General features: G+C 64.9%; 54 protein-coding genes and 5 tRNA genes. 29 read left to right on the forward strand and 30 right to left on the reverse strand.

Translation table 11 applies throughout. The features are described 5' to 3' along the window. Positions 1 to 264: 264 nt before the first annotated feature. The 3 genes from DCN14_RS22525 (at position 265) to DCN14_RS22535 (ending at position 3,300) form a co-directional block, all read left to right on the forward strand. The gene (locus DCN14_RS22525) at positions 265 to 807 is read left to right on the forward strand and encodes a GNAT family N-acetyltransferase (protein WP_096508298.1); all 543 of its coding nucleotides are present in this window, start codon (positions 265 to 267) and stop codon (positions 805 to 807) included. A gap of 123 nt (positions 808 to 930) precedes the next feature. Continuing rightward, on the forward strand, positions 931 to 1,557 hold the full coding sequence (locus DCN14_RS22530) for a ParB-like protein (protein WP_096508299.1): 627 nt from the start codon (positions 931 to 933) through the stop codon (positions 1,555 to 1,557). 24 nt (positions 1,558 to 1,581) lie between these two features. Continuing rightward, entirely contained in the window at positions 1,582 to 3,300 is a 1,719-nt protein-coding gene (locus DCN14_RS22535) for a SulP family inorganic anion transporter (protein WP_096508300.1), read from the forward strand. A gap of 117 nt (positions 3,301 to 3,417) precedes the next feature. On the opposite strand, the gene DCN14_RS22540 is transcribed toward DCN14_RS22535, so the two are convergent. From DCN14_RS22540 to ssuD (DCN14_RS22610), 15 genes are all read right to left on the reverse strand, one after another. Next, on the reverse strand, positions 3,418 to 4,362 hold the full coding sequence (locus DCN14_RS22540; RefSeq protein WP_096508301.1) for an ABC transporter substrate-binding protein: 945 nt from the start codon (positions 4,360 to 4,362) through the stop codon (positions 3,418 to 3,420). An 85-nt stretch (positions 4,363 to 4,447) separates the two neighbouring features. Then, the gene (locus DCN14_RS22545) at positions 4,448 to 5,485 is read right to left on the reverse strand and encodes a ribose ABC transporter permease (RefSeq protein ID WP_096508302.1); all 1,038 of its coding nucleotides are present in this window, start codon (positions 5,483 to 5,485) and stop codon (positions 4,448 to 4,450) included. A 40-nt stretch (positions 5,486 to 5,525) separates the two neighbouring features. Continuing rightward, a complete protein-coding gene (locus DCN14_RS22550; RefSeq protein ID WP_096508303.1) occupies positions 5,526 to 7,079 on the reverse strand; it encodes a sugar ABC transporter ATP-binding protein in 1,554 nt (517 codons plus the stop codon). Further along, entirely contained in the window at positions 7,066 to 8,313 is a 1,248-nt protein-coding gene (locus tag DCN14_RS22555) for an ROK family protein (protein ID WP_096508304.1), read from the reverse strand. Before DCN14_RS22555 ends, DCN14_RS22550 begins: the two co-directional genes overlap by 14 nt. A gap of 454 nt (positions 8,314 to 8,767) precedes the next feature. Further along, a tRNA-Leu gene (locus DCN14_RS22560) sits at positions 8,768 to 8,854 on the reverse strand. 465 nt (positions 8,855 to 9,319) lie between these two features. Next, positions 9,320 to 10,141 (reverse strand): ABC transporter ATP-binding protein, encoded by an 822-nt coding sequence (locus DCN14_RS22565; protein ID WP_096508305.1) that lies wholly within the window; start codon positions 10,139 to 10,141, stop codon positions 9,320 to 9,322. Positions 10,142 to 10,143: 2 nt separating this feature from the next. Beyond that, positions 10,144 to 11,418 carry an ABC transporter substrate-binding protein gene (locus DCN14_RS22570; RefSeq protein WP_239007918.1) on the reverse strand — a complete coding sequence of 425 codons (1,275 nt, stop codon included), beginning with the start codon at positions 11,416 to 11,418 and terminating at the stop codon, positions 10,144 to 10,146. A 151-nt stretch (positions 11,419 to 11,569) separates the two neighbouring features. Beyond that, positions 11,570 to 12,625, reverse strand: a complete 1,056-nt coding sequence (locus DCN14_RS22575; protein ID WP_096508307.1) for a branched-chain amino acid ABC transporter permease — start codon at positions 12,623 to 12,625, stop codon at positions 11,570 to 11,572. 8 nt (positions 12,626 to 12,633) lie between these two features. Continuing rightward, positions 12,634 to 13,515: a branched-chain amino acid ABC transporter permease gene (locus tag DCN14_RS22580; RefSeq protein ID WP_096508308.1), complete on the reverse strand. Its 882-nt coding sequence runs from the start codon at positions 13,513 to 13,515 to the stop codon at positions 12,634 to 12,636. A 13-nt stretch (positions 13,516 to 13,528) separates the two neighbouring features. Further along, a complete protein-coding gene (locus DCN14_RS22585; RefSeq protein ID WP_096508309.1) occupies positions 13,529 to 14,308 on the reverse strand; it encodes an ABC transporter ATP-binding protein in 780 nt (259 codons plus the stop codon). A gap of 18 nt (positions 14,309 to 14,326) precedes the next feature. Further along, positions 14,327 to 15,469, reverse strand: coding sequence for an AMP-binding protein (locus tag DCN14_RS22590; RefSeq protein ID WP_096508310.1), 1,143 nt, complete (start codon positions 15,467 to 15,469; stop codon positions 14,327 to 14,329). Between the two features lie 2 nt (positions 15,470 to 15,471). Beyond that, positions 15,472 to 16,575, reverse strand: coding sequence for a dimethylsulfone monooxygenase SfnG (sfnG, locus tag DCN14_RS22595; RefSeq protein ID WP_096508311.1), 1,104 nt, complete (start codon positions 16,573 to 16,575; stop codon positions 15,472 to 15,474). Between the two features lie 30 nt (positions 16,576 to 16,605). Then, the gene (gene msuE, locus DCN14_RS22600) at positions 16,606 to 17,187 is read right to left on the reverse strand and encodes an FMN reductase (protein WP_096508312.1); all 582 of its coding nucleotides are present in this window, start codon (positions 17,185 to 17,187) and stop codon (positions 16,606 to 16,608) included. A 301-nt stretch (positions 17,188 to 17,488) separates the two neighbouring features. Then, complete coding sequence (locus tag DCN14_RS22605) at positions 17,489 to 18,685, reverse strand: acyl-CoA dehydrogenase family protein (protein ID WP_096508313.1); 1,197 nt, start codon at positions 18,683 to 18,685, stop codon at positions 17,489 to 17,491. Then, the gene (ssuD, locus tag DCN14_RS22610) at positions 18,682 to 19,842 is read right to left on the reverse strand and encodes an FMNH2-dependent alkanesulfonate monooxygenase (protein WP_096508314.1); all 1,161 of its coding nucleotides are present in this window, start codon (positions 19,840 to 19,842) and stop codon (positions 18,682 to 18,684) included. The genes DCN14_RS22605 and ssuD (DCN14_RS22610) overlap by 4 nt, the downstream gene beginning before the upstream one ends. Before the next feature lie 397 nt (positions 19,843 to 20,239). On the opposite strand from ssuD (DCN14_RS22610), the gene DCN14_RS22615 reads away from it, so the two are divergent. Together DCN14_RS22615 and DCN14_RS22620 are read left to right on the forward strand one after the other, a co-directional pair. Next, complete coding sequence (locus DCN14_RS22615) at positions 20,240 to 21,460, forward strand: acyl-CoA dehydrogenase family protein (protein ID WP_096508315.1); 1,221 nt, start codon at positions 20,240 to 20,242, stop codon at positions 21,458 to 21,460. Then, positions 21,457 to 22,572: a sigma-54 dependent transcriptional regulator gene (locus DCN14_RS22620; RefSeq protein ID WP_096508316.1), complete on the forward strand. Its 1,116-nt coding sequence runs from the start codon at positions 21,457 to 21,459 to the stop codon at positions 22,570 to 22,572. Before DCN14_RS22615 ends, DCN14_RS22620 begins: the two co-directional genes overlap by 4 nt. A gap of 48 nt (positions 22,573 to 22,620) precedes the next feature. Here the strand turns inward: DCN14_RS22620 and DCN14_RS22625 are convergent, their stop codons facing one another. The 4 genes from DCN14_RS22625 to DCN14_RS22640 all read right to left on the reverse strand — a co-directional run bounded on the left by DCN14_RS22625 (position 22,621) and on the right by DCN14_RS22640 (position 26,096). Further along, on the reverse strand, positions 22,621 to 23,865 hold the full coding sequence (locus tag DCN14_RS22625) for an acyl-CoA dehydrogenase family protein (RefSeq protein ID WP_096508317.1): 1,245 nt from the start codon (positions 23,863 to 23,865) through the stop codon (positions 22,621 to 22,623). Positions 23,866 to 24,641: 776 nt separating this feature from the next. Continuing rightward, positions 24,642 to 24,728, reverse strand: a tRNA-Leu gene (locus tag DCN14_RS22630). Positions 24,729 to 24,838: 110 nt separating this feature from the next. Next, positions 24,839 to 25,828, reverse strand: a complete 990-nt coding sequence (locus DCN14_RS22635) for an aliphatic sulfonate ABC transporter substrate-binding protein (protein WP_096508318.1) — start codon at positions 25,826 to 25,828, stop codon at positions 24,839 to 24,841. Positions 25,829 to 26,009: 181 nt separating this feature from the next. Further along, positions 26,010 to 26,096, reverse strand: a tRNA-Leu gene (locus DCN14_RS22640). Between the two features lie 249 nt (positions 26,097 to 26,345). Between DCN14_RS22640 and rnr the strand changes: the two genes are divergently transcribed. From rnr to DCN14_RS22670, 6 genes are all read left to right on the forward strand, one after another. Then, on the forward strand, positions 26,346 to 28,802 hold the full coding sequence (rnr, locus tag DCN14_RS22645; RefSeq protein ID WP_096508319.1) for a ribonuclease R: 2,457 nt from the start codon (positions 26,346 to 26,348) through the stop codon (positions 28,800 to 28,802). Positions 28,803 to 28,968: 166 nt separating this feature from the next. After that, entirely contained in the window at positions 28,969 to 29,712 is a 744-nt protein-coding gene (rlmB, locus tag DCN14_RS22650) for a 23S rRNA (guanosine(2251)-2'-O)-methyltransferase RlmB (RefSeq protein ID WP_096508320.1), read from the forward strand. Between the two features lie 94 nt (positions 29,713 to 29,806). Next, entirely contained in the window at positions 29,807 to 30,679 is an 873-nt protein-coding gene (locus tag DCN14_RS22655; RefSeq protein ID WP_096508321.1) for an N-acetylmuramoyl-L-alanine amidase, read from the forward strand. 109 nt (positions 30,680 to 30,788) lie between these two features. Further along, positions 30,789 to 31,484 carry a ribose-5-phosphate isomerase RpiA gene (gene rpiA / locus DCN14_RS22660; RefSeq protein ID WP_096508322.1) on the forward strand — a complete coding sequence of 232 codons (696 nt, stop codon included), beginning with the start codon at positions 30,789 to 30,791 and terminating at the stop codon, positions 31,482 to 31,484. Between the two features lie 298 nt (positions 31,485 to 31,782). Further along, positions 31,783 to 32,499, forward strand: a complete 717-nt coding sequence (locus DCN14_RS22665; protein ID WP_096508323.1) for a FadR/GntR family transcriptional regulator — start codon at positions 31,783 to 31,785, stop codon at positions 32,497 to 32,499. Between the two features lie 112 nt (positions 32,500 to 32,611). Further along, positions 32,612 to 33,598 (forward strand): Gfo/Idh/MocA family oxidoreductase, encoded by a 987-nt coding sequence (locus DCN14_RS22670; RefSeq protein WP_096508324.1) that lies wholly within the window; start codon positions 32,612 to 32,614, stop codon positions 33,596 to 33,598. An 88-nt stretch (positions 33,599 to 33,686) separates the two neighbouring features. Here DCN14_RS22670 and DCN14_RS22675 read toward each other — a convergent pair whose 3' ends face one another. From DCN14_RS22675 to DCN14_RS22705, 7 genes are all read right to left on the reverse strand, one after another. Beyond that, positions 33,687 to 34,379, reverse strand: a complete 693-nt coding sequence (locus DCN14_RS22675) for an amino acid ABC transporter permease (RefSeq protein ID WP_096508325.1) — start codon at positions 34,377 to 34,379, stop codon at positions 33,687 to 33,689. A gap of 122 nt (positions 34,380 to 34,501) precedes the next feature. After that, positions 34,502 to 35,296 carry a cystine ABC transporter substrate-binding protein gene (locus tag DCN14_RS22680; protein WP_096508326.1) on the reverse strand — a complete coding sequence of 265 codons (795 nt, stop codon included), beginning with the start codon at positions 35,294 to 35,296 and terminating at the stop codon, positions 34,502 to 34,504. A gap of 102 nt (positions 35,297 to 35,398) precedes the next feature. Then, positions 35,399 to 36,436 (reverse strand): quinone-dependent dihydroorotate dehydrogenase, encoded by a 1,038-nt coding sequence (locus DCN14_RS22685; RefSeq protein ID WP_096508327.1) that lies wholly within the window; start codon positions 36,434 to 36,436, stop codon positions 35,399 to 35,401. Positions 36,437 to 36,615: 179 nt separating this feature from the next. Next, a complete protein-coding gene (locus DCN14_RS22690; protein WP_096508328.1) occupies positions 36,616 to 37,446 on the reverse strand; it encodes an arginyltransferase in 831 nt (276 codons plus the stop codon). A gap of 33 nt (positions 37,447 to 37,479) precedes the next feature. Then, complete coding sequence (gene aat, locus DCN14_RS22695) at positions 37,480 to 38,244, reverse strand: leucyl/phenylalanyl-tRNA--protein transferase (protein ID WP_096508329.1); 765 nt, start codon at positions 38,242 to 38,244, stop codon at positions 37,480 to 37,482. An 11-nt stretch (positions 38,245 to 38,255) separates the two neighbouring features. Then, positions 38,256 to 38,801: an NUDIX hydrolase gene (locus tag DCN14_RS22700; protein ID WP_096508330.1), complete on the reverse strand. Its 546-nt coding sequence runs from the start codon at positions 38,799 to 38,801 to the stop codon at positions 38,256 to 38,258. 172 nt (positions 38,802 to 38,973) lie between these two features. Then, positions 38,974 to 39,050, reverse strand: a tRNA-Met gene (locus DCN14_RS22705). Positions 39,051 to 39,263: 213 nt separating this feature from the next. Here DCN14_RS22705 and DCN14_RS22710 point away from each other — a divergent pair. From DCN14_RS22710 to DCN14_RS22720, 3 genes are read left to right on the forward strand one after another with little or no spacing between them, the layout of a single operon-like run. Then, positions 39,264 to 39,761, forward strand: coding sequence for a heme-degrading domain-containing protein (locus DCN14_RS22710; RefSeq protein ID WP_096508331.1), 498 nt, complete (start codon positions 39,264 to 39,266; stop codon positions 39,759 to 39,761). Between the two features lie 3 nt (positions 39,762 to 39,764). Beyond that, positions 39,765 to 40,103, forward strand: a complete 339-nt coding sequence (locus DCN14_RS22715; protein WP_096508332.1) for a multidrug efflux SMR transporter — start codon at positions 39,765 to 39,767, stop codon at positions 40,101 to 40,103. 31 nt (positions 40,104 to 40,134) lie between these two features. Further along, positions 40,135 to 41,277: an enoyl-CoA hydratase/isomerase family protein gene (locus DCN14_RS22720; RefSeq protein ID WP_172441949.1), complete on the forward strand. Its 1,143-nt coding sequence runs from the start codon at positions 40,135 to 40,137 to the stop codon at positions 41,275 to 41,277. Positions 41,278 to 41,408: 131 nt separating this feature from the next. Here the strand turns inward: DCN14_RS22720 and DCN14_RS22725 are convergent, their stop codons facing one another. Next, a complete protein-coding gene (locus DCN14_RS22725) occupies positions 41,409 to 41,837 on the reverse strand; it encodes a hypothetical protein (protein ID WP_096508334.1) in 429 nt (142 codons plus the stop codon). Between the two features lie 341 nt (positions 41,838 to 42,178). Here DCN14_RS22725 and ssuD (DCN14_RS22730) point away from each other — a divergent pair, with 341 nt between their 5' ends. The 9 genes from ssuD (DCN14_RS22730) (at position 42,179) to DCN14_RS22770 (ending at position 48,828) form a co-directional block, all read left to right on the forward strand. Continuing rightward, on the forward strand, positions 42,179 to 43,336 hold the full coding sequence (gene ssuD, locus DCN14_RS22730) for an FMNH2-dependent alkanesulfonate monooxygenase (protein ID WP_096508335.1): 1,158 nt from the start codon (positions 42,179 to 42,181) through the stop codon (positions 43,334 to 43,336). A gap of 16 nt (positions 43,337 to 43,352) precedes the next feature. Continuing rightward, positions 43,353 to 44,165: an aliphatic sulfonate ABC transporter permease SsuC gene (gene ssuC, locus DCN14_RS22735; protein ID WP_096508336.1), complete on the forward strand. Its 813-nt coding sequence runs from the start codon at positions 43,353 to 43,355 to the stop codon at positions 44,163 to 44,165. Beyond that, positions 44,162 to 45,121: an ATP-binding cassette domain-containing protein gene (locus DCN14_RS22740; protein WP_096508337.1), complete on the forward strand. Its 960-nt coding sequence runs from the start codon at positions 44,162 to 44,164 to the stop codon at positions 45,119 to 45,121. Before ssuC ends, DCN14_RS22740 begins: the two co-directional genes overlap by 4 nt. A gap of 56 nt (positions 45,122 to 45,177) precedes the next feature. Further along, positions 45,178 to 45,393: a molybdopterin-binding protein gene (locus DCN14_RS22745; RefSeq protein WP_006400187.1), complete on the forward strand. Its 216-nt coding sequence runs from the start codon at positions 45,178 to 45,180 to the stop codon at positions 45,391 to 45,393. A gap of 159 nt (positions 45,394 to 45,552) precedes the next feature. Continuing rightward, positions 45,553 to 45,750, forward strand: a complete 198-nt coding sequence (locus tag DCN14_RS22750) for a hypothetical protein (protein ID WP_096508338.1) — start codon at positions 45,553 to 45,555, stop codon at positions 45,748 to 45,750. Positions 45,751 to 45,806: 56 nt separating this feature from the next. Then, positions 45,807 to 46,061 carry a hypothetical protein gene (locus tag DCN14_RS22755; protein WP_096508339.1) on the forward strand — a complete coding sequence of 85 codons (255 nt, stop codon included), beginning with the start codon at positions 45,807 to 45,809 and terminating at the stop codon, positions 46,059 to 46,061. Between the two features lie 131 nt (positions 46,062 to 46,192). Then, positions 46,193 to 47,179 carry a tRNA dihydrouridine(20/20a) synthase DusA gene (gene dusA, locus DCN14_RS22760; RefSeq protein WP_239007908.1) on the forward strand — a complete coding sequence of 329 codons (987 nt, stop codon included), beginning with the start codon at positions 46,193 to 46,195 and terminating at the stop codon, positions 47,177 to 47,179. Positions 47,180 to 47,238: 59 nt separating this feature from the next. Next, positions 47,239 to 47,314, forward strand: a tRNA-His gene (locus DCN14_RS22765). A 995-nt stretch (positions 47,315 to 48,309) separates the two neighbouring features. Continuing rightward, positions 48,310 to 48,828 (forward strand): GNAT family N-acetyltransferase, encoded by a 519-nt coding sequence (locus DCN14_RS22770; RefSeq protein ID WP_096508341.1) that lies wholly within the window; start codon positions 48,310 to 48,312, stop codon positions 48,826 to 48,828. Positions 48,829 to 48,905: 77 nt separating this feature from the next. Here DCN14_RS22770 and DCN14_RS22775 read toward each other — a convergent pair whose 3' ends face one another. Next, complete coding sequence (locus DCN14_RS22775) at positions 48,906 to 49,370, reverse strand: hypothetical protein (protein ID WP_096508342.1); 465 nt, start codon at positions 49,368 to 49,370, stop codon at positions 48,906 to 48,908. A gap of 319 nt (positions 49,371 to 49,689) precedes the next feature. Here DCN14_RS22775 and DCN14_RS22780 point away from each other — a divergent pair, with 319 nt between their 5' ends. Next, positions 49,690 to 50,055 (forward strand): hypothetical protein, encoded by a 366-nt coding sequence (locus tag DCN14_RS22780; RefSeq protein WP_240327427.1) that lies wholly within the window; start codon positions 49,690 to 49,692, stop codon positions 50,053 to 50,055. Positions 50,056 to 50,799: 744 nt separating this feature from the next. Here the strand turns inward: DCN14_RS22780 and DCN14_RS22785 are convergent. Then, positions 50,800 to 51,543, reverse strand: a complete 744-nt coding sequence (locus DCN14_RS22785; RefSeq protein ID WP_096508343.1) for a DUF695 domain-containing protein — start codon at positions 51,541 to 51,543, stop codon at positions 50,800 to 50,802. A gap of 205 nt (positions 51,544 to 51,748) precedes the next feature. Here DCN14_RS22785 and DCN14_RS22790 point away from each other — a divergent pair, with 205 nt between their 5' ends. The 5 genes from DCN14_RS22790 to DCN14_RS22810 all read left to right on the forward strand — a co-directional run bounded on the left by DCN14_RS22790 (position 51,749) and on the right by DCN14_RS22810 (position 54,099). After that, positions 51,749 to 52,057: a phosphatidylserine/phosphatidylglycerophosphate/cardiolipin synthase gene (locus tag DCN14_RS22790; RefSeq protein ID WP_096508344.1), complete on the forward strand. Its 309-nt coding sequence runs from the start codon at positions 51,749 to 51,751 to the stop codon at positions 52,055 to 52,057. Positions 52,058 to 52,264: 207 nt separating this feature from the next. Beyond that, entirely contained in the window at positions 52,265 to 52,492 is a 228-nt protein-coding gene (locus tag DCN14_RS22795) for a hypothetical protein (RefSeq protein WP_096508345.1), read from the forward strand. Positions 52,493 to 52,508: 16 nt separating this feature from the next. Next, positions 52,509 to 53,048: an aspartyl-tRNA synthetase gene (locus DCN14_RS22800; protein ID WP_096508346.1), complete on the forward strand. Its 540-nt coding sequence runs from the start codon at positions 52,509 to 52,511 to the stop codon at positions 53,046 to 53,048. Positions 53,049 to 53,226: 178 nt separating this feature from the next. After that, entirely contained in the window at positions 53,227 to 53,700 is a 474-nt protein-coding gene (locus DCN14_RS22805) for a VOC family protein (RefSeq protein WP_096508347.1), read from the forward strand. Between the two features lie 180 nt (positions 53,701 to 53,880). Continuing rightward, a complete protein-coding gene (locus tag DCN14_RS22810) occupies positions 53,881 to 54,099 on the forward strand; it encodes a hypothetical protein (RefSeq protein WP_096508348.1) in 219 nt (72 codons plus the stop codon). Positions 54,100 to 54,269: 170 nt separating this feature from the next. On the opposite strand, the gene DCN14_RS22815 is transcribed toward DCN14_RS22810, so the two are convergent. Beyond that, positions 54,270 to 54,893 (reverse strand): phospholipase D family protein, encoded by a 624-nt coding sequence (locus tag DCN14_RS22815; protein ID WP_096508349.1) that lies wholly within the window; start codon positions 54,891 to 54,893, stop codon positions 54,270 to 54,272. Between the last annotated feature and the right edge of the window lie 103 nt (positions 54,894 to 54,996).

The raw sequence follows: 54,996 nt of genomic DNA on the forward strand, positions 1-54,996 counted from the left end.
TTGGCTAGCGCGCTTACGATGTGTCGACGGATGCCGGCCCGGCTGCGCGCGGCGCGGGGGCATGGATCGAGTGTAGGCCGCGGCGTCGTGCGATGTGGGGCGCGATAACGTCGAATCGGGAATAATCCCTACGAAATGCACTATTGCGAAAGCGAAAACGGGGTCCGGCGAGCAAAGTGACAGGCGGCTGTATCATTTCGGAAGGCTTTTTGTATCAGTTATGTAATGTGTCCGGCGTACATCGCCATCGAATCAGGAGTCCGGATGACTGAACGTTGCGCTACCGCGTTGCCCGTGTTCGAGACCGAAAGGCTGTGGCTGCGTCCGCGCGTGCTGGCCGATCTCGACGCGAGCATCGCGATGGATCGCGATCCCGAAGTCACGCGGCATGTCGCGGGTCCGTGGCACGATCCGGTCGAGCATCGCCGTTTCGTCACGCACCGGATCACGCGCGACTATCCGCCGGGCCTCGGCTACTGGTCGATCTTCGAGAAGCACGCACCCGACGTGTTCATCGGCTGGATCCTGCTGATTCCCGACTATGCGAACGGCGCACGCGACGTCGAGATCGGCTGGCGGCTCGTGCGCGCGGCGTGGGGGCGCGGCATCGCGTGTGAAGCCGCGGCGGCCGTCGTGCGTCACGCGTTCGACACCGTGCGGCTGCCGCGCGTGATCGCGGATATCGCCGAGGCGAACACGGGTTCGCTGAACGTCGCGCGCAAGCTCGGCATGCGTCGCGTGAGCGTCGTGCACGACGGGATTCCCTACGTTCGCCACCGTCTCGAACGCGACGATCTGCGCGCGTAACCGTGTGCCGGCCCGGCCGGTTGTCAGAGAGGGTCAATCACGCGCGCATCGAGGTCGCGACGTATTAACGGCTCACAGGATCAGGAGTATCGTTGCCGGAAATCAGCAACATGGGGTACGACCATGGCACTCGGCAACGACGTTCATCTCATTCCCGTCAGGCTCGACGCGTTGCGTCCGACGCAGATGACGGTCGGCTATCGCGAAGTGAAAGCGAAGCGCAAGCACTGGAAGGCGCTCGACAAGCGCGCGCGCAAGGCCGCGATCGAATCGCACTGGTTCCCGGCCGTCCTCGGCCCGGACGGCCTGCATTACATCACCGATCACCATCATCTCGGCCTCGCGCTGATCGAGGAAGGGGAGTCGCGCGTCAACGCGATGCTGCTGAAGGATCTGTCCTGGCTCGACGACACGATCTTCTGGCGGATGATGGAACACAACCAGTGGGTGCATCCGTTCGGCGCGGACGGATCGCGTCGCGACTACGCGCATCTGCCGAAGGCGCTCACGGGGCTCGAGGACGATCCGTATCGCAGCCTCGCGGGCGAACTGCGCACGGCGGGCGGTTACGCGAAGGACGCGACGCCGTTCAGCGAATTCCTGTGGGCCGACTACCTGCGCCAGCACGTCACGCTCGACCAGATCCGCAAGAATTTCGCGAAGGCGCTCGACGCCGCGCTGCATCGTGCACACGACCAGGACGCACGCTATCTGCCCGGCTGGTCGGGCGTCATCGCCGTCAAACCCTGACACGCGCACGGCGCCCATCGCCCCATGACGACTGTCCCGATCCGCCCGGATGCCGGCCCGCAGCATGCCGACCATTTCGCTGCAGTCGATGCGGCGCCGCCACCTCCGACGCAGCGCATCGGCCTCGATGCGCTGGCCGGCCTGTCGATCGCGGGCCTGCTGATTCCCGAGGCCGTCGCGTATGCGGGCCTTGCCAACCTGCCGCCGCAGGCCGGTCTCATCGCGCTGCTGTCGGGGCTCGTCGTCTATGCGCTGACGGGCAGCAGCCGTTTTGCGATCGTGTCGTCGACGTCGTCGTCGTCCGCCGTGCTCGCGGCGACGGTGCTGGCCGAATCCGGGATGGCGCTTGCCGCGCAACTCGCGCTGGCGGCCGCGCTCGTCGCGATGACGGGCGTGCTGTTCATCCTCGCGGGCGTCGCGCGGCTCGGCGGCATGTCGGACTTCGTTGCACGTCCGGTCCTGCGCGGTTTCACGTTCGGGCTGGCGCTGACGATCGTCATCAAGCAGTTGCCGAAGATTCTCGCGATCTCCGTGCAGCACAGCGATGCGCCGCATGTCGCGCTCGATCTCGTCACCGGCGCGCCGCATGCGAACCTCGCGAGCGTCGCGCTCGGCGCGGCCGCGCTCGCGCTGCTGTTCGTGCTCGGGCGTCGTTCGCGCGTGCCGGCGACGCTCGTCGTGATCGTGCTGTCGATCGCGGCCGGCTACGTGTTCGACTGGCAGCACTACGGGATCGCGATCGTCGGGCACATCGACTTCCGGCATCTCGAATTCGGGTTGCCGCATCTGGACCGCAATGCGTGGATGCAGACGATCGAGCTCGCGTTCGCGTTGATGCTGATCCTGTATGCGGAGTCGTACGGATCGATCCGCAACTTCGCGCTGAAGCACGGCGACAGCGTGTCGCCGAACCGCGATCTCGTCGCGATCGGGTGCGCGAACCTCGTGTCGGGATTGCTGCACGGAATGCCGGTCGGCGCCGGCTATTCGGCGACGTCCGCGAACGAGGCAGCCGGCGCGCAATCGCGTTTCGCGGGGCTATGGGCCGCCGGCGTGGTCGCGCTGATCGTGTGGCTGCTGCTGCCGCAACTCGCACGCACGCCGGAGCCGGTGCTCGCGGCGATCGTGATCTTCGCGGTCAGCCATTCGCTGCATCCCGCGGTGTTCCGGCCGTACTGGATGTGGCATCGCGACCGGCTCGTCGTGATCGCCGCGCTGCTCGCGGTGCTCGTGCTCGGCGTGCTGCACGGGCTGCTTGCGGCAATCGGCGTGAGCCTGCTGCTGACGCTGCGCAAGTTGTCCGAGCCGAGCGTCAGCGTGCTCGGCCGGTTGCGCGACGGTCACGACTTCGTCGACGTCGCGAATCATGCGGATGCGAAGCCCGTGCCGGGCGTGCTGATCGTGCGGCCCGAGGCGCAACTGTTCTTCGCGAACGCGGACCGGATGCTCAATCGCGTGCGTGCGCTGATGAAGGCCGCACCCGATACGCGTACCGTGATGCTGAGCCTCGAGGAAACGCCGGACGTCGACGGCACGACGATCGAGTCGTTGCGTACGTTCGCGGCCGAATGCGCGGCACGCGGGCTGCAGTTCGCGATCGTGCGGCTCAAGGAGCACGCGCTGCATGCATTGCGTCGCGCGGCCGACGATACGCTGCGCGATGATGCGATGTCCGAACTGAGTGTCGACGAGAGTCTGCAGGTGCTGCAGGCGCGCGGCAACGGCGCGAAGGGCGGCGCGTAGCGCAGATCGAAACCTCGCGCCGAGGCGGGGCGCGCGGCGCGGCAGCGGGCGGGCGGCGTTCGACGTTGCGCGCGGGCGACGTGTGGCGCCGCCCGGCACGGCGGGTGCGCGGCGCGATCAGCGCGGGCTGCTCCAGCCCTTGTAGTTCTTCACGTTGTCGCGCGTGATGAGCGTCGGCTCGATCAGGATCATCGGATTGGCCGGCTTCTGGCCGTTCATGATCCCGTAGCCGACGTTCACGGCCTGCTGCGCCATTGCCCACGGATCCTGGCTCGCCGACGCCTGCACGAGCGTATTGGACTTCAGCGCCACCTCGATGTCGGGCGCGCCGTCGACCGACGTGATGACGATGCCCGGGCGGTTCAGCTGTTTCGCCGCGAGATCGCTGCCGATCGCCTGCGGATCGTTGATCGTGAACACGCCGTCGAGCTTCGGAAAGCGCGTCAGGTAGCCCTGCATCGCGTTCATCCCGCCTTCGCGCGAGCCCTTGCCGTCCTGGTCGCTCGACAGCAGCTTGATGCCGGGGTTCTTCGCGAGCATGGCCTTGCAGCCGTTCACGCGATCGATCACGGCCGACACCTGCGGGCCGTTCTCGATAATGACGTTGCCCTTGCCGTTGAGCTTCTTCGCGAGGTAGTCGCACGCGAGTTCGCCGGCCTTCACGTTATTGGTCTGCACGGTCGCGTTCGCGCCGGCGGCCGCGACGTCGACCGCGACGACCGTGATGCCGGCCGCCTGCGCCTTCTTCACCGCCGGCTCGATCGCCTTCGGGTCGGTCGCGTTGAGCAGGATCATGTCGACGTGCGCGGAGATGAAGTTGTCGATCTGCGTGAACTGCTTGTTCAGGTCGTAGTCGGCCGACACCGCGGTGATCTTCGCGTTCGGATTGATCTGCTTCGCGCGCGCTTCGGCGCCTTTGACGATCGTGACGAAGTACGGATTGCCGAGCGATCCGACCGTGACGCCGATCGATTTCAGCGGCTTGTCGGCTGCATGGGCAGCGGCAGTGCCGAAAGCGAGTGCGCAGGCGACGGCGGTCAGGGCGGCTTTGTGCTTGAACATGTCGTTGTGTCTCCGAATGGTTCTTTGGCGGACGGGCGCGGGAGGATCGGCCTGCGCCCCGGGGTTGAGCGATGAGGAAACGATGTCAGGTGCGGGCGGAGTCGCGCTGGCGATAGCGGTCGAGCGCAACGGCGCCGATGATCACGAGGCCCTTGATGATGTACTGCCAGATATCGGATACGCCGAGCAGCACCAGGCCGTTCGTCAGCACCGCGATGATCAGTGCGCCGATCAGCGTGCCGACGATCGAGCCGACGCCGCCGACGAAGCTCGTGCCGCCAAGGATCACCGCGGCGATCGCGTCGAGTTCGTACGACTGGCCGAGCTGCAGGCCGTTGGCCGCATAGAGCCGTGCAGCGGACATCACCGCGCCGAGACCGGCGAGCAGGCCCGACGCCGCATACACGAGCAGCTGGATCGCGCGCACGTTGATGCCCGACAGCCGCGCCGCTTCCGGATTGCCGCCGACCGAGTAGATCCGCATCCCGAGCACCGTGCGGCGCAGGATGAACCACGACAGCGCGATCACCGCACAGGCGATGACGACGAGCCACGGCACGCCGAGGATCGTGCCGTTGCCGATGAACGCGAACGGCAGTTGCGGATTGAAGATGGTCGTGTCGTTGCCGATCAGGCGGGCGACGCCGCGCACGGCCGTCATCGCGCCGAGCGTGACGATGAACGGGGGCAGGCGCAGGAACGAGATCAGGCCGCCGTTGATCGCGCCGAACGCGAGGCCGACGGCGAGCGCGAACGGCACGCCGAGCCAGCCCCAGCCGGGGATGGTCGACGCGAGCAGCGCGGCGACGGCCGACGCGGCGAGCACCGAGCCGACCGACAGGTCGATCCCGCCCGTCAGGATCACGAAGGTCATGCCGGCGGCGAGCACGATGTTGATCGAGGCCTGCTGCGTGACGATCGACAGGTTCTGCAGCGTGAAGAAGCCGTCGGTCATGAACCCGAAGCCGATGCACAGGACCAGCAGCACCGGCAGCATGCCGGCGGTGCGCATCAACGACTGCATGCGCGCGCGATGATCGGCGCCGCGCATCAGGGGCGTACGGTTGGCGACCGGATGGGCCGTCGCGGAAGCGAGGTTCCGCTGCTTGGTCGGGTTGATCATTTCGGTACCTTGAATGAAGAGGGAAATGAAGGGGCCGTGGTCAGTGCGCGTCGGCGAGTTCGGGCTGCGAGCCGGTCGCGAGCGCGATGATCGCTTCCTGCGTGATGGGGGTATGCGTGTGGCCGCCGAGTTCGCCGGCGATCTCGCCTTCGCGCATCACGAGCACGCGATCGGCGACGCCGATGATTTCCGGCAGTTCGCTCGAGATCACGATCACGCCGACGCCCGCGCGGGCCAGCTCGTTGATGATCCGGTAAATCTCGGATTTCGCGCCGATGTCGACACCGCGGGTCGGTTCGTCGAGGATCAGCACGCGCGGCTTCGTTTCCAGCAGGCGCGACAGCAGCACTTTCTGCTGGTTGCCGCCCGACAGCGCGCCGACGTTCACGTTCGCGTTCGGCACGCGGATCGACAGCGATGCGATCGCGTCGCGCGCGCGTTTGGCGCCGCGTGCGAGATCGAGCGCGCCGAGGCGTGCATCGCGGCTGCACACGGAGATGTTGATGTTGTCGCGCACGCTCATGTCGAGGAACAGGCCCTGGCGCTTGCGGTCTTCCGTCAGGTAGACGAGGCCCGCGTCGATCGCGTCGCGCGGCGAATGCGCGCCGAACGTGCGATCGCCCAGCTTCACGTCGCCGCGTGTGCGCGGCTCCGCGCCGAAGATCAGCCGTGCGAGCTCGGTGCGGCCCGCGCCGACGAGCCCCGCGATGCCGAGCACCTCGCCGGCATGGAGATCGAGGCTGCAGCCGCGCACGCGCTCGCCGTCGGCGATGTCGCGGGCCGACAGCAGCAGGTGGCCGGGATCGTACGGCGCATGTTCCTTCTTGTAGAAGCCGGAGATGTCGCGGCCCACCATCATCGCGACGAGCCGTTCGGCCGACAGCGCGTCGCGCTCGAGCGTGCCGACGTACGACCCGTCGCGCAACACCGACACGCGGTCGGACAGTTCGTAGATCTCCGCCATCCGGTGGCTGATGTAGATGATCGCAAGGCCTTCCTCGCGCAACTGGCGAATCAGGCCGAACAGATGTTCGGTTTCGCGCGACGACAGCGGCGTCGTCGGTTCGTCCATCACGAGGATGCGCGCACGGGTGTGCACGGCGCGCGCGATCTCGACGAGCTGCTGCTCGGCGATCGACAGCGTGCCGACGAGCGTATCGGGGCCGAACGGCGCACCGAGACGTTCGAGCACGTCCTGGCAGCCGCGCGCCATCGCCGCGCGGTCGATGGTGCCCCAGCGCCGGTTGCCGCGGCGCAGCTCGCGGCCGACGTAGATGTTTTCCGCGACGCTCAGGTTTGGCGCGAGGCACAGCTCCTGGTAGATCACCGCGACACCGGCATCGCGCGCGGCGAGCGGGCCGTCGATGTCGATGCGCTCGCCGTCGATCAGGATTTCGCCGCCGGCGTCGGCGCGATACGCGCCCGACAGGATCTTCATCAGCGTCGATTTACCCGCGCCGTTCTCGCCCATCAGCGAGTGGATCTCGCCCGGATAGACGGTCAGGCTGACGTTGTCGAGCGCGCGCACGGCCGGGAACGTCTTGCTGATTCCGCGCATCTCGAGCAGCGGTCGGGGCGACTCAGATCGCGACATGGTTGACCTCCTGCGATTCGGTGCGGGCGCCCTTGAGGATGCCGGCCCGCGGGGAGAAGTTGAAGTACATCGGCAGCGTTGCGGCGCCGATCGCGCCGGCGTCGGCGCCGAACGTGCCGCGCACGAGCGTCGGCGTGCCGCGCGCTTCCGGGGCGGTGGCGACGAGCGCGGCGCGCAGGCGGCTCGTCACCGCATCGAGCAGGCCCGCATCGGTATCGGCGTCGAGCACGACCACCGGCGCATCGACGACGCACAGCACCGCGCGCAAGGCCGGCGCGAGCGCGTCGACACAGTCGTCTATCCATTCGTCGACTGCCGGCAGGCCGCGTGCGATGCAGGCCTCGAGATCGGCGCGGTTCTCGACCGTCTCGCCGTGATGGCGCAGGTGGCGCACGAGCGCATGCAGCGACGCGCGCGCGAGCAGGATGTCCCACGGGCCGCGCGGTGGCGGCGCCGACACGAGCCGGCTCGGCGGCACGGGAATCACGGCGATGTCGCCGGCGTTGCCGGTCACGCCGCGCAGGCAGTCGCCGTCGATCGCGATGCCGCCGCCGATCGCGGGCCCGATGAACAGGTAGACGAAGTCGTCGCACTGCCGGCCGTATCCGTAGAACAGTTCGGCGATCGCGGCTGCGTTGCCGTCGTTTTCGCCGAACACGGGCAGCGACAGCGTGCGCCCGAGGTCGCTCGCGAAGTCGACGTCTTCCCATGCACGGAACGTGTCGGGCGCGAGGCCGAGCTCGCGCATCCATGCGCCGAGGTTGTAAGGCTGGGCGACGCCGACGCCCGTCAGGCGTGCGCGCTCATGGTCGGGCAGCAGGTCCTGCATCGCGTCGATGTCGCGCCGAACGATGTCGAGCACGTCGGCGGGCGGGGGGAGCAGCGTGTCGTGCGAGCGGCGGCCGAGCACGTCGCCGGCGAAATTGACGAGCGCCGTCTCGATGCGCATCCGGTCCAGATGGACGCCGATGCCGAACGCGCCGCGCGGGTCGAGACGGATCAGCGACGCCGGCTGGCCGCGCTGGCCTTCGGTGCGGCCGGCGAATTCGATCAGCTTCGCATCGGCGAGCGACGCGATGATGCTGCCGACTGCCGTGCCCGTCATGTTCGCGAGGCGGGCGAGGTCGGCCTTCGACGCGCTGCCCGCACGGCGCAGCGTCTTCAGCAGCAGGCGCTCGTTATAACGGCGCACGTTGGCCGAGTTGCTTCCCTGGCCGATGTGCGGGCTTCTCATCGCGTCTCCTTCGATGTCTCGCCTTTCGATGGCGAATTAAATAAATCACGTTGATTTATTTAACCGTGTGCGCGCAAGCATGTCAGCCTAGGGAAATCCCGGTTGCGTTCAGGGGTGCGGGAGAGCGGTTGGTTTTCGTCCTGGGGCAATCGAGGCGGGAAGGAGGGCGTGTCACGCGCATCGGTCAGTGAGGTGGCGCGAAGAGGGGGATGTCTGTCAGTGCAGCGCTTCGGCCCGATCCCGTGGACCGGCGATTTGCAGTGGCGCTCGATGTGGAGGCTGGCCTGTCAGGCATCAGCGCGGATGGCGGCGATTTGTCCGGACGCGAAGATGGCAGGAGAGAGGGCGCGCGCCGTGCGTGTTGTCGGAGCGATATGAAGCGTGCCGTTGTATTGGCTTTCGTGTGCAGAAATGAAAAAAGGCCGGCTAAAAGCCGGCCTTTTTAGAAAACAGATGGTGCCCAGGAGAGGACTCGAACCTCCACGATGTTGCCACCGCTAGGACCTGAACCTAGTGCGTCTACCAATTCCGCCACCTGGGCACGTTTCGCTTGCTGCGATGCGAAGACCGCTATTCTAGCGGGTTCGAGGGATCTGTCAATACAATTTGAGGTCGCGAACGCAAATAATTTTGCGGCGTGCCTGCCTTGTTTGCTTGCTGCGCCGGGTGAGGGGCGTCGAGGAGATGGCGGTGCATCGACGACGCGGCATGATTCCCGTGGATGTGGGCCAGGGCATGCGCGTGTGTCGATTCGGCGCCGGAAATGAAAATCTAGGGTCAGCCCGATTTTTGCAAGTGAGACAGCGCTGGCATAAAAGTGGACTTGCTCGAATCTATCCGGGACGGGAAGGATCCCGCCCCATGACGAGAAACTGCCAAAGACTTCCGTGATGTCGATCGAGGCCAACCGGCTCCGAACAAATACGGTTGCTATCAGCATCATGAACGTATCAAGCATGACAATGCTCGCGCGGCTTTGTCGCAACTCCCAGTGCGGCCATTGACCTCACAGCCCCGGACGCGGGCCCGCAACCTTGTATCGCGAGCTTCGATAGCGCTCGCCCCCGGCATCTTCTCCTCGCTGGACCCGACCCAGATAAGCGTCATGCAACGCATCGAGTTGTTGCAGCGCTTCGGCAGTGCCGTGCGCGACCACACGTCCCCCCTCGATGACATAACCCGACCGGGCATAGCGCAACGCGACCGTAGCGTTCTGCTCCGCCAGCAGGAAGCTGACTCCTTCGTCGTGATTGAGCCGAGCGACCGTTTCGAAGATTTCTTCGACCACCAGGGGGGCGAGACCCATGGACGGCTCGTCGAGCAACACGAGCGATGGCCGCGCCATGAGCGCGCGGCCGATCGCCACCATTTGCTGCTCGCCGCCCGATGTATAGCCCGCCAGCGCTTGGCGACGCTCCTTCAGACGCGGAAAGATCGTGTAGACGCGTTCGAGGTCCGCTTCGAGGTCGCGAGACCTCGGCCGCCGGACAAACGCGCCGAGGCGCAGATTCTGTTCGACCGACAAATGCGCAAAGCAGCGCCGCCCCTCCAGTACCTGCACGAGTCCACGGTCGGCGAGCGTCCACGGGTCAGCATCGGTGATCGTGTCGCCGCGATAAGCGATGCGGCCGGCCGTCAGTGCGCCCCGTTCGGCGCGAATCAGACTCGATATCGCCTTGAGGGTGGTGGTCTTGCCGGCGCCGTTGCCGCCCAGCAGCGCGACGATGGAGCCCGCCGGCACCACGAGTGAAACGTCGCGCAACGCAGGGATGATCTGGTTGTACGTCACGGCAATCTCGTCGACCTGCAGGATCGGGGCGGCGCTCATGCTCAGATGTCCTTGCTGCAATCGCGCGGCGTAATGCCTTTTTCCTTGGCGTACGCGTTTGCCGATTTTTCGATGATCGGACGCAGCAGTGCGCGGTCTGCCTGCACCCAGCCGCTGATGACCTTCCATTTTTCACCGTCCCATTGCTGGAAGCGCACCGCCCCGCCGCCTTCGTGGTCGGAGCAGGACAGCTTCAGCGGTTGAACGAGGCCGTAGGCGCCCAGTTGCTTGAGGCGCGCGTCGTCGAGATTCAGATGCTCGAACCCCCAGCGCACCTGCTCGCCGGTCAGCGGCTTGTCGCCGAATTTTGCCTGTGCGACGCGTAACGCCTCGACGTTCAGAATGCCGTTTACCACGCCAAGGTTGTAGTAGACCGTGCCGAAGCGCGCCGGATCCTTCAGGTTGCCGTTGCCGGGCTTCACCACATACTGGTTAATGGCCTGCAGCACGGGAAAGTCGGTGCCGGACGGATGTGTCGTGATCGAGATAAAGCCTTTCGCGGCGTCGCCTGCCGGGCGCGCGTCCTCTTCCGAGTTGCTCCAGATGTTGCCGATGATGTGGTTGGCGGGGAAGCCGACCTTCTGCGCGGACTTGAGCGCCACGGGGTTCATCACGCCCCAGCCGCGCAGAATCACCCAGTCCGGATTGATACGATGGATCGTGAGCCATTGCGAGCCCTGTTCGTTGCCCGGATGGGGCACTTCGATCTGGGTGAGTTCGAAGCCATATTTCTTCGCCAGGACATTCAGCACCGGAATCGTCTCGCGGCCATACGGCGAGCCGTGATAGAGCACGACGATCTTCTTGCCCTTGAGCTTGTCCGCGCCGCCCGACTGCTGGCCGATGTAGTTCACGATCGCCGAGACTTCGCTGTACGGGTTGAGCTGCAGCGGAAACACATACGGGAAGACCGCGCCGTCCGTCGAGTCGGTGCGGCCGTGGTTGATCGTGATGAGCGGAATCTTGTCGGCCGTCGAGCGATCGATGGTGGCATAGGCGATACCTACCGATAGCGGGTTCGTTGCCGCCGCCGGGGCGCCGTTGAGGCCGCGCTTGAGTCGCTCGTAGCATTCCACGCCTTTTTCGACGACATATTCGGTCTCGCATTCACTCCACGTCAGCTTGACGCCGTTGACGCCGCCGTCGCGCTTGTTGACGAGATTGAGATAGTCGATGAAGCCGCCGAAGAAGCCGCTGCCGCCCGCCGCGTAGGGCCCGACGCGATAGCTCTGCAATGGGAAGTATTCTTCGCCGGCCGCGTGGGCCGAAGATGTCATGCCGCCGGACACGAGCGCGAGTGTCAGGCTCGCGGCAATGGCAACGCGCGACAAGGCGAGGCGGTTTGCGGAGGATACGATGAATTTCATACGTTATGCACCTGTCGATGGATAGAAAGCCGTGTTGAAGCTGGAATGGATGAAGCTGCATTCAGGCGCGCAGCGGCCAGTCGCGCAGACGTAGCCGCGCGATCTGGGCCAGTCGCGCGAGCCCGTCCGGCTCCTTGACGAGAAAGACGATGATCAGCGTGCCAAACAGGATCTTTTGCAGGTTCTGCAACTGGTCGGCAGCGATACCGACGCTCGCGAGCGCGCCTGCAGCGTTGGACAGCAGCACCGGCAACAGCACGATGAACGCCGCCCCCAGAAAATTCCCGCCAATACTGCCCATGCCGCCGATGATGATGATGAACAGCACCTCGAACGACAGGTTCAGATCGAAACCGTGCGGTTCGACCGTGCCGAGATAGGCGAATGCCCACAGGGCGCCCGCGATGCCGATGACGAACGAACTGAGCGCGAAGGCGAGCAGCTTGGTGCGCGCGATCGGGATGCCGATGACGCGTGCGGCCGTGTCCATATCGCGCACCGCCATCCAGCGGCGGCCGAGCTCGCTGCGCACGAGGCTCGCGGCGCCGACGAACAGCACGACGACGACCCCGAGCACCAGCAGATAGCGTGACGCGGGCGTGTCTATTTTCCAGCCGAACATGGCCAGTTTCGGTGCGCTGAGTACGCCGGAGCTATCGTTGTTCGAAAACCAGCCGACCCGCGTGAAGATCCATTCGACGAAGAACTGCGCGGCCAGCGTCGACACGATCAGATAAAACCCCTTGATCCGGATGCTGGGCAAGCCGAACAGTGCGCCCACGGCGGCCGTGATCAGTCCGCCGAGAAGCAGGTCCACGGGAAGCGGCAAGCCGGGCACGCGCACGATCAGGTTGTAGGTTGCATAGGCCCCGACTGACATGAATGCGGCAGTCCCAAGCGACAACTGCCCCGCGAAGCCGGTGACGAGATTCAGGCCTAGCCCGGCCAGCGACAGCACGAGGAACGGAATCAGAATCGCGTTGAGCCAATAGTCATTGCCCCATGCCGGGATGGCGACGAACAGCGTGACGGCGGCCAGCAGCAGGCCCAGTCTCGACGGCAGACGGCGCAAGCCTGGTTTGCCCGTGAGCTGCGCAGTGGTGGGAATCGAAGCCATGATGGAGCTCACACGCGTTCTACGGCAGGTTCGCCGAACAGGCCAAAGGGACGCGCGAGGAGAAACAGCATCGCGAGCACATAGGGAAACCAGTTTTCGATCCCGCCGCCGAGCAGGGGGCCGACATAGACCTCGGCCAGCTTCTCCGACGCGCCGATCAGCAGGCCGCCGACTATCGCGCCCTCGATTGAGGAAAAGCCGCCAATGATCAGCACGGGCAATGCCTTCAGCACCACGAGCGATAGCGAGAATTGCACGCCGAGTCGCGCGCCCCACAAAAGCCCCGCAACCAGACTGACGAAACCCGCGAGGGCCCAGACGATCGCCCAGACGCGCGGCAGGCGCACGCCGACGGCCAGGGCCGCGAGCGGGTCGTCGGCGACCGCGCGCAGCGTCAGTCCGAACCGGGTGCAGTTCGTGAGCAGCGACAGGCCGGCGACGAGCACGGCGGCGGTGGCGGCGGCAAACAGGTCGAACTGGCTGATCATCACGCCGCCGAGTTCGAGAGGTTTATCGTCGATGCCGAGATCGAGCCCGTGAACCTGCGCGCCCCAGAACAACTGCGCGGCGCCTTCGATGATGAAGCTCAGACCGAGCGTCGCCATGAACAGAACGATCGGCGGCCGGTTGACGAGCGGTCGCAGTACGAGACGGCCGATCGCGAGCGCGATCGCGACGAGGGCGACGAGCGTGAGCCCGAACGCGAGCCATGGGCTAAGGTGCCGCTCGACGAGGCTGACGAACGTCAGCGCACCGAACAGCACGAGCGAGCCCTGCGCGAAGTTGAACACGCCCGATGCCTTGTATATCAGCACGAAGCCGATGGCGACCATCGAGTACATCACGCCGGCCAGCAGGCCGCCGACCAGCACTTCAAGAAAAAATCCCATGTTTTACGGTCTCTCAGTGACGGGTGCCGAGATAGGCGGCCAGCACGTCGGGATGGGTCCGAACCTCGGCAGGGGTACCGTCGGCGATCTTTTTTCCGTAATCGAGCACGACCACGTGATTCGACAGATCCATCACCACGCCGATGTCGTGCTCGATCAGCACGACCGTCACGCCGAACTGTCTGTTGGCATCGAGGACATAGCCCGCCATCGCGTGTTTCTCGTCAGCGTTCATGCCGGCCATCGGTTCGTCCAGCAGGAGCAGGCGCGGCTCGGCGGCGAGCGCGCGGGCCAGTTCGACGCGCTTTTGAACACCGTAAGACAAGGTGCCGACCGTGCTATTCCGGTAGCGCTGCAGATCGAGCGCTTCGATGACGATCTCGGCGCGGTGACGCTGTACGGCTTCATCGGAGCGGGCGCGGCCGATGTGCAGCGTTTGCTCGAACCACGTACTGCGGCGATGCAGATTGCGGCCAGTGAGCACGTTATCGAGCACGCTCATCCGGCGAAACAGCGCGATGTTCTGGAACGTGCGTGCAATACCCTTGTGCGCCGCGTGATACGGATTCATCCGTCGATAGACGTGGCCATCGAAACGGACATTGCCCTGCTGCGGTTGATACACGCCATTGATGACGTTCAGCAGCGAGCTTTTTCCCGCGCCGTTCGGGCCGATCAGCGCGCAGATTTCTCCCGCCGTCACGTCGAAGCTGATGTCGGTGATCGCTTTCACGCCTTTGAACGACAGCGAGATATGGTCGAGTGACAGCAGGGTGGGATAGGACGAGGTCATCGAGCGAGGAGTCCTTGATCAATAGGCCGGTTGGGCCGGCGAGGCGTCGTCCGGGTGGCGTGGTTGCGGCGCATCGGCGCTTGCCGACGTGACGCGCTGCCAGTTGCCCGCATCGGGCCACGGATGAACGTCCACACGCAACGCGTCGAACAATGCGGCGGTCTTGTCATCGAGTGCGGCTCCGACCACGAGCGCCGCATGCGTACGCGAAAAGCCGATTACCTCGCGCAACGGTCGGGCGACGAACCACCACGTGAATGTGCGCTCAGGAAAGCCGGCCTGCTTGCGCAGTGCGCGACCGATCAGCTTGCGCCGCCATGAGCGCCGGCCCGGCAACCGGTCGTCGACGAGCTGCGCGACCCGCGCGTACGTTTCGCGCGTGCCCGCGACGAGCGTCGGCGCGAGTTCGCGCCGGTCGTTGTCGCGGGTTTCCAGCGATTCCGGAAAGTTCAGCCGGAAACCGCTGACTATCCACGGCGCGATCAGATACCGGGCCTGCGCCGCCGCGGCGAATCCGCGGGCAGCGAAGGCTTCGTCGCCGGCGTGCAGCTTTTCGGCGAGCGCGAGATGCCGTGCTTCGTGGACCAGCGCTGCGTGGGTGAAGCGCTGTTCCACGAGTCGTCCGTCCTCATCGACGCGAAGAAACCCGAAGGCATCGCCATGCTCGTGCGCGACAGGCGCAAACGCGTCATTGCGTCGTGACGCGAGTGTCCGGTAGTCGATCACGGAAGGATGCGGATGCGCCGGCAGGTCGCGCAGATTGGCGTCGATCACATGCTGCGAAAGCGCGAGCAGGCGATCGACCTGGCGGTCGTCCTCGGCGAACACGAAACGCGGCTTCAGATGAAGCACTGCGGCGCGCAGTACTTCGTCGTCGAGTTGTGGATCGAGCGGTATCGCGACACCACCGCTCCATTGCGCGGCGAGCGACAGCAGCAACGCCTGCTCACGCGGCTGACTGACGAGCAGCAACCCGTCGCCGGCTGCGAAGTTCCGCTCCGTCAGGCCTGCTGCCAGGCGCTCGACCGTCGTGGCGAGTGCCTGCCACGACGACGCGTGCCACGCGCCGAGCCTCTTGTGGCGCAACGCCAGGGCATGCGGGCGGTGCTGCGCCTGGTGGCGCAACCAGGCCGGCAGGGTCAACTGCTCGACGCTCGCCATGCTCAGGCAGCCTTTGCCTGCTGCTTGCGTTCGAGTTCTCGCACGAGCGGCAGCACGCGCTTGCCGAAGTACTCCACTTCCTCGATGAAGTGAAGAAAGCCGGTGAGCACGAGATCGACGCCGACGGATTTCAGCTCGACGATCCGTTCCGCGATCTGCTGCGGTGTGCCGATCAGGTTGGTGCGGAAGCCGTCGTTGTATTGCACAAGATCTTCGAACGTCGATTTCGCCCAGTTGCCTTCACCTTCGGGCGAAGCCTTGCCGGCCTGCTTGACCGCGTCGCCGAAGGCATGCACGGCCTCAACGTGAGCATGTTTGATGATGTCGTCGAGGACCGCCTTCGCTTCTTCCTCGGTATCGCGGGCGATCACGAAGGCATTCACGCCGATGCGAACCTTGTGATCATTCTTTGCCGCCTTCGCCTGGATGTCGTCGATCTGAGCCTTCAGGTTCTCGGGCGTGTTGCCGTTGGTGAAATACCAGTCGGACACGCTTGCGGCATTGTCGCGCGCGGCGCGCGAGCTGCCACCCTGGAAAATCTCGGGATGCGGTTTCTGTACCGGCTTGGGACTTAGGGTGTAGTCGTTGAAGCGATAGAAGTCACCCTTGAAGGTGAAGTTGTCCTGCGTCCAGATGCCTTTCAGCGCCTGAATGAATTCGTTCGAACGACGATACCGCTCGTCGTGCTCCAGCCACGGTTCCCCGATCGCGGTGAATTCGCCCTTGAACCAGCCGCTGACCACATTGATGGCGATGCGGCCGTTCGAAATGTGGTCGATGGTGGCCAACTGCTTGGCGACGACGGCCGGATGCCAGGGGCCCGGCAGGATCGCGGCCAGCACCTTGAGCCGGGTGGTCGCGTGCAGGAGGGCCTGACTGAACGACACCGACTCGTGCTGATATTCCGCGCCATAGCCCGCCGTGAAGCGGATCTGGCTCAGCGCGTATTCGAAGCCGGCCTGCTCGGCGGCTTGCGCGAGCTTCTGGTTGTATTCCAGACTCCAGTCGGTGCGTTGCTCGATCGTGCTGACGACCAGGCCGCCGCTGACGTTAGGGACCCAGTAGGCGAATTTGACTGCGTCGTCGTGCGAGGAAGGTTGGCTCATTTGGTATTCCTGAAGAGGTCGTTGATCGATCTATGCGGCGAGGCCCGCAGCGTGCGGGAAAGTACTGCCGGTGCGCCCGGCCTGTACCCATGGAACCGCACGCGCGACGGCAAGGGCGATGCGTTCCGAGAGTGCCGGATTCGAGATGGCATAGCCGTCGAAGTCGGATTCCGATGCATATACGCCGATGGGCAGCGTGCGTGCCTGGAAGAAACTGAAGAGCGGGCGCAACTGATGGTCGATCACCAGCGCATGGCGCTCGCTGCCGCCCGTCGCGGCAAGCAGAACGGGAACGTCGATCAGGGCTTCGTGGTGGACGAGATCGAAGAGATGCTTGAAGAGCCCGGTGAACGATGCACGGTAGACCGGGCTCGCCACGACCAGCAGATCCGCGGCTTCGATCGCCTTGACGTGCGCCTCGACGTCCGCGGGCAACTGGCCGCGGTGCAGCGCACCTGCGAGGCGCGGACCAATTTCGCCGAGTTCGACGAGATGCGTTTCGATCGACACGGCATCGCCTAGCGTCGCCAGCAATTGCTCGACGAGGACCAGGGTGCGCGAAGGACGTTGCAGTCCGCCGGAGACGGCGACTACGTTTAATCGGTGGCTCATTTGGAACGACCTTTTCCCGGGATTGAAAATTAATCTGCAATGCAACCTATCAAGCGAATACCGTGCCATCGCGTCAATCGGCTTATTCCTTTCCGCGAAAACGGAACCTGGTTTCTGCATAACCGCTTCGAGCCGTTGATCTATCGATTTGCAGCGCCCCTTTCCGGCTCATATCGTCGACGGCTGGAACCATATGCGCTTTCGAGATGTTGCTGAGGCAGCAAAGCTGCCTCGGCGTTGCTGCCGTAAAGGCAGCGCTGCTGCTCGCCAAAAAATGGATTGGGGCGGGTATCGCGTCCGCTTACGAGTAGAAGGTTGGAACCGGGATGCGTTCATTCAGCGCCCAGTCGCCTAGTTCACGGATCTTGTAGTCGACCGGATCATGCAGGGTGTGAACCCTGAGATTGCGCCAGTAGCGATCGAGCCGTAAGGCAGCGGTGGTCGCGCGAGCGCCGGTGACTTCGAACATGCGGCTGGTCACGTCGAGGCTCGCGCGCGCCGTGGCGACCTTCGCCGCCGCTACCGCGATGGCGACCCGTCCGCGTTCGTTTTCCGTCAGCGACGTGCCGCGACGCCACGCGTCGTCAAAGGCGACGGCAGCCCGCTCCATCAACGCGCGTGCACCTTCCAGCGCCAGCCAGAAGTCGCCGTAGTGGCCGAGCACATAGAGGTCTTCGTTAGCGCTTGCCGCGGGCGAGGCTATCCACGGGCGAGCGCTTTTGATCGTGAATTCGCGTGCTTCGCGCAACGCGCCTTCGCCGAGTCCGAGATAGATGCTGGCCAGAATCAACTGGGCGAGCAGGGGGCGGAGGCAGGCGAACGGCGTCGACAGCGGACCCGGATCGGTCAGCAATTCATCGGCCGAAACCGCGACGTTGTCGAAGATCACGGTGCCACTGTCAGTCTGGCGTTGCCCCATATTGTCCCAGTCGCCCAGCACCGTGATGCCTTCGCGGGACGTCGGAATCACGCCGATCAGGAGACGGCCGTTAGTCTCGAAGGCGGAGGCGAGCAGGATGTCGGAGTCGCTTGCGCCGGAGCAAAAGCTCTTGCGTCCGGAGAACGTGTAGCTTCCGGCCGGCGCGAGCGCGGCGGGCGTTGCTACCGATCCCTTGTCGAGGGGATTGAGCGCGTTGCCCCAGAACCAGCGTTGCTCGACGGTCTGTTCGAGCCAGGGCTGCCACTGTGCGGGCTTGCCGAAAAGGCGCGTGGTCGCCAGCAGAAGGTGATGGAACGCGAAGAGGTGGGCCATCGAGCTGTCGATCTGTGCCAGGCGACGAACCACGTCGAGTGTCGATTGCCAGTCCGCGCCCCAGCCGCCCAGATCCTTCGGAACGCTGAGTTTCAGCAACCCGCTTGCGCGTAACAGCCTGCGCTCTTCGATGGCGGTGCCGCCGGCCTGATCTCGCGCGATTGCCGTCTGCGCCAGCGCGCGGACGACCGTTTCCACCGGTTCGTCCCACGGCCCAACGTCTTTTTCATTCGAGTGAAGTGTCATGCTTTCGCCTTCTCGTGTTCGACATCGTGTTGGGGCGGCACGATGTCGTTTGCGATCACCTCGCCGAATGGACCCGTCAGATTGATCTGTCCGGACGGTCGTGTCTTCTCCAGGGGCAGCAACGGGAACAGCAATTCGGCGACGCGATAGGCCTCTTCGAGATGCGGATAGCCCGAGAAAATAAAGGTTTCGATTCCTAACGCCGCGTATTCCTTGATGCGTGCGGCGACTTCTTCCGGGTTGCCGACCAGCGCGGTACCGGCACCGCCGCGCACGAGCCCGACGCCGGCCCAAAGATTCGGCGACACCTCCAGCTGGTCGCGCCGTCCACCGTGCAAGGCCGCCATGCGCTGCTGGCCCACCGAGTCGAAACGAGAGAAGGCCTTTTGCGCAGCGGCAATCGTGTCGTCAGTGACAAACGAAATCAGTTCGTCCGCCGCCTGCCAGGCGGCTTCGCTCGTCTCGCGCACGATCACGTGCAGGCGGATGCCGAAGCGCAGGGTCCGCCCGTGTTTCGCCGCAGCGGCGCGCGCCTTTGCGATCTTGTCGGCGACGTCGGCTGGCGGTTCGCCCCACGTAAGATAGACGTCGACCTGTTCGCCGGCCAGTTCGATGGCCGGATCCGACGATCCGCCGAACCAGAGCGGCGGGTAGGGCTTCTGCACCGGCAGATAGAGCGACTTCGCATTCTCGACGCGCAGATGTTTGCCGCTCTGATTGACCGTTTCGCCCGAGGCGACGCCACGCCAGATGCGCAGGAATTCGTCGGTGAGTTCGTAACGCTCGGTATGCGAGAGAAAGCTGCCGTCGCCATGCTGCTCATCCGGATCGCCGCCCGTCACGACGTTGATGAGCAGGCGTCCGTTGGAGAACCGGTCGAGGGTTGCTGCCTGGCGAGCAGAAACGGTCGGGGAAATCACGCCGGGCCGGATCGCCACCAGGAATTTCAGGCGTTCCGTGAAGGGCATCAGCGAGGAAGCGACGATCCAGGCGTCCTCGCACGAGCGGCCGGTGGGAATCAGAACGCCTTCAAAGCCAAGTTCGTCGGCTGCCTGAGCGATCTGTCGAAGATAGTGGTGATTGACGGTGCGAGCGCCGCGAGCGGTGCCTAGATAGCGGCTATCGCCATGAGTGGGAAGAAACCAGAAGAGTTGCATGAGCAGTGCACGAGATGGTCGACGGACCCACACTTACGCACAGGCTGTGCCAGACACAACTTCTCGGGCGCGAGTCAGGCCTGTGGCGCGAGGGTATCGAAGCCCGGAGGGGCGCGGAGGCGGTCCGCACGGCACCGCGTCTGCTGATTGAGCAGCAGTGCTCAAGCAGTGCGTTGCTGTCTGGGCAGCATCGACACGGGCGTTGCTGCCAAAGAAGCAGTCCGACTTTGGTTATCACAAGAAAATCAATCGGAAATGCGCGGACATGGTCAGAATATGGCTCTGAGCGAGCAGGTTTGATCCTGATCAACATCGAACGCGTGGCTGTGCGCCGGGAACGGCCGGTGGCCGCACATCACGTTTCGCGCAGCGAGCGTCCTTGCCTTCCATGACTCCAATGACTGTCCTGCCAGATGTTTCCGCGTCCTTGCTGGAACCGCAGATCGCGGCGCCGACGGCCGTATCGCCGCAGCAGGTCGCACGCCGGCTGGCATCGATCTTCGCTCTCAGTGCGGCCGAACGGGACGCCCAGGGCGGCACGCCAAAGGCGGAGCGGGACGCCTTCCGCACAAGCGGCCTGCTCGCGCTGAGTATTCCGGCGGAGTATGGCGGCCTCGGCTCCAACTGGCGGGAGACGCTCGATATCGTGCGCACCATCGGGCGAGCGGACAGTTCGTTGGGGCACGTGTTCGGCTTTCACCATCTGATGCTGGCCACGGTCCGCCTGTTCGGTTCGCCGCTGCAGTGGGAAGCATGGTATGAGCAAACCGCCCGCCGGCAGTGGTTTTGGGGCAATGCGCTGAACCCGCTCGATGAGCGCGCGGTGAGCCGCTCGCGTGGCGACTGGCGGGAATTCAGCGGGCAGAAAAGCTTTTGCTCGGGCGCACTCGATTCCGAGATGCTGATCGCGTCGGCGCGTGACGCCGCGAACGGCACGCTGCTCGTTGCCGCGATTCCCACCGGACGCTCGGGCGTTTCCGTGGCCCAGGACTGGGACAATTTCGGTCAGCGCCAGACGGACAGCGGGACGGTGACGTTCAAAAGAGTCCGCGTGGAGAACCATGAAGTCCTGACCGAACCCGGTCCGCTATCGACCCCGTTCGCGTGTCTGCGACCGGTGCTCGCGCAACTGATTCTGGCCAACATCTATCTGGGCATCGGCGAGAGTGCGTTCAACGATGCACGCCATTACACGCTGCATGAATCGCGTCCCTGGCATGCCGCGAAAGTCGGGGCAACCGATGAGGATCCCTATGTACTTGGGCAATACGGTGAATTCTGGGTGGGTTTGGAGTCGGCGCGCGTGTTGACCGATCGTGCGGCAGACCATCTCGACGCGGCCTGGGCGTGCGGCGAGGCGCTCACCGAGGCCGGGCGCGGTGAGGCCGCACTCGCGGCGGCGACGGCCAGAGTGGCCGCCGCCGAGGCGGGGCTCAACATCTGTACGCGCATGTTCGACGTCGCCGGGGCACGTGCGACCCATGGCGCGCTGCGGCTCGACCGGCATTGGCGGAACTTGCGCACGCACACGCTGCACGACCCGCTCGCCTACAAGCTCCGGGAAATCGGCGAGTGGGCGCTCAAGCAACGATATCCGACGCCAGGCTTTTACTCATGAATCCTCCTCTCGATGATGTGTTGTCCGAGCGTGCAGACGCAGCGTCCGCGGCATCGCCGCCGTTGCTGACGCTACCCGACAAGCGCTCGCTAACGACGTCCATTCGCGCCAGCGCGCAGGTTTTTACGGACCCGCGCTCGCAGGCGCTCCTCGACCGCATCCGCATGGTGGCGCCAAGCGATGCCAACGTACTCGTGATCGGTGAGACGGGGACGGGCAAGGAACTGGTTGCACGCCACGTGCACAATCTCAGCAACCGTAAGAAAGGGCCATTCGTGGCGGTCAATTGCGGTGCGTTTTCGGAGTCGCTGGTCGAGAGCGAGTTGTTCGGCCATGAGAAGGGGGCGTTCACCGGTGCGTTCTCGACGAAGCCGGGATGGTTCGAGGCCGCCAACGGCGGCACGCTGTTTCTTGACGAGATCGGCGACTTGCCGCTCTCGATGCAGGTCAAGCTGTTGCGTGTATTGCAGGAGCGCGAGATCGTCCGGCTCGGGGCGCGCAGGAGCATCTCCATCGATGTCCGTGTACTGGCCGCGACGAACGTGCATTTACAGGACGCAGTGGTGGCAGGGCATTTTCGCGAGGATCTGTTCTACCGCCTGAACGTCGTGCATCTCGTCGTACCGACATTGCGCGATCGACCCGGCGATATTCTGCCGTTGGCGAGGTACTTCATCGAGGAGTACAGAAGCCGGCTCGGCTACGGGCCGGTCGATATCGAGCCGCGCGCGGAGCGAAAACTGCTTGAGCACAGCTGGCCCGGCAACATTCGCGAACTGGAGAACGTGATTCACTACGCGTTGCTGGTATGCCGCAGCGAATCGCTTAGCGAGAACGATTTGCAGATGTCATCGTTCGGCATTCAGTGCGCTCCCCGTTCCAGCGCTGAGCTGATGCATGCCACGCCGCTCGAAGGACTCGAAAACGCACTGCGCAATCTGTTCGACAAGGGGGACGGCAACCTCTTCGAGCAGATCGAGGACGCTGCAATGCGAGTGGCTTTCAACTTTTGCCATCGCAATCAGATACAGACCGCACGATTGCTGGGCATTAGCCGGAATGTGCTGCGCGCGCGGTTGATCAGGGCAAAACAGATTTCGGCCCAGAAATAGGAGGGCAGCGGGCCATCGCTTGATCGATGGCCCGCATGGCTTCCCGGCTCAACCGGCCTTGGCGCCGTTGCCGATCTGCCAGACGTAGGGAGGTTCGGTCCCGTTGATTTCCCAATCGCCTACGATTCGCTCCTTATAGATCAACGGATTGTGCGACGCGGCGGTCCGCGCATTGCGCCAGTGGCGATCAAGCAACTTGCTTTCGCTGATTCCCGATGCGCCGAGGGCGTTGAACAGGTCGGTGGTGGCCTGCAGGATCAGGTCTGCCACGACGATCTGCGCCTTTGCCGACTCGATTTCCGCCGCGACGTTGGCTGCATTTTCGGCGATGCGGTCGTTGCCGAAGCGGGTTTCGTACGCCCGTTGCGACGGTTCGGCGGCGCGCACCGCGGTTGCTTCGGCCGCATAGACGCGCGCGGCGATCTTGCCCACTACCTGCTGGACCTGCGCATCCTGACTGACCCGCGGCGCGTTGCCGTGGCTGTACACCCGCGTTCGTCGGCGTACCTCATGCGAGATGTCGCGCAGCGCAGCGCGTCCGGTTCCCGCGATGACGGCGATCAGGACGAGCTGATAGAACGCGGTCTGATATTTGAAGCGCGTCGAAAAGTCGATGATGTTTTCTTCGTCCAGGCGCGCGTTTTCGAATACCGATGTGCCGCTGCCCGTGGTGCGCTGGCCGAAACCGTCCCAGTCGTCGCTCTGCCTGACGCCGGGCTGGCGAGTGCTGACCGCCGCGATGACGTCGGCGCCGTCGTCGTCGCGCTGCGCGTAGACGTCGATCCAGTCGGCAAAGATGCTGCCGGTGCTGTAGTACTTCGTGCCGTTCAGGACCCACGCATCGTTCTGGCGCGACACGCGCGTGATGACTTCGCCGAGCTTGACGGCGCCGATTTCGGTCCATGCGTTTCCGACGATCTCGCCTGCCACGAATCGCTTCAGCCACTTGTCGCGCGCGGCGTCCGGTACTGCGTTGATCCTGTCCTCGACGAAAGCGAAGTGACCGCGCAATGCCTGGGGCAGGCTGGAGTCGGCTTCCGCCAGTTCAATCAGCAGCCGGACCAACTGTGGGAGCGAGGCCCCGGCGCCTCCGTGCTCGACAGGTACGCGGACCGCGCCGAATCCCGCTTCCTTCAGCCATGAGATCTGCTCGTAGGGGAGTGCCCGGTTGCGTTCGCGTTCTACCGCACCTTCCGCGATGCGATCGAAGATGGGCCGGAATTTCGCGGCCAGGCGTTCATAGTCGGTCCCGTGGGAGAGCGACAGGTGTTCGGGCGGGGTCTGTGATGTCATGCGCTTACCCTTCAGTGATGGAAGTAGGGAAATCCGATCGGCCTGCGATCTTTTCCATCAAGGTGAAACGCACGAGTCGTGCCAGCGGGGACATGTCGGTTTGCGGGCCGGAAGGACATGGATAGCCACGGTGACTTGCTGGATGGGCAGCATCTTGTTGATCGCGTGCTGTCTGGCCAGCATCGGGGCAACGAACGCCGGGCACCGTATGGATGTCCGTGGGCCTGGAGCGCCGGCGAGTGTGTCTGCCGGTTCCTTTCATCATCTCTGACCGGCGACTTGCTTCCGCTTGTATCGCTCGGCGGCTGAACGAAAGAGCTTCTCCCCAGTTTCCTTCGAGCGCTTTTTGGCGGTGCGCCGATGGTGACCGGGGTCCGGGCCGTGGGGCAGTCGGGTCCGCGCCGTAGACGTCAGCTCGCGGGCATCCTGAAGGGAAAGCGCGGGGCCAGGTATCGAACGAGATCCGCCGCTGTTTCCCGGCGAAGCTGTACCGGAAATGCCAGGCTGTGGGGCCGTCGGCGGCGCAAAGAGGAACGGGCCGCTGCCGTCTTTGAGCGTGTAGGCACGGCTGGCCGGCTTGGCCAGTTGAACCTGTCGGGCAGCCGGAAACATGGAGTACATCCAGTCGGCTCGAACTTTCGACGTGCTGCCCGGTGTACTGCCTTTGACACGCGCTTCAGCTGGATGACGATGGGACGAAAAAAGCAAAAAACCCCGCGGAGACAAGGCTTTGCGGGGTTTTGCTGGACTGCGTTGTACTGCTCTAAACAGCTTTATGGTGCCCAGGAGAGGACTCGAACCTCCACGATGTTGCCACCGCTAGGACCTGAACCTAGTGCGTCTACCAATTCCGCCACCTGGGCACGTTTCGCTTGCTGCGATGCGAAGACGGCTATTATAGCGTGTCTGAAGAGGCTGTCAACACAATTTCTTCGATGGCGATAAAAATATCGCGCATTGCGTGTTCCCGGCCTCAGGCGCCGACCGGATCCGCGCGCTTCGACGTGAAATTCCAGCGCAGCGCTTCGCGCGTATCGACGCGGGCAGGCAGGAGGCCGGCCGCGAGGAACGTATCGGCGATCTTCTGCTGCTCCCCGAAGTTTTGTGCGACCACGGCGCGGACGAGATAGCTGCGTCGTGCGTTGGCACGCTCGATCGTCGTTGCGTCGAGCCCCCAGATCGGCGCGAGCGTATTGGCCGCTTCCTGCGGATGCGCGCGCAGCCATGCGCCGGCCTGCGACAACTGGTCGAACGCGATCTGAATGACGTCGGGGCGGGCGGCTGCAAAGCTGCTCGATGCGAGGTAATAGCGCTGGTATGAAGCGAGCCCGCTGCCGTCGGCCAGAATCCGCACGTCCGGATTCGAGTCGACCGACGCGACATAGGGATCCCACGTGATCCACGCATCGACGCTGCCGCGCTCGAACGCCGCACGGCCATCGGCCGGCGTCAGGTAGTGGATCGCCGTGTCGGCGGGGGCGAGCTTCGTGCGTGCGAGTGCGGCGAGCAGCAGGTAGTGGCTGCCGGCGGCCTTCGTGACGGCGATGCGCTTGCCCTTCAGATCGGCGAGCGTCTGCAGCGTGCTGTCTTTCTTGACGATGATGGCCTGTGCCTTCGGCGACGGCGCTTCCTGAGCCACGTACACGAAACGTGCATGCGCGGCCTGGGCGAATACGGGTACCGTGTCGGCCACGTCGGCGCTGAAATCGACGGCGCCGACGTTGAGTGCTTCGGTCAGCGGCAAGCCGCTCGCGAATTCATGCCATGACACGCGCAGCCCGAGCGGCGCCAGCGATTGCTCGAGCGTGCCGCGCGTCTTGAGCAGCGTGATGAGCGTCGACGATTTCTGGTATCCGATGCGCAGCGCGGAAGGCGTGCTCTCGGCGTGCGCCCGGATGCCTGCGGCGCTCAGGCCTGCGGCCAATATCGCGCGCGTGAACGCACGGCGGTTCATCGACGCCATGGATGGTGCTCCTCGTTGGGTTCGTTGCAAACAAGGCGGCTAACGTACCAACGGGGAGGGCGATCGATAAACGATTAATTCTGCTATCGATCGGAATGGCCGGCATAAGGGAAGCCGGTGCACGCGATGTGCGACTCGAAATGAAAAAGGCCGGCTGAAAGCCGGCCTTTTTAAAAACAGATGGTGCCCAGGAGAGGACTCGAACCTCCACGATGTTGCCACCGCTAGGACCTGAACCTAGTGCGTCTACCAATTCCGCCACCTGGGCACGTTTTGCAGTAGCTGCTTGCTGCAAAGAAGCGAAATTATAGCGCCCCAATTATGCGTGTCAACACTTTTTTGCGATGGACCGCAAACGGGCTGCCGAGGCGCCTGCACGCGGCATTCGCGTCATTTGGCAACACAGGCGGGTGATAGAATGATCCGCCGCCGTCACTATAGAACTGTCTGACGGACACTTCTATGTTGATGCCGTGCACCATCAGTCAACGCAACGAGAACAATCATCGACAAACCCTTGAGCAAATATCCGTACCCCATTCCGAGCCGTGAAGAAATTCTCGGCGTGCTGCGTACGAGCGACGCGCCGCTGGCCGCCAACGATATCGCCGAAGCGCTGTCGATCAAGCGTCAGGAGCGCGAGGGGTTCTTCCGGCGTGTCGCCGCGATGGAACGCGACGGCCAGATTCGCCTCGACAAGCGCGGTCACTACCAGCTCACCCATCCGTCGAACTTCGTTGCCGGTCGCGTGCAGGGGCACCGCGACGGCTACGGGTTCGTGATCCGCGACGACGGCCAGGACGATCTGTTTTTGCCGAACGGCGAAATGCAGAAGGTCATGCATGGCGATCGCGTGCTCGCGCGGATCGTCGGCTACGATCGCCGCGGCCGTCCCGAAGGGCACGTCGTCGAAGTCACCGAACGCGCGAACAAGCGCGTGATCGGTCGCCTGCTCAATGAAAACGGCGCGCTGATCGTCGCTCCCGAAGACAAGCGCATCGGCCACGACATCCTGATCACGCAGAACGTGAAGAAGGCGAAGGTCGGGCAGGTCGTCGTCGTCGAGCTGACCGATTTCCCGAGCCGCCATTCGCAGCCGCTCGGCCGCGTCGTCGAGGTGCTGGGCGACATCGATGATCCGGGCATGGAAATCGAGATCGCGGTGCGCAAGTACGGCGTGCCGCACGAATTCAGCCAGCCGGCGCTCGACGAAGCCGCCGCGCTGCCGGACAAGGTACGCCCGGCCGATCTGCGTTTCCGCGTCGACCTGCGCGACGTGCCGCTCGTGACGATCGACGGCGAGGACGCGCGCGACTTCGACGACGCCGTCTACTGCGAGCCCGTCAAGGTCGGTCGTGGCGACGGTTTCCGCCTGATCGTCGCGATCGCCGACGTTTCGCACTACGTGCAACCGGGCAGCGGCCTCGACGCCGACGCGCTCGAACGCAGCACGTCGGTCTACTTCCCGCGCCGCGTGATCCCGATGCTGCCGGAGAAACTGTCGAACGGCCTCTGTTCGCTGAATCCGCAGGTCGACCGTTGCGTGCTCGCGTGCGACATGGTGATTACCGCGCGCGGCGAGATCAAGGCTTACCAGTTCTATCCGGCGGTGATCCACTCGGCCGCGCGTCTGACGTACACCGAAGTCGCGGCCGTGCTGTCGAACACGAAGGGGCCGGAGGCCGCGCGTCGCGCGGACCTGCTGCCGCAGCTGCAGGACCTGTACGGCGTCTACAAGGCACTGTTCGCCGCGCGGCAGAAGCGCGGCGCGATCGACTTCGACACGACCGAGACGTACATCGTCTGCAACTCGCAGGGCAAGATCGAGCAGATCGTCCCGCGTCAGCGCAACGACGCACACAAGCTGATCGAGGAGTGCATGCTGGCCGCGAACGTCTGCGCGGCCGACTTCCTCAAGCGCAACAAGCATCCGGGCCTGTACCGCGTGCACGCGGGGCCGACGCCGGAGAAGCTCGAGAACCTGCGCGCGTTCCTGCGCGGCATGGGTCTGTCGCTCGGCGGCGGCGACAAGCCGCATGCGAGCGATTACGCGGCGCTGATGGCGCAGATTCGCGACCGGCCCGATGCGCAGATGCTGCAGCCGATGCTGCTGCGCTCGATGCAGCAGGCCGTCTACAGCCCGGACAACATCGGCCACTTCGGTCTCGCCTACGAGGCGTACGCGCACTTCACGAGCCCGATCCGCCGTTATCCCGACCTGCTCACGCACCGCGCGATCTACGCGATCCTGTCGGGCAGGAAATACACGCCGAAGGCGCCGGACGGCTTCGAGCTGAACACCGCGCTGTCGCCGCGCGCCCGCGCGATGCAGCAGGCCGACGACGAATCGCGCGGCCGGTCGCGCTCGAACACGGCGATCTGGGAAGAGCTCGGGCTGCATTGCTCGGCAAACGAGCGGCGTGCCGATGAGGCGTCGCGCGACGTCGAAGCGTGGCTCAAGTGCTACTTCATGCGCGACAAGCTCGGCGAGGAGTACGGCGGGATGGTGAACGGCGTCACGTCGTTCGGCATCTTCGTGCAGCTCGACACGCTCTTCATCGAAGGCCTCGTGCACGTCACGGAACTCGGCTCGGACTACTTCCAGTACGACGAGATCAAGAACGAGCTGCGCGGCGAGCGTACGGGCATCCGTTATCGCCTGTCGGATCGCGTGCGCGTGCAGGTGAGCCGCGTCGACCTCGACGCGCGCAAGATCGACTTCCGCCTCGTGCGCGACACGCCGGTGAAGGCGCCGCGCCCGACACCGGCGCCGGCTGTCGCCGGCAACGATCGTGGCGGTCCGCGCGTGCGCGCGTTGCCGCCGGCGGAGGACGCCGCGCCGCGTCGCAAGAAGGCGGCAAGCGCGCCGACCGTCGCGGTGAAGGAAGCGCGTGCCGCGCGTGCAGCGAAGAAGAAGGGCGGCACGGTGGCGAAGACGGCCGCGAAGAAGCCGCACGCGCGCAAGAAGTATTGAGCGTTCGGGGCGGCGCGAAGCGCGCGCCCTTGCAGGTACGCCCTTGCAGTATCGAGAGACGCCGCGTTCTACCGGTCACCGGCCGGCAGCGCGGCGCTTTCCTTTTCCATGAACCGCGGCTGCGCGCGTTGCGCGGCCGCACGTTTGATCGAAGGTTGTTCCAGTCATGTCACGTCTGAAGGTTCTTTACGGTTTTCATGCGGTGACCGCACGCTTGCGGCACGATGCATCGACGGTTGCGGAGGTGCTGTACGACCAGACGCGCCGCGACCGCCGCATGCAGGACTTCCTGCACGCCGCGAAGGAAGCGGGCGTGCGGCTGATCGCGGCCGACGAAACGCGCCTGTGGGGTCTCGCGCATACCGAGCGCCATCAGGGCGTCGTCGCGCGCGTCGAGGACGTTCCGCTCGCGCAGAACCTGTCCGAGCTGCTCGACGGCATCCAGGGCCCGGCGCTGCTGCTGGTGCTCGACGGTGTCACCGATCCGCACAACCTGGGCGCATGCCTGCGGGTCGCCGATTCGGCCGGCGCGCACGCGGTGATCGCGCCGCGCGATCGCGCGGTCGGCCTGAACGCGACGGCTGCGAAGGTCGCGAGCGGCGCGGCCGACACGGTGCCGTACATCACGGTGACGAACCTCGCCCGCGCGCTGCGCGAGTTGAAGGAAGCGGGCGTGTGGATCATCGGCACGTCGGACGAAGCGTCGGCGACGCTGTACGAAACGAAGCTCGACGGCCCGGTCGCGCTCGTGATGGGTGCGGAAGGCGAAGGCATGCGCCGGCTCACGCGCGACACCTGCGACGAAGTGATGAGCATCCCGATGGCCGGCAGCGTGGAAAGCCTGAACGTGTCGGTTGCCAGCGGCGTGTGCCTGTATGAAGCGGTGCGGCAGCGACGCGTGAAGGGCTGATGCGCGCGGCCCGGCGCGATGCGCGGGCCGCCATGACCCGAACGACGTGCGCTGCGATCGCGCGCGGCACACGGCTCCCCCGGACGCGCGAACCATGACCCTGTTCCGTCTCGGCGCATCGTGCGCCGTTCTCGGCCTGCTGGCCGCCTGCACGTCGCCGTCGCTGGTCGAGCGCGGCACCTACTACGCCGACACGAGCCTGCACGCGCGCGGCGCCGATTCGCGCATCCGCTTTCTCGTGATGCATTACACCGAAAGCGACGAAGCGAAATCGCTGCGCACGCTGACGGGCGATTCGGTCAGCGTGCATTACGTCATCCCGCCGCAGCCGCGCATCGAACACGGGATGCCGGTCGTCTACCAGCTCGTTCCGGAAGCGAAGCGCGCGTGGCATGCCGGCGTCAGCGAGTGGCAGGGCACGACCGAACTGAACGCGGCGTCGATCGGCATCGAGAACGTGAACCGCGGCCCGCTCGATCCGGAGAATCGCACGTGGCAGCCGTATCCGCCTGCCCAGGTCGATGCGCTGATCCGGCTGTCGAAGGACATCGTCACGCGCTACGCGATTCCGCCGACGCGCGTGGTCGGGCACAGCGACATCGCGCCGCAACGCAAGATCGATCCGGGCCCGCTGTTCCCGTGGCATGCGCTCGCGCAGGCCGGCGTCGGCGCGTGGCCGGACGACGCGACCGTCGCCGCACGGCTCGCGGGTCGGGATCCGCACGCGCTCGTCGACGTGCGCGAGTTGCAGCTCAAGCTCGCGCGCTACGGCTACGACGTGCCGGCCGACGGGGTGCTCGATGCGCGCACGCGGCGCGTATTCGCGGCATTCCAGATGCATTTTCGGCCGTCCGACTATGCGGGCAATCCGGATGCCGAAACCGACGCAATCGCGCAGGCATTGCTCGACAAGTATTTCCCCGGCGCGGCGCCGGCCGACGACGCAGCCGCGCCTTGCGCGCCCTGACGATCGGCGCGCAAGGCGCCGACGCAGCTGCAGCCGCCGAAAAAGCGCGGCCCGTCAGCCGAGTCCGGTAAACTGGCGGTTTTCCGCAATCCCGCAGCATTTCCTTCCCATGACTCAAGACGAACTCAAACGCCTGGTCGGCCAGGCGGCCGCCGATTATGTGATCAACAACGTGCCGGAAGGCGCGGTGATCGGCGTCGGCACCGGCTCGACCGCCAACTGCTTCATCGACGCGCTCGCCGTCGTCAAGTCGCGCTATCGCGGCGCCGTGTCGAGCTCCATCGCGACCACCGAGCGCCTGAAGTCGCACGGCATCAAGGTGTTCGACCTGAACGAGATCGAGTCGCTGCAGGTGTATGTAGACGGCGCCGACGAGATCGACGCGAGCGGCGCGATGATCAAGGGCGGCGGCGGTGCGCTGACGCGCGAGAAGATCGTCGCGTCGGTGGCCGATACGTTCGTGTGCATCGCGGATGCCAGCAAGCGCGTGCCGGTGCTCGGCGCGTTCCCGCTGCCGATCGAGGTCGTGCCGATGGCGCGCACGGCGATCGGCCGGCGCGTGACCGCGCTCGGCGGCGTGCCGGTACTGCGCGTGACGAAGGACGGCGCGCCGTACATCACCGACAACGGCAACGAAATCATCGACGTGAAGGGCCTGCAGATCGCCGACCCGCGCGGTTTCGAAGCGCAGGTAAACGCATGGCCGGGCGTGGTGACGGTCGGCCTGTTCGCCCAGCGCGGCGCGAATCTGTGCCTGCTCGGTACGGAAGCCGGTGTTGAAACGATTGTTTATTCGGCTAATTGAAAGAATTGAAATGAAATTGGCAGGTTGAATGGCACGCCATGGCGGGACGTAATCGTCCGTAACGGCTTGCATGTTCAAATCGTGTCGAAATCTCGGCCCGGCAAGCGCAGAGCGCTTCCCGGGCTTTTTTTGTGGCCTTATAAATCACCGCTTCATGAAGAGGGATAACCCTGTCAGGTGTTTACCAGATAGCGAAATATCCTCGAACTCGCCAACTTATAGATCATAAGAACAGTCGTAACCAGGGCCGGCGGAACTGCGGAGCAGGTGTTCGCAAATCGACGCACGGGGAGGTGTCATGGAGCAGGGCAAAGACCGGTCACTGGTCGCCAAAGTGATGGATGGGCTTGTCGCGGGTATCGTCGAAGACAAGTACGGCGGCATTCTGCCGCCGCAGGACGTGCTGTCGAAAGAGTTCGATGTGAGCCGTACGGTGATGCGGGAAGCATTGTCGATGTTGCTTGCGCGCGACATGCTGGACGTGCGTCCGAAAGTCGGTACGCGCGTTCGACCGATGCGCGACTGGCGCATGATCGATGAGGATGTGGTGAGCTGGCGGTTTCGCGCGAAACCCGATCCCCAGTTCATGCGCGACGTCATCGAATTCCGGATGCTGATCGAACCGCGCGCGACTGCGCAGGCGGCGGTACGTGCGACGGCCGTCGATATCGCGGGCATTCGGGAAGCGTTCGAAGCATTCAAGGTGTTGCAGCCGGGCGACCCCGGTTACGACACGGCGGACGAGCTGCTGCACACGCGGATCGTCCAGGCGAGCGGCAACCAGTTCTTCCAGCAGATGGCGGCGATCGTGCGCGGTGCAGTGCGTCTCGTGAATCCGCGCGTCGTGCAGAAGGACGGTGCGCACGACATCGCGGTGAAGGCGCATGCGCGCGTCGTCGACGCGATCGAACGGCGCGATCCGCGCGAAGCCGAAGCGGCGTCGCTCGCATTGATCGATTTCAGCGCCGACGAGATCTCGCGCGATTTCTCCGTCGACGTGCCCGTGCGCGCTTGATATCGGCGCGCATCGTCATCCGTGTTTCATCCGTGAGTCGTCGAGCCGTTTATCATGACGGCCGGCCGGCAACCTGCCGGCCGCCGTTATACGACCGACACGGAAGATCCGGATGAACGACCTCGACAAGCGCCCGGTGCGCTTCGGTATCATCGGCGCAGGCAGCATCGCACGCCGTTTCGTACAAAGCCTCGCTTACGTGCCGGGTGCCGTGCTCTCCGGCGTGTGGGCACGCCGGCCCGACGCGGCAATCGCCTTTTGCGACGGTAGCGGCGCAACGCCTGCCGCCAGCCTGGATGCGCTCCTCGCGAGCGACGTCGATGCAATCTACATCGCCACGCTCCACGACAGTCATGCACAGTACGCGCTGGCCGCGCTCGCGGCCGGCAAGGCCGTGCTGTGCGAAAAGCCCGCGACGCTGAACGCCGCGCAACTCGATACCGTGCTCGATGCGGCGCGCGACGCCCGGCAGCTCTTCATGGAAGCGATGAAGCCGCCGTTCTTTCCGCTGTACCGGCAGTTGCGTGCGCACCTGCAGGACGACCCGATCGGCGAGATCCGGCTTGTACGGGCAGGCTGCGCATCGTCGTCGATGCCGGACGATCATTCCGTCTATCGTCTCGATCGCGCCGGCGGCGCGCTGCTCGACATCGGGATCTACGAAGCATTTCTGGCGGTCGACTGGCTCGGTGCGGCGCGCGACGTGCAGACGCTCGGTCGTATCGGCGCGACGGGCGTCGACGTGTTCGCGAGCCTGAACAGCCAGCACGCGAACGGCGGGATCGCTCAGCTCTTTTGCGGGCTCGACGTGATGGGACGCGGCGACGCGCTGATCGCCGCAGCGGGCGGGCACGTGACGATTCACGAGAAATGGTGGAACCCCGCGCGCGCGACGATCCGCTATGCCGACGGCCGCACCGTCGAGCTCGATGCGCCGGTCGACGGCGGCGGTCTGAACTACGAGACCGAACATTTCTGCGGCCTGCTGCGTGCGGGCAAACTCGAAAGCCCGATCATGACGCACGACCATTCGCGACAGATGATCGCGATGACCGACGCGGCGCGTGCGGCGCTCGGCGTGCGTTATTCGGGCGAGTAAGCGGGAAGCGCCGCGGGCGGGAAGCAGGGCGGGAAAAGCAGATGCCGGGGCGCGCAAGCGCGACCCGGCACGATGACGTGACGTGCGTTCAGTGTCGCGCGGGCAGCGACAGACGCTTTTCGTACCAGCGCTGGACCCATTCGAGGATCTGGCACAGCACCCAGTACACGGCCGCGGCGGCCAGGTACAGCGGCAGCGGCTGATAGGTCGCCGCGATCACTTCCTGTGCGCTGCGCAGCAGTTCGGTGACGGTGATCACCGACACGAGCGACGTGTCCTTGATCAGGCTGATCAGGCTGTTCGACAGGCTCGGCACCGCGATGCGCAGTGCTTGCGGGCCGATCACGTAACGCAGCGTCTGGCTCCACGACAGCCCGAGGCTGTATGCGGCGAGCCATTGGCCGCGCGCGATCCCGTTGATCGCGCCGCGCATGCTTTCGGACATGTAAGCGGCGACGTTCGCGGACAGGGCGATGACGCCGGCCGGCGTCGGATCGAGCGAGATGCCGAGGCTCGGCAGCCCGTAATAGATCACGAAGATCTGCACGAGCAGCGGCGTGCCGCGCATCAGGCTCACGTAGCCGCGCGCGAGCCACGCGAGCGCGTTCACCCAGATGCGCTCGAAGCCTTCGAGCGGTTCGCTTTGCCGGATGCCCATCATCGCGAGCACGACGGCGCCGAGCAGGCCGAACACCATCGACAGCACGGCGAACTTGACGGTCAGGACGGCACCTTGTGCGAGCACGGGCAGCGATTGGACGAGCAGGGACGTTGTCGACATGGAATACGAATCGAATGCGTGCGCGAAAGCGCAATCATAAACCGGACCAATAAAACAAAGGGCGGCATCGTTGCGGATGCCGCCCTTTCCGGCCCGCCGTCAGGCGGGAAACAAAGGCGTGCTTACTTGATCGGTTTCGTTACGTCGATGCCGAACCACTTGTCCGAGATCTTCGTGAACGTGCCGTCGGCTTCGAGCTGCGCCATCGCGTCGTCGATCGCCTTCTGGAATTTCGGGTTGCCCTTCTTGAACGGGATGCCCGACGGATTCGCCGAACCGACGTTGGCGCCCGGGCGCAGCGGCAGTTGCGAATTCTTCGTCAGATACGCGAGCATCAGGCGATCGTTCAGTGCCGCGTCGAGACGGCCGGCCGCGAGGTCGCGCAGGTACTCGGGCGCGCCCGGATACGTCTTCACGTCGATGCCGGGCACCGACTTCGCCATGTCCATGTAGTTGGTGCCGAGCGCAACGCCGAGCTTCTTGCCCTTCAGGTCTTCCAGCGACTTGAACTGGCGCGGATCGTCCTTGCGCTGGATCAGCTGCGCGGACGAATACGTGTACGCGGGCGAGAAGTCGAGCGTTTCCTTGCGCGGGTCGGTAATGCCGACCTGGTTGGCGATCACGTCGAACTTGCCGGCCTGCAGGCCCGCGATGATGCCGCTCCATTCGGTCGTGACGAATTCGGTCTTCACGCCGAGCTTCGCGGCCACCGCCTTCGCGATGTCGACGTCGAAGCCGACGAGTTCGCCTTGGGGGTTCTTCGAGTTGAACGGCGGGAACGTGCCTTCGAGGCCGACACGCAGCGTGCCGCGCTGCTTCACCTGATCGAGGAGGTCGGCCGCGTGCGCGGTGGCCGCGGCGAACGACGTGCCGACCAGGCCGGCAACCAGCAGCTTCTTCAGCAGCGAAATTTTCATCGTGTGAGCTTCCTTGCCCCAGTGGGGCTCATGATCCTGACTGTGCGGTTGATGATAGCAAAAATGCAATCGACCAATAAATATCGTTTGTTTATGGCTATATTACGCGGTGCGTTCGCGCGCGATGGCCTTCACGCACTCGGCGACCAGCGCCGGGCCGCGATAGATGAAGCCCGTGTACAGCTGGACGAGCGATGCGCCGGCCGCGAGTTTCGCGCGCGCGTCGTCGCCGGAGAAAATGCCGCCGACGCCAATGATCGGCACGTCGCTGCCGACTTGCGCATGCAGCTTGCGGATCACTTCGTTCGACGCGTCGAACACCGGGCGGCCCGACAGGCCGCCGGCTTCGTCCGCGTGCGGCAGGCCCTGCACGGCTGCACGCGACAGCGTGGTGTTGGTGGCGATGACCGCTTCGATCTTGTGGCGCAGCAGCGTGTCGCCGATTTCCTTGACCTGTTCGTCGTCGAGATCGGGGGCGATCTTCAGCGCGAGCGGCACGAGCTTGCCGTGCAGGTCGGCGAGGCGCCGTTGCTTGTCCTTCAGCGCGGCGAGCAGCGCGTCGAGTTCGCCCGCGCCCTGCAACTGGCGCAGGTTTTTCGTGTTCGGCGACGAGATGTTGATCGTCACGTAGCTCGCGAACGGGTAGACGCGCTCGAGGCAGTAGAGATAATCCTCCGCCGCGCGCTCGATCGGCGTGTCGGCGTTCTTGCCGATGTTCAGGCCGAGGATGCCACGATAGCGGGCCGCCTGGACGTTCTTCACGAACTGGTCGACGCCGTGGTTGTTGAAGCCCATCCGGTTGATCAGCGCCTCGGCCTGCGGCAGGCGGAACATCCGCGGGCGCGGGTTGCCCGGCTGCGGGCGCGGCGTGACCGTGCCGACTTCGATGAAGCCGAAACCGAGCGACGCGAGGCCGTCGATGGCCGCGCCGTCCTTGTCGAGGCCGGCGGCGAGGCCGACCGGGTTGCGGAACGTGAGCCCCATCACGGTGCGCGGCGCGTCGGGCACGCGGGCCGACAGCGCGCAGGCGAGGCCCGTGCGGCCGGCGGCGCCGAGCGCGCGCAGCGTGAGGTGGTGAGCGTCTTCCGCATCCATCTTGAACAGGGATGCGCGGGCCAGCGGATAGAGGGAACTGAACACGGGAATTGGGCGGACGGCCGGAATGAATGACAACCCGCTATTTTACCGGGAGTTGCGCGGCAAGGGCGGGGTTCGGTTCGCTGGCGCCTGTGGCGTGCCTCTCGCGCGGCGCGGCAGCCCTCGCATCGAGCCCAAACGGTGCCCGTTGCCGGAGCCGTGCCGCGTCGCCGGCGCGCGCGTCAGTTCGACCCGGAATGCCCGCCGGGCAGCGGCGCGCGGGCGAGCGCGGCGTCCACCGGCGGCAGGTCGACGCGATCCGGATCGAGTATCTTCCAACGGCCGTCGAGCAATCCTTCGAGCGGATGGAAGTTCGCCTTGTAGGCCATCTTCGGGCTTTCGCGGATCCAGTAGCCGAGATACACGTACGGCAGGCCGAGGCTCTTCGCCTGCTCGATCTGCCACAGGATGTTGTAGGTGCCGTAGCTCGTGTGCTGGTCGTCGGGCTCGAAGAACGTATAGACCGACGACAGCCCGTCGCCGAGGATGTCGATCATGCTGACCATGCGCAGCTTGCCGGGCTCGCCGCCCGGTGCGTCGAGGTCGCGGAATTCGACGAGGCGCGAATTGATCCGGCTCTGCAGCAGGAACTGCTCGTACTGGTCGCGACTGTCACGATCCATTCCACCGCCCGCATGACGTGCCGACTGGTAGCGCATGTAGAGCGCGTAGTGTTCCTCGTCGTAGTGCAGCGGCGAGACCGTCGCGACGAGCGAGCGGTGCCGTTTCCACATCCGGCGCTGCGTGCGCGATGGCGTGAACGCGCCGACGGGCACGCGCACGGGGACGCATGCGCGGCAGCCGTCGCAGTACGGGCGATAGGTGAACACGCCCGAGCGACGGAAGCCGGCCTTCACGAGCTCGGTATAGATGTCGGAGTTGATCAGATGGCTCGGCGTCGCGACTTGCGAGCGCGCGATGCGGCCGTCCAGATAGCTGCACGGATAGGGTGCCGTTGCATAGAATTGCAACGCCGAAAGCGGTGAAAGCGGCAGCTCAGTCGGGTGAGTCATGGGCAGCTCTCGATGCAGGGAAGGAGTGCCGCGCTAGCGCTCGATCCCGGAGGGCGCCGCCGGTTCGGCGGGGCCCGTCAGCGCGGCGAGCACGCGCTTGTCGAACTGCCACGGAATCGGCGGTTCGGTTACCGCGCGGCGCACGTGAGCGACAAAGGCCTTGCGTGCGATCTCGCGGCCACCGAGCGACGCTAGATGCGACGTATTCTGCTGGCAGTCTATCATCTCCAGCCCCTGGTCGCGAAGGTGGGCGACGAGCGCGGCCAGCGCGATCTTCGACGCGTCGGTGGCGTCCGCATACATCGATTCGCCGAAAAACATCCGTCCGAACGAAACGCCGTACAGGCCGCCGACACGGCGTCCGTCATGCCATGTCTCAATGCTGTGCGCGTTGCCGGAGCGATAGAGCGACGTATAGGCGTCGATGATTTCGGCCGTGATCCACGTGCCGCGCTGTCCGCGCCTCGGCGCCTGCGCGCACGCGCGCATCACGCCCGGAAAGTCGTAATCGACGCGCACTTCCCACGCCGGCTCGCGCAGCACGCGCCTGAGCGTCTTGCGCAGCGACGGCGCCACCTTGAATTCATCCGGCGCGAGGATCATCCGCGGGTCGGGGCTCCACCACAGCACCGGCTGGCCGTCCGAATACCACGGGAAGATGCCGCGCTGGTACGCGTCGATGAGGCGCGAAGGCAGCAGGTCGGCGCTTGCGGCGAGCAGCCCCGGCGCGCCGGTTTCGGGGCCGAGCGCGCGCTCGATGGGCGGGAACGGGTCGTCCGGACCGAGCCAGGGGACCATGGGTCGCGGGCTCAGCCGTTGCGCAGCGAGCGGAAGATATCGCCGGTATGCACGCCGTAGTCGCCGGTGGCGCGATCGGCGAAGAAGAAGCGCAGGGTCTGGCTGACGGTCGGGAACGCGATCTCGTCCCACGGGATGTCGGCTTCGTCGAACAGTTTGACTTCGAGGCTTTCCTCGCCGGCCTCGTAGGCCGGATCGACGAGCCGCGCCAGGTAGAACAGATGGACCTGGTGTACGTGCGGTACGTTGAGCAGCGTGAACAGGTTCTGCACCTCGACGCGCGCGCCGGCTTCCTCGAGCGTTTCGCGCGCGGCGGCTTCGGCCGTCGTCTCGCCCATTTCCATGAAGCCTGCCGGCAGCGTCCAGAATCCGTAGCGCGGTTCGATCGCGCGGCGGCACAGCAGAACCTGATCGCCCCAGACCGGCACCGTGCCGACCACGTTACGGGGATTCTGGTAATGGATCGTGCCGCAGTGATCGCAAACGAAGCGCTCGCGGTTGTCGCCCGGAGGAATGCGCGCGATGACTTCGTGACCGCAGACGGAGCAGAATTTCATGTCGAGTGGAAGGGACGAGGTGATGCGAGTGTATCACCGGGGCGGGGCATTCTCGAACGGCCGCGCATGTGTGCCGCATGCTGTGCGAAGCGCAGCGGGCAGTGCGCAGGATCGTGCGCGGAAAACGAAAAGCCCGGCGCTGGGCCGGGCTTTTCGTATCGAATCGGGACGTTGGTTGCGGGGGTAGGATTTGAACCTACGACCTTCGGGTTATGAGCCCGACGAGCTGCCAGACTGCTCCACCCCGCGTCCGTCGAAGAGTTGAATTATATGGGCTAACCCTAGTGCGTGCAAGCACTTTCTGACAATCACGTTGCAATCCCTTGTACATTGCTTGTGGGGCCGGTACGGCAGGCGCGTGCGCTAGAATCGAGCGGTTTGCTTGTGTCGTCATTCCTGTAGCGGTGCCGTGCGCGATTGCATCGGCGCCGTTGCAACCCTCTCTACTGCATCGACGGATTCATGGACATCGCTCACGATCTGCAATCGATCGGCGCGCAGGAACAGGCGCTCGTGTTTCCCCATTTCGACCCGGCACGCGCGTGGGCGCTCGGCAACCGCATGCATGCGCTCGCGACGTCGCGCGGCCACGCGGTCGCGATCGACATCGTCACGTTCGGGCAGCCGCTGTTCTATGCGGCGCTCGCGGGTGCGACGCCCGACAACGCCGACTGGGTGCGCCGCAAGCGCAACGTCGTCGCGCATTTCCGCCGCAGCTCGTATGCGATCGGCCTGCGCATGCAGCAGGCCGGCGCCACGCTCGCGGACAAGCATGGGCTGCCGCTCTCCGAATACTCGCCGCACGGCGGCTCGTTTCCGCTGACCGTGGCGGGGGCGGGCGTGATCGGCTCGATCACCGCATCGGGGCTGCCGCAGCGCGCGGATCACGAGTTCGTCGTCGAAGTGCTCTGCGCCGAGCTCGGGCAGGACTACGCCGTGCTGGCGCTCGCAAGGAGCTGAACGATGCAACTGCCAGGTTACGCATGGCTCGCGATCGCGATCGTCGCGGAAGTGATCGGCACGTCCGCGCTGCGCGCGGCCGACGGCTTCACGCGCTTCTGGCCTTCGGCGCTCGTCGTGGCCGGTTACGGCGTCGCGTTCTACTGTCTGTCGCTCACGCTGCGCACGATGCCGGTCGGCATCATCTATGCGGTGTGGTCGGGCGCCGGCATCGTGCTGATCACGCTCGTCGCGATGCTCCTCTATCGTCAGGTGCCGGACGTGCCGGCGGTGATCGGCCTCGGGCTGATCGTCGCGGGTGTCGTGGTGCTGAACCTGTTCTCGAAGATGCAGGCGCACTGAGCGTGCGTCTGCGATACGCCGGATGGCTCACATGACCGATTCCACTTCCGCTGAATCCGCGCAGCCCGACGTGCGCACGTATGTCGCGAACCGTATCGGGTTTCTCGAACTGAACCGGCCGAAGGCGCTGAATGCGCTGTCGGTCGGCATGATTCGCCTGATGCAGCAGGCGCTCGACGCATGGCGCGACGATCCCGAGGTGGTCGCCGTCGTCGTGCACAGCCCGCATCCGCGCGCGTTCTGCGCGGGCGGCGACGTGCGTTTCTTCCACGACGCGTGGCAGCGCGGCGATCGCGACGCGGTCGACACGTTCTTCATCGAGGAATACACGCTCAACCATACGATCTTCGCCTATCCGAAGCCGTACATCGCGCTGATGCACGGCGTCGTGATGGGCGGCGGCATGGGCATTTCGCAGGCGGCGCGGCATACGGGCGGCCTGCGCGTCGTCACCGATTCGACGAAGATGGCGATGCCCGAAACGCGCATCGGCCTGTTTCCGGACGTCGGGATGAGCTGGTTTCTCGCGCGCACGCCGGGTGCGCTCGGCCGCTATCTCGCGGTGACCGGCGCGACGCTCGACGCGGCGGGTGCGCTGTATGCGCAACTCGCCGACGTTTATCTCCCGGACGCCGCGCTGCCGGCGCTGCTCGACACGTTGCGCAGCGCGCGCATCGACAGCGGTGCGCAGGCCGTCGCGCACGTGGCCGAGGCGGCCGCCGCGCACAAGGTCGTGCCGACGCCCGACACGTCGGCGCTGGCCGACGCGCGCGCGGGGATCGATCGGCATTTCGCGCAACCCGAGATCGGTGCGATCCTCGCGTCGCTCGATGCCGAGCAGGATTGTGCGGCGGTGGACGGGTGGGTCGAGAAGGCGACGCACGCGATGCGCGGCCAGTTGTCGCCGCTGTCGATGGCCGTGTCGCTCGAAGTCGTCGAGCGGGCCCGTGGTGCGACGATGGCCGATTGCCTGCGGCGCGATCTCGACCTCACGCGTTCGACGTTTGCGCGGGGCGACGTGATCGAAGGCGTGCGCGCGCTGATCGTCGACAAGGATCACCAGCCGGCCTGGCGTTTCGAGACGACGGCCGATGTCGACCGGGCCGATGTGCTCGCGATGTTCGACAGCCCGTGGACGTCCGGCACGCATCCGCTGCGCAGCCTGAAGGACTGACGCGGCGCGATATCCGGCCACGAAGCAAAAAGGCCGCCTGCACACATGCAGGCGGCCTTTTCATTTGCGGATGCCGATTCGATTCGGCTGCGGCGGGCAGGGGCGCAGGGGCCGAACCGAATCCGTACGTCTTACTCGTCGCCGGCGTCGTCCGACATGAAGGCGCGCATGAACACGAGCGCACCGAAGCCCCAGACCGCGTTCGCCGCGAAACCGGCCGCGAGCACCGGCATCATGTTGCCCGACGGCCAGATCCCGCGCAGCGGATCGATCGCGAACACGCGCGCGGCCGTCAGCACGATGCCGCCGAACACCAGCGCGCCGATCCACGGTGCTTCGCGCTCCGGCGACACGCGCAACAGCCACGCCATCGGAACCGCGCAGCACGCGCTGATCAACGCGTTCGCGACAAATTCAGGAATGCCGAGCGGCGCGAACGGTTGTGTGGAGAACCCGGCTGCGGCAATCAGATCGGCCGTGTGCAGCAGCGCGAGCGTGGCTTCGCGAAAGAAGAGGGCGGCCAGGAAGCCGGACAGGAACGGCAGGATGACTTTCTGCATCGATGAGTGCATTGCAGGCGCGGCTGGCCGGGGCCGTCCGCGCGAAGTTATTCGGATAGGTGCGACATTATAGGGCCCGGCTGCCGCGATATTCGCTGGAGCGTCGTGCTAATCACGAAAGCGGAAAACCTAAGCTCAAAAAAATCGTTCCAAAGCCCTGCACCGATCCCTAGACTGATTTCCCAGAAACAGCCGTGCAATCGCGTACTCGCCCGCTGCACGGCCTGACCGGCGAGCCATCCCGACTCGAACGCACACCATGCATGCGCCGCTCATCCGCGACGCGAGCAGGGCCTCGTTTTATCCCGATTCCGGCAAGGACAGTCAAGCAGGAGCAGCAGATGAATGTTTTCTGGTTTATCCCCACGCACGGCGACAGCCGTTACCTCGGCACCGCCGAAGGCGCGCGCGCCGCGGATTACGATTATTTCAAACAAGTCGCCGTTGCGGCCGACACGCTCGGTTACGACGGCGTGCTGCTGCCGACCGGTCGTTCCTGCGAGGATGCGTGGGTCGTCGCGTCGAGCCTGATTCCGGCGACGCAGCGCCTGAAGTTCCTGGTCGCCGTGCGTCCGGGTATCGCCTCGCCCGGGCTGGCGGCGCGGATGGCCGCGACGTTCGACCGTCTGTCGGGCGGCCGCCTGCTGATCAACGTCGTGACGGGCGGCGATTCGGCCGAACTCGAAGGCGACGGCCTGTTCGCCGATCACGATACGCGCTACGAGATCACCGACGATTTCCTGCACATCTGGCGCGGGCTGCTGTCCGCGTCGCACGAGAACGGCGGCTTCGACTACATCGGCAAGCATCTTCAGTCGAAAGGCGGCAAGGCGCTTTATCCGCCCGTGCAGCACCCGCATCCGCCGCTGTGGTTCGGCGGGTCGTCGCCGGCCGCGCACACGATCGCCGCGGATCACATCGACACTTATCTGACCTGGGGCGAGCCGCCCGAGGCCGTCGCGAAGAAGATCGCGGATATTCGCGCACGTGCGGAAGCACGCGGCCACAAGATCAAGTTCGGCATTCGCATGCACGTGATCGTGCGCGAAACCGAGGACGAAGCATGGCGCGATGCCGAGCGCCTGATCAGCCGTCTCGACGACGACACGATCGCCCGCGCGCAGACGGCGTTCGCGAACATGGATTCGGAAGGCCAGCGCCGCATGGCCGCGCTGCATGGCGGCAAGCGCGGCGGCCGCGAGGCGCTCGAGGTGTATCCGAACCTGTGGGCCGGCGTCGGTCTCGTGCGCGGCGGCGCGGGCACCGCGCTCGTCGGCAACCCCGAGCAGGTTGCGGCGCGCATGCGCGAATACGCGGATCTCGGCATCGAGACGTTCATCCTGTCCGGCTATCCGCATCTCGAGGAGTCGTACCGTTTCGCCGAACTCGTGTTTCCGCTGATCAAGGGCAAGGGCGCGGAAAAGGCGACCGGCCCGCTGTCGGGCCCGTTCGGCGAGATCGTCGGCAACAACTACCTGCCGAAGGCCGGCCAGAGCTGAACGAAGGAGGCCTGCGATGACAACGAAAACGTCGACGACGGGCGCTGTGCTGGCCGCCCGCGCATGGCGCGCCATCGCGCCGTGGCTCGTGCCGCTCGCGTTGCTGGCCGCATGGGAGGTCGGCGCGCGCGTCGGCTGGCTGTCGACCCGCGTGCTGCCCGAACCCGTCGCGGTCGTGCGCGCGGCATGGTCGCTCGTGACGTCGGGCGAGATGTGGGCGAACGTGAAGGTCAGCACGTGGCGTGCGCTGTTCGGCTTTGCGATCGGCGGCGGCGTCGGCCTGGCGCTGGGGCTTGCAACCGGTCTGTCGAAAGCGGCGGAGGTCGCACTCGATTCGACGATCCAGATGATTCGCAACATCCCGGCGCTCGCGATGATCCCGCTCGTGATCCTGTGGTTCGGCATCGACGAGAAGGCGAAGCTGTTCCTCGTCGCGCTCGGCGTGTTCTTCCCGGTGTACATCAACACGTATCACGGAATCCGCTCGGTCGACGCGAACCTGATCGAGATGGCGAAGAGCTACGGCGTGCGCGGCTTTGCGCTGTACCGCGACGTGATTCTGCCCGGTGCGTTGCCGTCGATTCTCGTCGGCGTGCGTTTCGCGCTCGGGTTGATGTGGGTGATGCTGATCGTCGCGGAAACGATTTCCGCGCAGTCGGGCATCGGCTACATGACGATGAACGCGCGTGAATTCCTGCAAACCGACGTGGTGGTGGTCGGGATCCTGCTGTATGCGGTGCTCGGCAAGCTGGCCGACGTGCTGGCGAAATGGATCGAGCGCGTGACGCTGCGCTGGCACCCCGCTTATCAATCAGGAGCAAAGGCATGAATGCGACGACTTCGGCGGCCGTTTACGGCCCGCTTGCCGGCGCAGATCTCGAGGCCGAACTGGCCCAGGCGCGCGTGACCGACGACGACGCGCGAGACGCGGCGATCGTCGACCGGGACGGCAGCGCATCCGTCGTGCCGCTCGCGCGGCGGCGCACGGGCAGCCCGGCACCGGACGATGCGGTGACGCTGTCCGGCGTGAGCAAGCGCTTCGGCGAGCGCACGGTGCTCGACAACGTCGAACTCGGCATCGCGCGCGGCAGTTTCGTCGCGATCGTCGGGCGCAGCGGCTGCGGCAAGTCCACGCTGCTGCGTCTCGTCGCGGGGCTCGAGCAGCCGAGCAGCGGCGCGCTCGTGACGCGTGGCGAGGGCGGCGGCGCGCTCGACACGCGGATCATGTACCAGGACGCTCGGCTCTTGCCGTGGAAAACCGTGCTGCAGAACGTGATGCTGGGCCTCGGGCGCGGCGCGCGCGATCAGGCGCGCGCGGTGCTCGACGAAGTCGGCTTGCTCGAGCGCGCGAACGACTGGCCTGCGCAGTTGTCGGGCGGCCAGCGGCAGCGTGTCGCGCTCGCGCGTGCGCTCGTGCACCGGCCGCAGTTGCTGTTGCTCGACGAGCCGCTCGGCGCGCTCGACGCGCTGACCCGCATCGAGATGCATGCGCTGATCGAGCGGTTGTGGCGCGAGCACCGGTTTACCGCGCTGCTCGTCACGCACGACGTGCAGGAAGCCGTCGCGCTCGGCGACCGGATCCTGCTCATCGAGCAGGGCCGCGTCGCCCTCGATCAGCCCGTGCCGCTCGAACGGCCGCGCGCTCGTGCATCGGCCGCGTTCGCGGCGCTGGAAGATCACGTGCTGCAACGCGTGCTGGCCGGCGGGTCCGGGGCAGCCGATCAGCGCGCGGCGCTTGACGTCGATAACGTACGACCGGTCGGGCAGATCCGCTGGGCCGTTTAAATCCGGGCGGCACCCGCCGCCCGTTCTCAGACTTTTTCTTCGGAGCGATCAACCCGATGAGCATCACTGCAATCAACGTGCGTAACCAGTTCAAAGGCAAGGTGAAGGAGATCATTCGCGGGCCCGTGGTGTCCGAGGTCGACGTCGAGACGCCGTTCGGCATCGTCACGTCGGTGATCACGACCCGTTCGGTCGACGAACTCGAACTGAAGGTCGGCGCGGAAGTCGTCGCGCTCGTGAAGTCGACCGAAGTCTCGATCGCACGCCTCTGAGTGCGTGCCGCCGCCGTGCGGCGCGGACGGGCCGACCGCTCGTCCGCGCGCCTGGCCGCTCGGCCACGGCGGGTGGTTGTTCCGTCGCGTGTTTGTCGCGGTATTCGATGTCGATATGAGGTGCTAGGATGGAGCGACACTGATGCCGGAGGCCAACGCATGACCCCCATCCTTTCTCCCGAAGCCATCGAGGCGCTGAAGTGGATCGATCAGTTCGGCGACAGCCGGCCGGTTCCCGCCGCGTTCGACGACGTCGTCTATGCGTTGCTGAACGAAGGGCTGATCTATCAGGCGGCTGCCAACCGCGTCGACCTCACCGACGACGGCAAATCCTTTTTGTCTAACGAATACGATTGAGCGCACGGCGCCGGCCGTAGGGCGCGGTTCGGCGCTGCGTCGCCACGGAGCGAGCGATGGAACCGAGAGGCAGCGATCTCGGCGATTTCAGCGAGCCGTACCGCGGCTTCGAGATCGAGGTGAAGACCGAGCAGGTCTGGGACGGCGAGCATGCCCACTATCGCGTGCTGCAAGGCGGTGCCGTGCGGATCGACTGGCGGCTCGTGAAGGTCGACGGCGTGCTGCTGACCGAACGGCGCGTGATCGAACGCGTGCTCGACGAGGCGCGGCGAGCCGTCGATACCGAACTGGGCGAGGGCGGTCAGGCCTAGTCGATTCCGGCTGGCGGGCCGGCTCGGCCGCGTTGCGGTAAAATATCGGGTTGTCTCCCGCGCCGCTTGCTGCCCCGAATTCCATGTCCGCACCGTCCTCGCTTCCTCCCCGCCGCGTATCCGTGGCGCCCATGCTCGACTGGACCGACCGTCATTGCCGGTCGTTCCATCGCACGCTGACGCGCGACACGTGGCTGTATACGGAAATGATCACGACGGGCGCGCTGCTGTTCGGCGATGCCCAGCGGCACCTCGCATTCACGCCGAACGAATCGCCGGTCGCGCTGCAACTCGGCGGCAGCGAGCGGGACGACCTCGCACGCGCGGCGAAGCTCGGCGAGCAGTGGGGTTATGACGAGATCAACCTGAATTGCGGATGCCCGTCCGAGCGCGTGCAGCGTGGTGCGTTCGGCGCGTGCCTGATGAACGAGCCGCAACTGGTGGCCGACTGCGTGAAGGCGATGCGCGATGCGGTGTCGGTGCCGGTGACGGTCAAGCACCGGATCGGCGTCGACGCGGTCGAGGATTACGCGTTCGTGCGCGACTTCGTGGGCACGGTTGCGGAAGCGGGCTGCGAGACGTTCGTCGTGCACGCGCGCAATGCGATCCTGAAGGGGCTGTCGCCGAAGGAGAACCGCGAGATCCCGCCGCTCAAGTACGATTATGCGTATCAGCTGAAGCGCGATTTCCCGTCGCTGGAGATCGTGATCAACGGCGGGATCAAGACGCTCGACGAAGTCGCGCTGCATCTCGAGCACGTCGACGGCGTGATGCTCGGGCGCGAGGCGTATCACAATCCGTATGTGCTCGCGGAAGTCGATGCGCGCTTCTACGGATCGACCGCTGCGGTGCCGACGCGTGAAGAGGCCGAGGCGCAGTTGATCGAATACTGCGCGGCGGAGCTGAAGCGCGGCACGTATCTCGGCGCGATCGTCCGGCATGCGCTCGGGCTCTATCGTGGCGTCGCGGGGGCGCGTGGCTGGCGTCGCGTGCTGTCCGACAACAAGAAGCTCGCGCGTGGCGATCTGGCCGTGTTCGACGAGGCACGCACGCATCTGAACGACGCCATCGAAAATTTTGAAAAAAATGCTTTGCAAGACGGAAAAGTCTTCGTATAATCTTGTTCTTCGCTGCTGAACACGAAACGAAACAGCGAAGAAACAAAGCAGTATCAGTGGTGGCTGTAGCTCAGTTGGTAGAGTCCAGGATTGTGATTCCTGTCGTCGTGGGTTCGAGTCCCATCAGCCACCCCAAAATTCTCGAACAAAACAGGCGCTTCGGCGCCTGTTTTGCTTTCCGCGGTGTGAATTCGGAACGGAAAACGTCATTTCGGAATTCACGTCGTCGTGCCTGCGGTTTTACCCTTCCGTCGATCGTCGTGCCGATGTTTATTGCCCGGATTCGCGAGTGCCGCGAAGTCGTAGGCATTGGCATCTCGATTCATGGACCGCGTCGTGTTCGCGGCGCCGTACGATCCGATCTGGCTGTACAAGACGTCTTGCCGCGCGCACGTTCCGCTCTTCGAATATGTTTGTCCGTCGCGGTGAGGGGGAAAGCGGGCTGTCGACCTTGCGCTGTCGTACTTCGTTCGTTCTTTCGATGACGGCATGCAGCTGTGGCGTGCATCGAGAAACTGATATACGAGCCGTGCTGGACAGAGTCAATGGCGCGACGATCATTCTTGCCCAGTTCATTCGATCGCGATATGGCAGTCGAGACCCGGCAGCGACTGCGTGCTGATGGGCGCAGCTCATTCGGCCACGCATAAAACAGCACAACATCTTGTCCGTCTCCGGTTTCATGGCGTGCGTCAGCTTGCGCTACGGGCTGCATTATGACGGGTGGGGATGCATGGCCCGGAAGCGCCACTAAGCTGAAGTCTTTCACGCCGATGGTCGACTGCGATTACCTGGATATCGAGCACAGTACGAAAGGCTGCTCGATGAATTCGCTTATGAATCCGCGACGCAAAGCGGCAGTCTTAAAACGATCATCGACATGCAAATTGGCGGAATAGAACCGTGATGTGGCGCAAACCGCCAACACTTCACAGTCTTGCATTCGTGTAATCTATCCAATTCCTCGTGCCCGCAGCTTTGCAGGGCCGTTCGGTCCCGACGCCCCGGAAGGCGTCGGGACATTTTTTTGGGGCTACGCCATTTCGCGCGATTCGCGATTCAACGCGCCGTTGAAATATCGCGATTGCTACACTTTCCCGGCCACGATCACTCAACGGGAGTCACCACGCATGCCGGAAAACCGAACCGTCATTCTGCGCAGCGCGACACCACACGATGCCGAACGCATCGCTCGCTTGCACACACTGAGCTGGCAGAGCGCGTATAGCCATATCCTTCCGGCGGCCTATCTGTCCGATGAGGTGCCGGCGGAACACGCAACCCGCTGGCGAAATTATTTCGATCGCAACGAAGCCGAGTGGGGGCTCGTGCTGATTGCGGAATCGGATGGCGTTCCGGTCGGTTTCGTGAGCGCTGAAAAGCCGGTCGATTCGGCGCGTGGCGTTCTGCTCGATTGTCTTCACGTACATCCCGACCATCACGGAAGCGGTACGGGAAAGCGCATGATCGAAGCCGTTCGCGCGTGGGCCAGAAATATCGGCTCGGGCAAGGTTCATTTGTCCGTGCTCGACGACAATGTTCGCGCGATCGGTTTCTACGAACACAATGGCTGGCAATTGCTCACTGTCGAAACGAGCCATATCGGCCTAACGGAAGTGACTGACCGGGTCTACGTAATCGAGGCGTAAAGGCGGAGAGTGGCAGGCAGTGAACAGAACGGCTGCTCGCGAGATGTCCGTCGCGGACAACCGCCGGATGTAGGCTGTTACTCGCCGCAATAACGTACGAGCAAATCCGCCTCTGTTTCATGTACTTCGACGGGCAGGCTCGTCGCGCCCGCATAGGCGAGATAGCGCGCACGATGCTGACCGTTGCGGAACGACGCGACACCGATTTTCGACAGGCCCGGGATGCCGAGCAGCGTCCGCGTTCTCGTCTCGCGAAACGTGATGAACGGCATGTCCGGAATCCTCGCCGCGTCCGGGTCGAGGAATTCGCGAATGCCGGCAGCCTTGCCCGGCGCCCAGTACTGCACCGACGGCAGCACATAATCGGTCGTGTCGCGGTCGGCGCAGGCCAGCAGTTTCCTCAGGTCGACCGTCACGACACGATGTCGCGAGTCGTCGGAGGCGAATACCCGCTTCAGATGCGTATAGGTATAGGCGGCGTGTCCGGGAAGCTGGATGATCCAGACCTCCACGCCGTCTTGTTGTGCCCGAGCGAGTGTCATTATTGCCTCTGATGGCGCATGCGATTTTTTGTGGGGGTGTAGCAGCGCGATCACGGCCACGGCCGCGTAGCAGGCGGATGCCCGGAATACGAACGGCGAATCATGTATGACCGAACGGCGCAAGGAACCGGTCACGGAGCAGTTGCTGGCGCGACCCGGTCATGCGTTTTCAGCCGACATCGACATCTTACGAGAATATCGCGATACCCCGGTTCGAATGACACGCGCGATGAAAGTCACACAAGATTCACACAGCGCGTGAAACCGGACAGGCATGGGGCATCACCCGTACCAATGGGCGGCGTGGCCGGAGAAAATCATGTCGCCGGGATTTGAGATCGAGTATCTCGATTGCCGCTTCACCGCGATGCTCGACACCCGGGAAACCGGCCGTGTCGATGTGACCGACTGGCAACTGGATTCGATTTCGCGAGGCAAGACGGTCGAGTGGATCATGTGCGACCGTTTCCTCACACGGAACGATTTTGCCGACGAAGAGGCCGCGCGCGCAAATATTGTCGACGGGCTGGAGCAACAGGTCGGCCCGCATCCCGTACCGCGCGTCGAAGTCACCGCGGCGAATGCCGCTACGGCCGGTGCTGTCCCCGGCGATGAGCCGGCCGCTGAGCGCTCGTCAGCGAGGTCGTCGTTGAAATCGCGAACGATCTGGACTGGAGCGATATGATTGCCGGCCGGTTGACAGACGGTCCAGCGTAGCGACGGGTCCGTAAATCCTGAAGGCGATTCCGGAAGTCGCGAACATCGGTTCACGAGAATCCGGAACAACGACATTGAGATAGCGTCGTCGCGATCATGCGCGCGACTTGGCCGAGCCTGACACGCGATCAAAAAAGCCGGACTCGAAACATGTCGCGATGCGGTTCGAAGGCGGCAGATACGACAAGACCATCGATGGGCCGCGCGTCAGCTGGAACGCCAGAAATACACGACATCGTCTACCTGCCCGCGCATCTCGGCGGCAGTGTTCGCACCGGCCACCGCTATTGCTTCGGGCGCGCCACGCGATTCGCACAGCACACGGGCTTTCCGGTTGAAAGGGTGAGTTGCCGCACAGACGATTGCACGGGCGGAGATTCACAATCTGACCGGTTGACCGATCTACCCCGGCCCGGTCAACCGTTTCCCCGCTCGCTCGCGCAGGAGCGGGGCTTTTTGGCCGTCCGACGCATGCAGGCCGCGTCGGAGCAACCGGACAGGCGTTCGGCTGGCTGCGTTTCGCGCCCCGGCATCCGTTCGCCTGCTCCGCATGAATCGCTTTCCTCGTGCTCAAGCGATCGCTTGGGCCCATTGCCGGTCTGGGCCGGTGATGCCTTGATCCCGGCGGCGTGTCACCGCGCCGCCGGGATGTTTTTTGCCCCGAGCCTGTCGAGACCCGGTTACGTGCAACGCATCGCGTGTTGCTGCCCGCTCAGCCAGCCTGCTCGACGCTGGTTTCCCACCCGTCGTATTCGCCGCCGAGCGAGCGCACTTCGCGATTGATCGCGAGCGTATGGCGCGTGATGTCGGCCAGCGTCGTCGCGCCTTCGTGCGCAAACCTCACGGCCGATTTGCCGTCCTCGGTCGGCGCGACCGATTCGACCGGATAGCCTTTCGCTTCGGCCCAGTCGGCGAACTGGTGCGCGTCGCTCGGCTCCGGGAAGTACGCCCAGTGCATCACGCGCCGGTTCACGTCGCTCGCGTCGCCTTGCTGCCGCAGCGCTTCGAGCACGCGCATGTCGCGCATCAACTGCCAGTCGTCGTCGGTCGGGTAGAGCGTGCGCCAGTACGTTTCCTTGTCCGGATCGTCCTGGTACGCGTACTGAAGCGCGTAGGTCGTCTGTTCGGCCAGCGAGTCGACGATCTCTGTCGCGGCTGCTTCGTCGAACGGTACGTAGAACATGAAATCCTGATTGCCGTCGACGGTGATGCGGCCAACCTGCACCCCGTCTTTCGCGATCACGGCGGCATCGAGCAGATCCTCGATCCTGGTGAGATCGGCAAACTCGTCGCTGCTCGGCAGGCCGTCGGGCGTCGGATGTGCAAGCGTGACGCGCACGCTGAGCAGCGCCGTGCGCGGATCGCTTTCGGCGATTTCCGCATAGCTGTTATTGAAGCTGATGAAGGCCTGATGGTCGCCCATTCTGGCAGGGAAGGTTCCCCAGGCGTCGGTCATGTGTTTCTCCCGTGCACGATTGTCTGTTGACGGTTGCAAAGCGTCCCAATGTATCATCGAAAATCGCATTGGCCGAAGATGCGCGCTTGATGGTGAGCCGGGGCATCCCGAGGCCGATCGAATTCGGGCGCTGGCGCACGGCGAGCGCGTTCCGTGGTTCGGCGCGCGCGCACATTGCGCAAGAACAATTTGGAAGGAGACTGCGATGTCGACGTTTGCTGTGAATGGTGTCCGAATCGATCCGCGCAGCGCTCGGGTGACGCACGTGCGCTGGGCAGCCGTCAATCCGGCCGACCGGTCGTGGGCCGCGACGCCGAGCGAAGCAGCGGTGGCGGAGGTGGCGCACGCGCTCGCGTCCGGCAACGACGTTCACGCGGTGTTCGACGAAGTCGACGGAACGGCGGTCGGACCGAAACTGAAGCGCGTGCTGTATCGAGACGCGTCCGAAGGCATCGAGCTCGACGTCGATGTGACGAACGAGTCGCGTACGTTGCGGGATCTTCCGCAAATCTGAACGGCGAGCGCCGGATCGTGGCAGACGCGGGCGCGAGCGATGCCGACGCACGCAAACACTTGCGCATTCGCCGCACGCCGAGCGCGAGGAGTCGTATCGCGCAACCGTCCCGCATCGTTGCCGACCGTGCCGATCGGGTCGACGGGAAGGCCGACGCGCGTTCCGTCGTGCCGATAACGAGCGAATAACGCAACCGCGCACGAGACCATGCCCAGACACTCCATCGCCGCGTTGGCCGTCGCATCCTGCCTGGTGCTCGCGGCCTGTCAGACCGAAACCGTATCGCCGTCGCCCGAGACCGCATCGACAGCGGTTCCGGTATCGTCGCCGGCCACGCCGATTCATGGTATGGGCCAGGCGCCGCATCTTGCCGGCCAGAGCCACTGGGCCGTCCACGAGTGCACGTCCGACGGCGCCGTCAAGGTGTGCAATTGATCGAGCGACCGGCACGATGAGCGACGCAAGCGAAACGAACGATGCCGTCTGGCATGTCGACCCGGTCGCGGGAACGGTGACGGGCGCGTTGCCGGTGGTGCTGCCGGTCGACAGCCGCAGTTTCAGGCGAAAGGCGCTCGTCTGTGCGGTGCTCGCCGTATTGAGCGCGTGCGGGTACGCGGCCAACGTGGCGCTGTGGCCGGTGGCGGCGCTGGCCGTACTGCTGGCGCTTCTGAGCGGCGGCTTCTTCCTGATATCGCGCCGCAAGATGGCACTGCATATCGACGAAACCGGCTTCAGGCTGGTGGGCTCGATGCGCGACAAGCCGGCCACGCCGTGGCGCGACGTCACCGAATTCGGAATCGTCAGCGTCGCGGGAAACCGTTACATCGGCTACCAGTTCTCCGCGCATTCGCCGCGCACCAGGGTACCGGGCGGCGTGATGCTGCCGATCAACCGGTTTGCCGATCTTCCGCTCGACTCGGTTGCCGCGTTGCTGGAGGCGTGCCGCCGGCAGTTCGGGATGCCGGAAGATCGCGCCGGTCGAGTGGACTGATTCCGGGGCGCGCACGCAACCCGGTCGGCCCGTCTGCGATTGGAATAAAAAATGGAACAAAAAATGTCGGCGGGCATGTCGATTTCCGTCGGGCTAGTCCGTCGTAGGATCGGAGGCGTACGCATCGTGCGTCCGTCCCGCTTTCCGACACGACAAACCGACTGAAGGAGCGACACCCATGGCCACGTCCGTCAACCCGATCCCCGAAGGGATGCGTACGCTGACGCCGCACCTGATCTGTGCCGGCGCCGCAGCAGCAATCGACTTCTACAAACGTGCGTTCGACGCGAGCGAGCGGTTCCGCCTGCCGACGCCCGATGGCCGGCTCGCGCACGCCTGCCTCGCGATCGGCGATTCGACGCTGATGCTGGTGGATGAAATGCCCGAGCACGGCGCACTCGGACCGAAGACGCTGAAAGGCACACCGGTGTGCCTGCACCTGTTCGTGCCGGACGCCGACGCGGCGATCGCGCAGGCTGTCGCGGCCGGCGCGACAGTCACGATGCCGGCGGCCGACATGTTCTGGGGCGATCGCTATGGGCAGATCGAGGATCCGTTCGGCCACCGCTGGTCGATCGCCACGCACCAGCGCGACCTGACGCCCGAACAGATCTCGGACGCGATGGCGAGCGCACCGCCGTGCGCGGGCTGATCGAGCCGGATAAATCGTGCTGAACGGCGAGCGGGCGTGGCGGCGAATGTCGGCACGTTCGTCGTCGGCCTTCATGCGTCGCGCGCTGCATCGGGTGGTGCGATCGGAGGGGGCCGCACCTCAAGCCATGCGGGGCGATGCCGTAAACAGGGCGAGATCAATGACTCATCCTGTCGAACCATGGCTCGAATTCTGTACGCGGGGTATCTCGCATTTGCGCTGTACCTGCTTTACCCGATGATCCACAACACGTTGAACTTCAGCATGGATTGCATGCTGAGCGCGCTGCCGGGCGGCGATCGCGACATGCCGCAGCGTACGGCAAGCGGTGCGTCGACGCAGGGCAGCCGGTGTGCCGCGGATACGCAACTTGTGGCGCGATCGCCCGGCATCCATTGACTTCGCGGATCGTCGCGACCCGAGCATGGGTGTACCGGCCATTCGGCCAGGTTGATTGGTGCGCGATGGACGCCGATCATTGACGACATCGCGAATGAATGTTGAATGACGACGGCGCGTCGGCGCGCTGTACGCGAGCCGCGTTTGCGGTGGCGCGTGCGCGGGATGCGTCAGTAGGAGGAGCGGTACGGCGTGCCCTGGTCGAAGCGGCTTTGCCAATGCGTGAGGTAGCGCGATGCGAGCTGCGGATTGTTCCAGACGACGATGACGTTCTCGGAGTTTCGGCTTGCCGCCGACGCGCTGTAGTTGAACGAACCGGTCTCGACGTGTTCGGCATCGATCACGAGGTACTTGTCGTGGTGGATTGCATAGACATCGATCGTGCGCGTCGGAATGCCCGCGTTGACGAGCAGGTTCAGCGCCTGCTTGCTGCTCTTCGCGCGATTGCCCTTGTCGTCCACGACGACCGCGACATTCACGCCGCGTCGCTTGGCCGCGAGCAGTGCGCGCGTGACGGGCGGCGACGTGAACGAGTAGGCGGCCACGCGAATCGAGCTGCGTGCGGCACCGATCGCCTTCAGCACGAGCGCTTCGGCGCCGCCATCGGGCGAGAACGCCGATTCGACGACTTGCGTGGCCGGCGCTTCATGGGTCGGGGCCGGCAGCAGTTGCGCGATGTAGTCGATCGCCTGCTGCAACAGCGATTCGCTGTGCGTCTTGCCGAAGGCGGCGAACGGTGTGGCGAGCAGGGAGACGGCGAGGCAGGTGGCGGCGAGGCGATTGCGCGACAACATCTTGGACAGCGAATAATTTCGAGACAGCGGGCCGTGAGTGTAACGCAGACGTGGCGGCGCGGCCACGCCGGAATGCGAATAGTCGCGTTGTGCTGCGGCGTGC

Source organism: Burkholderia sp. IDO3 (genome assembly GCF_003366075.1).
Lineage (GTDB): Bacteria > Pseudomonadota > Gammaproteobacteria > Burkholderiales > Burkholderiaceae > Burkholderia > Burkholderia anthina.

What these genes read in the sequence shown, in the direction of transcription:
- DCN14_RS22565 (WP_096508305.1), bottom strand. Translation starts at nt 10,141, where the DNA reads ATGAGCGCCGCCCCGATCCTGCAGGTCGACGAGATTGCCGTGACGTAC.
- DCN14_RS22655 (WP_096508321.1), top strand. Translation starts at nt 29,807, where the DNA reads ATGACCCTGTTCCGTCTCGGCGCATCGTGCGCCGTTCTCGGCCTGCTG.
- DCN14_RS22790 (WP_096508344.1), top strand. Translation starts at nt 51,749, where the DNA reads ATGTCGACGTTTGCTGTGAATGGTGTCCGAATCGATCCGCGCAGCGCT.
- DCN14_RS22720 (WP_172441949.1), top strand. Translation starts at nt 40,135, where the DNA reads ATGACCGATTCCACTTCCGCTGAATCCGCGCAGCCCGACGTGCGCACG.
- DCN14_RS22530 (WP_096508299.1), top strand. Translation starts at nt 931, where the DNA reads ATGGCACTCGGCAACGACGTTCATCTCATTCCCGTCAGGCTCGACGCG.
- DCN14_RS22795 (WP_096508345.1), top strand. Translation starts at nt 52,265, where the DNA reads ATGCCCAGACACTCCATCGCCGCGTTGGCCGTCGCATCCTGCCTGGTG.
- DCN14_RS22750 (WP_096508338.1), top strand. Translation starts at nt 45,553, where the DNA reads ATGACCCCCATCCTTTCTCCCGAAGCCATCGAGGCGCTGAAGTGGATC.
- DCN14_RS22620 (WP_096508316.1), top strand. Translation starts at nt 21,457, where the DNA reads ATGAATCCTCCTCTCGATGATGTGTTGTCCGAGCGTGCAGACGCAGCG.
- DCN14_RS22725 (WP_096508334.1), bottom strand. Translation starts at nt 41,837, where the DNA reads ATGCAGAAAGTCATCCTGCCGTTCCTGTCCGGCTTCCTGGCCGCCCTC.
- DCN14_RS22715 (WP_096508332.1), top strand. Translation starts at nt 39,765, where the DNA reads ATGCAACTGCCAGGTTACGCATGGCTCGCGATCGCGATCGTCGCGGAA.
- DCN14_RS22545 (WP_096508302.1), bottom strand. Translation starts at nt 5,485, where the DNA reads ATGATCAACCCGACCAAGCAGCGGAACCTCGCTTCCGCGACGGCCCAT.
- DCN14_RS22805 (WP_096508347.1), top strand. Translation starts at nt 53,227, where the DNA reads ATGGCCACGTCCGTCAACCCGATCCCCGAAGGGATGCGTACGCTGACG.
- DCN14_RS22785 (WP_096508343.1), bottom strand. Translation starts at nt 51,543, where the DNA reads ATGACCGACGCCTGGGGAACCTTCCCTGCCAGAATGGGCGACCATCAG.
- dusA (WP_239007908.1), top strand. Translation starts at nt 46,193, where the DNA reads ATGCTCGACTGGACCGACCGTCATTGCCGGTCGTTCCATCGCACGCTG.
- DCN14_RS22585 (WP_096508309.1), bottom strand. Translation starts at nt 14,308, where the DNA reads ATGACCTCGTCCTATCCCACCCTGCTGTCACTCGACCATATCTCGCTG.
- DCN14_RS22625 (WP_096508317.1), bottom strand. Translation starts at nt 23,865, where the DNA reads ATGACATCACAGACCCCGCCCGAACACCTGTCGCTCTCCCACGGGACC.
- DCN14_RS22675 (WP_096508325.1), bottom strand. Translation starts at nt 34,379, where the DNA reads ATGTCGACAACGTCCCTGCTCGTCCAATCGCTGCCCGTGCTCGCACAA.
- ssuD (WP_096508335.1), top strand. Translation starts at nt 42,179, where the DNA reads ATGAATGTTTTCTGGTTTATCCCCACGCACGGCGACAGCCGTTACCTC.
- DCN14_RS22525 (WP_096508298.1), top strand. Translation starts at nt 265, where the DNA reads ATGACTGAACGTTGCGCTACCGCGTTGCCCGTGTTCGAGACCGAAAGG.
- DCN14_RS22755 (WP_096508339.1), top strand. Translation starts at nt 45,807, where the DNA reads ATGGAACCGAGAGGCAGCGATCTCGGCGATTTCAGCGAGCCGTACCGC.
- DCN14_RS22710 (WP_096508331.1), top strand. Translation starts at nt 39,264, where the DNA reads ATGGACATCGCTCACGATCTGCAATCGATCGGCGCGCAGGAACAGGCG.
- sfnG (WP_096508311.1), bottom strand. Translation starts at nt 16,575, where the DNA reads ATGAGCCAACCTTCCTCGCACGACGACGCAGTCAAATTCGCCTACTGG.
- DCN14_RS22540 (WP_096508301.1), bottom strand. Translation starts at nt 4,362, where the DNA reads ATGTTCAAGCACAAAGCCGCCCTGACCGCCGTCGCCTGCGCACTCGCT.
- rpiA (WP_096508322.1), top strand. Translation starts at nt 30,789, where the DNA reads ATGACTCAAGACGAACTCAAACGCCTGGTCGGCCAGGCGGCCGCCGAT.
- DCN14_RS22670 (WP_096508324.1), top strand. Translation starts at nt 32,612, where the DNA reads ATGAACGACCTCGACAAGCGCCCGGTGCGCTTCGGTATCATCGGCGCA.
- DCN14_RS22665 (WP_096508323.1), top strand. Translation starts at nt 31,783, where the DNA reads ATGGAGCAGGGCAAAGACCGGTCACTGGTCGCCAAAGTGATGGATGGG.
- DCN14_RS22745 (WP_006400187.1), top strand. Translation starts at nt 45,178, where the DNA reads ATGAGCATCACTGCAATCAACGTGCGTAACCAGTTCAAAGGCAAGGTG.
- ssuC (WP_096508336.1), top strand. Translation starts at nt 43,353, where the DNA reads ATGACAACGAAAACGTCGACGACGGGCGCTGTGCTGGCCGCCCGCGCA.
- DCN14_RS22680 (WP_096508326.1), bottom strand. Translation starts at nt 35,296, where the DNA reads ATGAAAATTTCGCTGCTGAAGAAGCTGCTGGTTGCCGGCCTGGTCGGC.
- DCN14_RS22810 (WP_096508348.1), top strand. Translation starts at nt 53,881, where the DNA reads ATGGCTCGAATTCTGTACGCGGGGTATCTCGCATTTGCGCTGTACCTG.
- DCN14_RS22550 (WP_096508303.1), bottom strand. Translation starts at nt 7,079, where the DNA reads ATGTCGCGATCTGAGTCGCCCCGACCGCTGCTCGAGATGCGCGGAATC.
- DCN14_RS22775 (WP_096508342.1), bottom strand. Translation starts at nt 49,370, where the DNA reads ATGACACTCGCTCGGGCACAACAAGACGGCGTGGAGGTCTGGATCATC.
- DCN14_RS22700 (WP_096508330.1), bottom strand. Translation starts at nt 38,801, where the DNA reads ATGAAATTCTGCTCCGTCTGCGGTCACGAAGTCATCGCGCGCATTCCT.
- DCN14_RS22575 (WP_096508307.1), bottom strand. Translation starts at nt 12,625, where the DNA reads ATGGCTTCGATTCCCACCACTGCGCAGCTCACGGGCAAACCAGGCTTG.
- DCN14_RS22535 (WP_096508300.1), top strand. Translation starts at nt 1,582, where the DNA reads ATGACGACTGTCCCGATCCGCCCGGATGCCGGCCCGCAGCATGCCGAC.
- ssuD (WP_096508314.1), bottom strand. Translation starts at nt 19,842, where the DNA reads ATGCAACTCTTCTGGTTTCTTCCCACTCATGGCGATAGCCGCTATCTA.
- DCN14_RS22580 (WP_096508308.1), bottom strand. Translation starts at nt 13,515, where the DNA reads ATGGGATTTTTTCTTGAAGTGCTGGTCGGCGGCCTGCTGGCCGGCGTG.
- DCN14_RS22780 (WP_240327427.1), top strand. Translation starts at nt 49,690, where the DNA reads ATGTCGCCGGGATTTGAGATCGAGTATCTCGATTGCCGCTTCACCGCG.
- DCN14_RS22555 (WP_096508304.1), bottom strand. Translation starts at nt 8,313, where the DNA reads ATGAGAAGCCCGCACATCGGCCAGGGAAGCAACTCGGCCAACGTGCGC.
- DCN14_RS22770 (WP_096508341.1), top strand. Translation starts at nt 48,310, where the DNA reads ATGCCGGAAAACCGAACCGTCATTCTGCGCAGCGCGACACCACACGAT.
- DCN14_RS22635 (WP_096508318.1), bottom strand. Translation starts at nt 25,828, where the DNA reads ATGGCGTCGATGAACCGCCGTGCGTTCACGCGCGCGATATTGGCCGCA.
- DCN14_RS22605 (WP_096508313.1), bottom strand. Translation starts at nt 18,685, where the DNA reads ATGACACTTCACTCGAATGAAAAAGACGTTGGGCCGTGGGACGAACCG.
- DCN14_RS22800 (WP_096508346.1), top strand. Translation starts at nt 52,509, where the DNA reads ATGAGCGACGCAAGCGAAACGAACGATGCCGTCTGGCATGTCGACCCG.
- msuE (WP_096508312.1), bottom strand. Translation starts at nt 17,187, where the DNA reads ATGAGCCACCGATTAAACGTAGTCGCCGTCTCCGGCGGACTGCAACGT.
- aat (WP_096508329.1), bottom strand. Translation starts at nt 38,244, where the DNA reads ATGGTCCCCTGGCTCGGTCCGGACGACCCGTTCCCGCCCATCGAGCGC.
- DCN14_RS22590 (WP_096508310.1), bottom strand. Translation starts at nt 15,469, where the DNA reads ATGGCGAGCGTCGAGCAGTTGACCCTGCCGGCCTGGTTGCGCCACCAG.
- DCN14_RS22615 (WP_096508315.1), top strand. Translation starts at nt 20,240, where the DNA reads ATGACTGTCCTGCCAGATGTTTCCGCGTCCTTGCTGGAACCGCAGATC.
- DCN14_RS22740 (WP_096508337.1), top strand. Translation starts at nt 44,162, where the DNA reads ATGAATGCGACGACTTCGGCGGCCGTTTACGGCCCGCTTGCCGGCGCA.
- DCN14_RS22690 (WP_096508328.1), bottom strand. Translation starts at nt 37,446, where the DNA reads ATGACTCACCCGACTGAGCTGCCGCTTTCACCGCTTTCGGCGTTGCAA.
- rlmB (WP_096508320.1), top strand. Translation starts at nt 28,969, where the DNA reads ATGTCACGTCTGAAGGTTCTTTACGGTTTTCATGCGGTGACCGCACGC.
- DCN14_RS22815 (WP_096508349.1), bottom strand. Translation starts at nt 54,893, where the DNA reads ATGTTGTCGCGCAATCGCCTCGCCGCCACCTGCCTCGCCGTCTCCCTG.
- DCN14_RS22570 (WP_239007918.1), bottom strand. Translation starts at nt 11,418, where the DNA reads ATGACATCTTCGGCCCACGCGGCCGGCGAAGAATACTTCCCATTGCAG.